The 56,996-nt window shown below is 42.7% G+C and carries 64 protein-coding genes (2 of these 64 cut by a window edge); 51 read left to right on the forward strand and 13 right to left on the reverse strand.

All coding sequences use genetic code 11. The features are described from left to right. From motB to flgL, 6 genes are all read left to right on the forward strand, one after another. Positions 1–275: the 3' portion of a flagellar motor protein MotB gene (motB, locus tag FCL54_RS13975; protein WP_138127304.1), read on the forward strand. The gene continues 505 nt to the left of window position 1, outside the view; 275 of the gene's 780 nt are visible here — the last part of the coding sequence; its start codon lies off the left edge, out of view; the stop codon is at positions 273–275. A gap of 21 nt (positions 276–296) precedes the next feature. Further along, entirely contained in the window at positions 297–722 is a 426-nt protein-coding gene (locus FCL54_RS13980; RefSeq protein ID WP_138127306.1) for a flagellar basal body-associated FliL family protein, read from the forward strand. Between the two features lie 77 nt (positions 723–799). Then, complete coding sequence (flgM, locus tag FCL54_RS13985) at positions 800–1,060, forward strand: flagellar biosynthesis anti-sigma factor FlgM (RefSeq protein ID WP_171016847.1); 261 nt, start codon at positions 800–802, stop codon at positions 1,058–1,060. A 17-nt stretch (positions 1,061–1,077) separates the two neighbouring features. Further along, entirely contained in the window at positions 1,078–1,560 is a 483-nt protein-coding gene (locus FCL54_RS13990; RefSeq protein WP_138127310.1) for a flagellar protein FlgN, read from the forward strand. Positions 1,561–1,581: 21 nt separating this feature from the next. Next, the gene (gene flgK, locus FCL54_RS13995) at positions 1,582–2,976 is read left to right on the forward strand and encodes a flagellar hook-associated protein FlgK (protein ID WP_138127312.1); all 1,395 of its coding nucleotides are present in this window, start codon (positions 1,582–1,584) and stop codon (positions 2,974–2,976) included. A gap of 146 nt (positions 2,977–3,122) precedes the next feature. Next, a complete protein-coding gene (gene flgL / locus FCL54_RS14000; protein WP_210238528.1) occupies positions 3,123–4,025 on the forward strand; it encodes a flagellar hook-associated protein FlgL in 903 nt (300 codons plus the stop codon). Between the two features lie 136 nt (positions 4,026–4,161). On the opposite strand, the gene FCL54_RS14005 is transcribed toward flgL, so the two are convergent. Next, positions 4,162–4,989 (reverse strand): flagellar hook-basal body protein, encoded by an 828-nt coding sequence (locus tag FCL54_RS14005; protein ID WP_138127316.1) that lies wholly within the window; start codon positions 4,987–4,989, stop codon positions 4,162–4,164. 10 nt (positions 4,990–4,999) lie between these two features. Then, the gene (locus FCL54_RS14010; protein ID WP_138127318.1) at positions 5,000–5,836 is read right to left on the reverse strand and encodes a flagellar hook-basal body protein; all 837 of its coding nucleotides are present in this window, start codon (positions 5,834–5,836) and stop codon (positions 5,000–5,002) included. 260 nt (positions 5,837–6,096) lie between these two features. Between FCL54_RS14010 and flgB the strand changes: the two genes are divergently transcribed. From flgB to FCL54_RS14170, 32 genes are all read left to right on the forward strand, one after another. Continuing rightward, positions 6,097–6,492 (forward strand): flagellar basal body rod protein FlgB, encoded by a 396-nt coding sequence (flgB, locus tag FCL54_RS14015; protein WP_138127320.1) that lies wholly within the window; start codon positions 6,097–6,099, stop codon positions 6,490–6,492. 5 nt (positions 6,493–6,497) lie between these two features. Continuing rightward, positions 6,498–6,956, forward strand: coding sequence for a flagellar basal body rod protein FlgC (gene flgC / locus FCL54_RS14020; RefSeq protein ID WP_138127321.1), 459 nt, complete (start codon positions 6,498–6,500; stop codon positions 6,954–6,956). A gap of 32 nt (positions 6,957–6,988) precedes the next feature. After that, entirely contained in the window at positions 6,989–7,282 is a 294-nt protein-coding gene (fliE, locus tag FCL54_RS14025) for a flagellar hook-basal body complex protein FliE (RefSeq protein WP_138127464.1), read from the forward strand. A gap of 30 nt (positions 7,283–7,312) precedes the next feature. Continuing rightward, on the forward strand, positions 7,313–8,932 hold the full coding sequence (fliF, locus tag FCL54_RS14030) for a flagellar basal-body MS-ring/collar protein FliF (protein ID WP_138127323.1): 1,620 nt from the start codon (positions 7,313–7,315) through the stop codon (positions 8,930–8,932). Between the two features lie 9 nt (positions 8,933–8,941). Then, on the forward strand, positions 8,942–9,955 hold the full coding sequence (gene fliG, locus FCL54_RS14035; protein ID WP_138127325.1) for a flagellar motor switch protein FliG: 1,014 nt from the start codon (positions 8,942–8,944) through the stop codon (positions 9,953–9,955). After that, positions 9,948–10,745, forward strand: a complete 798-nt coding sequence (locus tag FCL54_RS14040; RefSeq protein ID WP_171016849.1) for a FliH/SctL family protein — start codon at positions 9,948–9,950, stop codon at positions 10,743–10,745. Before fliG ends, FCL54_RS14040 begins: the two co-directional genes overlap by 8 nt. Beyond that, positions 10,735–12,054, forward strand: coding sequence for a flagellar protein export ATPase FliI (gene fliI / locus FCL54_RS14045; RefSeq protein WP_138127328.1), 1,320 nt, complete (start codon positions 10,735–10,737; stop codon positions 12,052–12,054). Before FCL54_RS14040 ends, fliI begins: the two co-directional genes overlap by 11 nt. Before the next feature lie 2 nt (positions 12,055–12,056). Then, positions 12,057–12,515 carry a flagellar export protein FliJ gene (gene fliJ / locus FCL54_RS14050; RefSeq protein WP_246055276.1) on the forward strand — a complete coding sequence of 153 codons (459 nt, stop codon included), beginning with the start codon at positions 12,057–12,059 and terminating at the stop codon, positions 12,513–12,515. 4 nt (positions 12,516–12,519) lie between these two features. Further along, a complete protein-coding gene (locus FCL54_RS14055; RefSeq protein WP_138127332.1) occupies positions 12,520–13,353 on the forward strand; it encodes a MotE family protein in 834 nt (277 codons plus the stop codon). 36 nt (positions 13,354–13,389) lie between these two features. Then, on the forward strand, positions 13,390–14,763 hold the full coding sequence (locus FCL54_RS14060) for a flagellar hook-length control protein FliK (RefSeq protein WP_138127334.1): 1,374 nt from the start codon (positions 13,390–13,392) through the stop codon (positions 14,761–14,763). 10 nt (positions 14,764–14,773) lie between these two features. Continuing rightward, entirely contained in the window at positions 14,774–15,238 is a 465-nt protein-coding gene (gene flgD, locus FCL54_RS14065) for a flagellar hook assembly protein FlgD (protein ID WP_138127336.1), read from the forward strand. Further along, positions 15,225–15,614 (forward strand): TIGR02530 family flagellar biosynthesis protein, encoded by a 390-nt coding sequence (locus tag FCL54_RS14070; protein ID WP_138127338.1) that lies wholly within the window; start codon positions 15,225–15,227, stop codon positions 15,612–15,614. Before flgD ends, FCL54_RS14070 begins: the two co-directional genes overlap by 14 nt. A gap of 90 nt (positions 15,615–15,704) precedes the next feature. Continuing rightward, positions 15,705–16,544, forward strand: coding sequence for a flagellar hook-basal body complex protein (locus tag FCL54_RS14075; RefSeq protein WP_138127340.1), 840 nt, complete (start codon positions 15,705–15,707; stop codon positions 16,542–16,544). Positions 16,545–16,593: 49 nt separating this feature from the next. Continuing rightward, complete coding sequence (locus FCL54_RS14080; RefSeq protein WP_138127342.1) at positions 16,594–16,806, forward strand: flagellar FlbD family protein; 213 nt, start codon at positions 16,594–16,596, stop codon at positions 16,804–16,806. 44 nt (positions 16,807–16,850) lie between these two features. After that, positions 16,851–17,813: a flagellar motor switch protein FliM gene (fliM, locus tag FCL54_RS14085; protein ID WP_171016854.1), complete on the forward strand. Its 963-nt coding sequence runs from the start codon at positions 16,851–16,853 to the stop codon at positions 17,811–17,813. Continuing rightward, positions 17,810–18,901: a flagellar motor switch phosphatase FliY gene (fliY, locus tag FCL54_RS14090; RefSeq protein WP_138127346.1), complete on the forward strand. Its 1,092-nt coding sequence runs from the start codon at positions 17,810–17,812 to the stop codon at positions 18,899–18,901. The genes fliM and fliY overlap by 4 nt, the downstream gene beginning before the upstream one ends. A 54-nt stretch (positions 18,902–18,955) precedes the next feature. Further along, positions 18,956–19,600 (forward strand): flagellar biosynthetic protein FliO, encoded by a 645-nt coding sequence (locus FCL54_RS14095; protein ID WP_138127348.1) that lies wholly within the window; start codon positions 18,956–18,958, stop codon positions 19,598–19,600. Then, positions 19,593–20,279, forward strand: coding sequence for a flagellar type III secretion system pore protein FliP (gene fliP / locus FCL54_RS14100; protein ID WP_138127350.1), 687 nt, complete (start codon positions 19,593–19,595; stop codon positions 20,277–20,279). Before FCL54_RS14095 ends, fliP begins: the two co-directional genes overlap by 8 nt. 15 nt (positions 20,280–20,294) lie before the next feature. Then, entirely contained in the window at positions 20,295–20,564 is a 270-nt protein-coding gene (fliQ, locus tag FCL54_RS14105; RefSeq protein WP_138127352.1) for a flagellar biosynthesis protein FliQ, read from the forward strand. Positions 20,565–20,573: 9 nt separating this feature from the next. Next, positions 20,574–21,347 (forward strand): flagellar biosynthetic protein FliR, encoded by a 774-nt coding sequence (gene fliR / locus FCL54_RS14110; protein ID WP_138127354.1) that lies wholly within the window; start codon positions 20,574–20,576, stop codon positions 21,345–21,347. A 3-nt stretch (positions 21,348–21,350) separates the two neighbouring features. Further along, positions 21,351–22,448: a flagellar biosynthesis protein FlhB gene (flhB, locus tag FCL54_RS14115; RefSeq protein ID WP_138127356.1), complete on the forward strand. Its 1,098-nt coding sequence runs from the start codon at positions 21,351–21,353 to the stop codon at positions 22,446–22,448. Between the two features lies 1 nt (position 22,449). Further along, the gene (gene flhA, locus FCL54_RS14120) at positions 22,450–24,486 is read left to right on the forward strand and encodes a flagellar biosynthesis protein FlhA (protein ID WP_138127358.1); all 2,037 of its coding nucleotides are present in this window, start codon (positions 22,450–22,452) and stop codon (positions 24,484–24,486) included. After that, a complete protein-coding gene (flhF, locus tag FCL54_RS14125; RefSeq protein WP_138127360.1) occupies positions 24,483–25,643 on the forward strand; it encodes a flagellar biosynthesis GTPase FlhF in 1,161 nt (386 codons plus the stop codon). The genes flhA and flhF overlap by 4 nt, the downstream gene beginning before the upstream one ends. After that, complete coding sequence (locus FCL54_RS14130) at positions 25,615–26,484, forward strand: MinD/ParA family protein (protein WP_138127362.1); 870 nt, start codon at positions 25,615–25,617, stop codon at positions 26,482–26,484. The genes flhF and FCL54_RS14130 overlap by 29 nt, the downstream gene beginning before the upstream one ends. Positions 26,485–26,528: 44 nt before the next feature. Beyond that, entirely contained in the window at positions 26,529–27,314 is a 786-nt protein-coding gene (locus FCL54_RS14135; protein ID WP_342773890.1) for a FliA/WhiG family RNA polymerase sigma factor, read from the forward strand. Between the two features lie 17 nt (positions 27,315–27,331). Continuing rightward, entirely contained in the window at positions 27,332–27,778 is a 447-nt protein-coding gene (locus tag FCL54_RS14140) for a DUF6115 domain-containing protein (protein WP_138127364.1), read from the forward strand. Positions 27,779–27,794: 16 nt separating this feature from the next. After that, a complete protein-coding gene (locus FCL54_RS14145) occupies positions 27,795–28,229 on the forward strand; it encodes a YaaR family protein (RefSeq protein ID WP_138127366.1) in 435 nt (144 codons plus the stop codon). Positions 28,230–28,488: 259 nt separating this feature from the next. Then, positions 28,489–29,091: a sigma-70 family RNA polymerase sigma factor gene (locus FCL54_RS14150; protein ID WP_138127368.1), complete on the forward strand. Its 603-nt coding sequence runs from the start codon at positions 28,489–28,491 to the stop codon at positions 29,089–29,091. After that, entirely contained in the window at positions 29,092–29,265 is a 174-nt protein-coding gene (locus FCL54_RS14155; RefSeq protein WP_138127370.1) for a YvrJ family protein, read from the forward strand. Beyond that, positions 29,255–29,488: a helix-turn-helix domain-containing protein gene (locus tag FCL54_RS14160; protein ID WP_138127372.1), complete on the forward strand. Its 234-nt coding sequence runs from the start codon at positions 29,255–29,257 to the stop codon at positions 29,486–29,488. Before FCL54_RS14155 ends, FCL54_RS14160 begins: the two co-directional genes overlap by 11 nt. A gap of 117 nt (positions 29,489–29,605) precedes the next feature. Then, positions 29,606–30,307, forward strand: coding sequence for an ABC transporter ATP-binding protein (locus FCL54_RS14165; protein ID WP_171016855.1), 702 nt, complete (start codon positions 29,606–29,608; stop codon positions 30,305–30,307). Then, entirely contained in the window at positions 30,304–31,569 is a 1,266-nt protein-coding gene (locus FCL54_RS14170) for an ABC transporter permease (RefSeq protein ID WP_138127376.1), read from the forward strand. The genes FCL54_RS14165 and FCL54_RS14170 overlap by 4 nt, the downstream gene beginning before the upstream one ends. A 169-nt stretch (positions 31,570–31,738) precedes the next feature. On the opposite strand, the gene FCL54_RS14175 is transcribed toward FCL54_RS14170, so the two are convergent. Together FCL54_RS14175 and FCL54_RS14180 are read right to left on the reverse strand one after the other, a co-directional pair. After that, complete coding sequence (locus FCL54_RS14175; RefSeq protein ID WP_138127378.1) at positions 31,739–32,446, reverse strand: response regulator transcription factor; 708 nt, start codon at positions 32,444–32,446, stop codon at positions 31,739–31,741. Positions 32,447–33,015: 569 nt separating this feature from the next. Continuing rightward, positions 33,016–35,064 (reverse strand): bifunctional 2',3'-cyclic-nucleotide 2'-phosphodiesterase/3'-nucleotidase, encoded by a 2,049-nt coding sequence (locus tag FCL54_RS14180; protein WP_138127380.1) that lies wholly within the window; start codon positions 35,062–35,064, stop codon positions 33,016–33,018. A 380-nt stretch (positions 35,065–35,444) separates the two neighbouring features. On the opposite strand from FCL54_RS14180, the gene FCL54_RS14185 reads away from it, so the two are divergent. Both FCL54_RS14185 and FCL54_RS14190 read left to right on the forward strand, forming a co-directional pair. Continuing rightward, entirely contained in the window at positions 35,445–35,873 is a 429-nt protein-coding gene (locus FCL54_RS14185; protein WP_171016851.1) for a MarR family winged helix-turn-helix transcriptional regulator, read from the forward strand. Between the two features lie 38 nt (positions 35,874–35,911). Continuing rightward, positions 35,912–37,555, forward strand: coding sequence for an MDR family MFS transporter (locus FCL54_RS14190; protein ID WP_138127384.1), 1,644 nt, complete (start codon positions 35,912–35,914; stop codon positions 37,553–37,555). A gap of 142 nt (positions 37,556–37,697) precedes the next feature. Here FCL54_RS14190 and FCL54_RS14195 read toward each other — a convergent pair whose 3' ends face one another. Continuing rightward, positions 37,698–38,747: a hypothetical protein gene (locus FCL54_RS14195; protein WP_138127386.1), complete on the reverse strand. Its 1,050-nt coding sequence runs from the start codon at positions 38,745–38,747 to the stop codon at positions 37,698–37,700. Positions 38,748–38,773: 26 nt separating this feature from the next. Continuing rightward, positions 38,774–40,243 (reverse strand): MBOAT family O-acyltransferase, encoded by a 1,470-nt coding sequence (locus tag FCL54_RS14200; protein WP_138127388.1) that lies wholly within the window; start codon positions 40,241–40,243, stop codon positions 38,774–38,776. Between the two features lie 498 nt (positions 40,244–40,741). Between FCL54_RS14200 and FCL54_RS14205 the strand changes: the two genes are divergently transcribed. Beyond that, entirely contained in the window at positions 40,742–41,113 is a 372-nt protein-coding gene (locus tag FCL54_RS14205) for a DUF423 domain-containing protein (protein ID WP_138127466.1), read from the forward strand. A gap of 609 nt (positions 41,114–41,722) precedes the next feature. Here FCL54_RS14205 and gerQ read toward each other — a convergent pair. From gerQ to hemQ, 3 genes are all read right to left on the reverse strand, one after another. After that, a complete protein-coding gene (gene gerQ / locus FCL54_RS14210; protein ID WP_138127390.1) occupies positions 41,723–42,199 on the reverse strand; it encodes a spore coat protein GerQ in 477 nt (158 codons plus the stop codon). Positions 42,200–42,219: 20 nt separating this feature from the next. Next, on the reverse strand, positions 42,220–42,651 hold the full coding sequence (locus FCL54_RS14215) for a cell wall hydrolase (RefSeq protein WP_138127392.1): 432 nt from the start codon (positions 42,649–42,651) through the stop codon (positions 42,220–42,222). A gap of 152 nt (positions 42,652–42,803) precedes the next feature. Then, complete coding sequence (hemQ, locus tag FCL54_RS14220) at positions 42,804–43,550, reverse strand: hydrogen peroxide-dependent heme synthase (protein WP_138127394.1); 747 nt, start codon at positions 43,548–43,550, stop codon at positions 42,804–42,806. Between the two features lie 175 nt (positions 43,551–43,725). Between hemQ and FCL54_RS14225 the strand changes: the two genes are divergently transcribed. After that, on the forward strand, positions 43,726–44,661 hold the full coding sequence (locus FCL54_RS14225) for a hypothetical protein (RefSeq protein WP_138127396.1): 936 nt from the start codon (positions 43,726–43,728) through the stop codon (positions 44,659–44,661). A 199-nt stretch (positions 44,662–44,860) separates the two neighbouring features. Then, entirely contained in the window at positions 44,861–45,832 is a 972-nt protein-coding gene (gene pta, locus FCL54_RS14230) for a phosphate acetyltransferase (protein WP_138127398.1), read from the forward strand. Positions 45,833–46,051: 219 nt separating this feature from the next. Here pta and lipL read toward each other — a convergent pair whose 3' ends face one another. Continuing rightward, positions 46,052–46,894, reverse strand: coding sequence for an octanoyl-[GcvH]:protein N-octanoyltransferase (lipL, locus tag FCL54_RS14235; RefSeq protein WP_138127400.1), 843 nt, complete (start codon positions 46,892–46,894; stop codon positions 46,052–46,054). Between the two features lie 266 nt (positions 46,895–47,160). Here lipL and FCL54_RS14240 point away from each other — a divergent pair, with 266 nt between their 5' ends. The 5 genes from FCL54_RS14240 to FCL54_RS14260 all read left to right on the forward strand — a co-directional run bounded on the left by FCL54_RS14240 (position 47,161) and on the right by FCL54_RS14260 (position 52,031). Next, on the forward strand, positions 47,161–47,298 hold the full coding sequence (locus tag FCL54_RS14240; protein WP_138127401.1) for a zinc ribbon-containing protein: 138 nt from the start codon (positions 47,161–47,163) through the stop codon (positions 47,296–47,298). Between the two features lie 215 nt (positions 47,299–47,513). Beyond that, the gene (locus FCL54_RS14245) at positions 47,514–48,740 is read left to right on the forward strand and encodes a dicarboxylate/amino acid:cation symporter (RefSeq protein WP_138127402.1); all 1,227 of its coding nucleotides are present in this window, start codon (positions 47,514–47,516) and stop codon (positions 48,738–48,740) included. A gap of 183 nt (positions 48,741–48,923) precedes the next feature. Next, entirely contained in the window at positions 48,924–49,805 is an 882-nt protein-coding gene (locus tag FCL54_RS14250) for a GGDEF domain-containing protein (RefSeq protein WP_138127403.1), read from the forward strand. Between the two features lie 283 nt (positions 49,806–50,088). Then, positions 50,089–51,378 carry an HD domain-containing protein gene (locus tag FCL54_RS14255; protein WP_138127404.1) on the forward strand — a complete coding sequence of 430 codons (1,290 nt, stop codon included), beginning with the start codon at positions 50,089–50,091 and terminating at the stop codon, positions 51,376–51,378. 146 nt (positions 51,379–51,524) lie between these two features. Further along, on the forward strand, positions 51,525–52,031 hold the full coding sequence (locus FCL54_RS14260; RefSeq protein ID WP_138127405.1) for a YwgA family protein: 507 nt from the start codon (positions 51,525–51,527) through the stop codon (positions 52,029–52,031). Positions 52,032–52,081: 50 nt separating this feature from the next. Here FCL54_RS14260 and FCL54_RS14265 read toward each other — a convergent pair whose 3' ends face one another. Next, entirely contained in the window at positions 52,082–52,519 is a 438-nt protein-coding gene (locus tag FCL54_RS14265) for a hypothetical protein (RefSeq protein WP_138127406.1), read from the reverse strand. 203 nt (positions 52,520–52,722) lie between these two features. Here FCL54_RS14265 and FCL54_RS14270 point away from each other — a divergent pair, with 203 nt between their 5' ends. Next, positions 52,723–52,959, forward strand: coding sequence for a hypothetical protein (locus tag FCL54_RS14270; RefSeq protein ID WP_138127407.1), 237 nt, complete (start codon positions 52,723–52,725; stop codon positions 52,957–52,959). A gap of 89 nt (positions 52,960–53,048) precedes the next feature. On the opposite strand, the gene FCL54_RS14275 is transcribed toward FCL54_RS14270, so the two are convergent. Beyond that, entirely contained in the window at positions 53,049–54,362 is a 1,314-nt protein-coding gene (locus tag FCL54_RS14275) for an NCS2 family permease (protein ID WP_138127408.1), read from the reverse strand. A gap of 222 nt (positions 54,363–54,584) precedes the next feature. Between FCL54_RS14275 and FCL54_RS14280 the strand changes: the two genes are divergently transcribed. Both FCL54_RS14280 and FCL54_RS14285 read left to right on the forward strand, forming a co-directional pair. Next, entirely contained in the window at positions 54,585–55,112 is a 528-nt protein-coding gene (locus FCL54_RS14280; RefSeq protein WP_425467129.1) for a YwhD family protein, read from the forward strand. A gap of 460 nt (positions 55,113–55,572) precedes the next feature. Beyond that, the gene (locus FCL54_RS14285) at positions 55,573–55,833 is read left to right on the forward strand and encodes a DUF2164 domain-containing protein (RefSeq protein ID WP_246055273.1); all 261 of its coding nucleotides are present in this window, start codon (positions 55,573–55,575) and stop codon (positions 55,831–55,833) included. Positions 55,834–55,886: 53 nt separating this feature from the next. On the opposite strand, the gene FCL54_RS14290 is transcribed toward FCL54_RS14285, so the two are convergent. Further along, positions 55,887–56,996 carry the 3' portion of a transglycosylase domain-containing protein gene (locus FCL54_RS14290; protein WP_138127409.1) on the reverse strand. It continues 957 nt past the right edge of the window, so only the last 1,110 of its 2,067 coding nucleotides appear in the window; the start codon falls outside the window, past its right edge — the gene reads right to left on this strand; it ends in the stop codon at positions 55,887–55,889.

Below are 56,996 nucleotides of genomic sequence, written 5' to 3' on the forward strand. Positions count from 1 at the left end.
TTGTTACTGATCCTCCCCGCCATATTACTGTCACCGGTCATACCGATAACCAACCGATTCATAACTCTGATTTTCCTTCTAACTGGCACTTAAGCTCAGAGAGAGCACTGAATTTCATGGCAGAGTTATTAAAAAATAAAAAGCTGAACCCTAGACTGTTCAGTTTCACCGGTTATGGGGAGTTTCGCCCGATCGCATCAAACGACACTGCGGAGGGAAGGGCAAAGAATAGAAGAGTAGAGGTTTTGATCCTGCCATATGACGAGAAAAACTAGCAAGACGAATGAGGTGCAATAATGAAAGGTTTGTTTTTAAAAATAGGGTTACCGCTTTTAGTTCTATCAACGATCAGCTTTGGAATCTTATATTTTTTTGATATAGATGTTGCTAAAATTCTTAAAAAAAATGAGCACTCCGTCGATGCCCAGATCGAGCGAAGCATCAATACAGAGTTGCTTACGACGAATCTTTCGTCTGACCACTTTGCCGTTGTTCAGTTTAATATTGTTTTAGACAGCAAAAAAGCATATGAGGAAGTCGAAAAGCGTAATCCGGAAGTAAGGGCTGCAATCATTTCTTCATTAGCAAACAAGACGAAGGAAGACTTAAGAGGGGCTAAGGGCATCAAATCTTTGCAGGACAGCGTGAAGCAAAAGATAGAAAGCTTTATGACCGAAGGCAAGATCGAAAGGATTCTTGTAACTGAATTTAAAATACAATAGGTATTAACATTTAAGCGATTCAACCGATATAATAGATAGAAATACTTTTATGACCTAACAAGAAGGGAGAGGTAATCGTGAACGTGAACAAGCCTTCCGGACCTCCATATATAAACCCTTACCAGAAGCATAAACCGGTTGAGAAAGTCCAGAAAAGCAAGAGTGTTTCCAAACAGGATGAACTTCAAATTTCCAATAAAGCAAAAGAGATGTATGAAAATAAAGCAGAGACAGAACATGAAGATAGAATTAGAAAAATTAAAGAGCAGGTAGAGAACGGAACCTATGAGATCGACAGCAAAAAAATTGCCGAAAAGCTCTATCGCTTTTGGTTTTAACAGGGGGATAACGGACGATGGATTCACTAGTAAGCAACCTGCAGGAAATGATAGATGTTCATAAAAAATGGATTCAAACAGCCGAAGAAAAGCAAGAAGCGCTGATCAACAGGGACATCGACAATCTGACAAGAATCAATATAAAAGAAAAAGAGCTGGCAAGTACAGTTGAAACTCTTGAAGAAAAACGAGCAGCAATCGTTGAGGAGATAACAAAAAAATACAATCTCCAACCGAACACTACGTTGTCCCAATTGATCAATGCGATCGAAGAAGAAGGCAGGCTCCAATTTTTAATGGACGAGCTGCTTGAATGTGTCCATAACCTGAAGGCAGTTAATCAATTGAATGCTGAGATCCTAAAGGACTCTATGAATTTTATTTCGTATATTCTTGACCATTTTACAAGTTCAACAGATTCAAACATGAACTATCAGCGACCTAACCAGAGAATGAATCAAGCCGCTTCAGCCAGAGGGCTTTTCGATGCGAAAGCTTAACCAATAACAGGAAGTGATACGATGACTTCAACTTTCCATGGCCTCGAGATGGGAAAACGCAGTCTTTTTACACAACAGACCGCCATCACTACAACAGGCCAAAACATCTCAAATGCAAATACGAAAGGCTATTCACGCCAACGCGTCAATATGTCTGCAACAAATCCGATCGATTATAACTATGGCAGGCAATCCCTTACGCCGAGCCAGCTTGGAACAGGTGTGACAGTCGATTCGATTACCAGGGTTAAAGAACATTACTTAGACGACCAATTTCGTGACCGCCAATCCTCCCTTGGAGAATGGAGCGTCCAGCAGGATACACTCAGCCAGCTGGAGGAAATAACGAATGAGCCCGGAGAAAACGGATTGAGTGGTGCTTTCAACCGGTTCTGGACGGCTTGGGACCAGCTTGCGAATGACCCGGAAAGCGCCGGGGCGAGGGAAGAGGTAGTTTCTAAAGCAACAGATCTTATTTCACAGGCGCAAGAAATTGGCCATTCAATGGATTCGCTTAAGAAAACCCTTGATACCCAGAAAGATCTTCTCTTAAAAGAAGCGGCCGGTTACTTGAAGGAAATCGATGTCCTAAATAAGGAAATCAGCAAGTCGCCGAATTCGAACGACTTAAAAGACCGCAGAGACACGTTGATCGATAATCTATCAGCCATGATGGATGTAGAGGTGTCAGGCAATCAAAACGGAACACTGGTCCTCAGCAACAACGGAGTAGCTTTGCCAATGAGCGGCAAACCGGATGACTTTAACGGAATGGCGATCACCGGCGGAAAGATCACAGGAATAGCAGAAGCGAAGGATGACCTGCAAGCATACCAGGATGAATTGAATACGATGTTCTATCGACTCGCCAATGGCCACCAGTTTACAGATGAAGCTGGGAATCCTGTTACTGTTAAAGGGCTGAATGAACTACATAAAGCCGGATACCTGCTGGACGGCAGCCAGAGCGGAGAAGACTTTTTTAAAATGGATAGCACAGCAACTGAAACGAACGTTCTAGAAAGTCTTAGCTTAAATTCAACCCTGGCTAACAACGCTACATTGATCGCAGCTTCTTCCAAAGCAAACACAATAGGAAACGGTGATATTGCAAAGCAAATGAACGCTTTAAAAGATAGCGACTATGATTCCAGCGGTGTTTCGTTTCAAGAAAAGCACAACGCATTAGTAACAGGGCTTGGGAGTAAATCGCAGTCAGCCGCACGGATGGCTGAAAATGACCGGGTTGTACTGCAATCGATCGAGAATCATCGCCAGTCGATCAGCGGCGTTTCACTTGATGAAGAAATGGCAAACTTAATTCAATTCCAGCATGCATACAACGCTGCAGCAAGATTCATCACGACAACAGACGAATTGTTAGACACTGTCATTAACCGTATGGGAGCAAGGTAGGTTTTGCTCCTTTTTAACACTTTAAAAAGGTTAAATTTGTAGCAAGGAGTTACTCGACGTTAAAGGCTAAAGTATAAGTGCAACTAACGCCTCTGTTTTAGCCGAACTGATCCCCGATAGGCGAGTTTTCTTTACTGGAGGAAATGATGATGAGAGTTACACAGCAAATGCTTCATAACAATACATTGAACCAGCTGAACCGCAATCTTTCGCGTTTGAACGAAGCACAGGAGCAGGTATCAACAGGAAGAAGTATCAACCGTCCTTCCGATAATCCTGCCGGAACAAACCTGGCTCTTAAGCTTAGAAGCGAGCTCGCTGCAAACGAACAGTACCAGCAAAACGCAGATTCTGCTTTATCCTGGATGGAGATGACAGACGGGGCGATGAATCAGGCGTCAAATGTCCTGCATCGTGCAAACGAACTGGCGACTCAAGCTGCTAATGGCACTTTATCAGACCAGGACCGTGAAGCGATCTCGAAAGAAGTAGATGAGTTGCGAGAGCAGCTCATCGATGTAAGCAATACTAAGTTTCGTGGAAAGTACATTTTTAATGGTGAAAAAACCGATCAGATTCCTTTTCCGACGAAGGGTGTTTCTAATGCTGAAATCAGTGAGTTGGATAACACATCGCTTCAAACCCAGGTCTCTGGAGCAGCAGCAATCGAATATAGCCTGAGTGCAAAGGAAGTATTCATCGGCAACAATGGTGGAGAAAATGTGTTCAATGTGTTAGAGACACTTTCTGCAAACCTAAAAAATAATGACCAGAGTGCAATCAGTGATTCACTTAAAAAAGTGGAAGCATCTGTTGACCAGGTATTAAACGCATGGACCTCTCTTGGTGCAAGGCAGGAACGGATGGAAGCTGCAAGCAGCCGTCTAAAAGATGCGAACACGAACCTTCAGTCTCTCCAATCGAAGACAGAGGATGCAGATATAGCTGAAGCTGTTATGAAGTTAAAACAGGAAGAAGCCGTTTACCAAGCGAGCTTATCCGCTACTGCAAGGATAATTCAGCCAAGCTTGATGGATTTCCTAAGATAATATGAAAGAGGGCTGACTCAAAAGCAAAGTGTCAGGCACCTCCAACACTTTATCTAAATGAACTTGTACCAATGTTCATCTAGATACTGTGCTAAACGGAGAGAGCCAGACACTTATGAGTCAGCCCTTTAAATTATTATCCTCTTATTGAATTCGCCAGACCCATCATGTCGTCGGCTATTTTAATCGAACGGCCCTGAAATTGAAGCAACCGCTGAGTGCTGATCAGTTCAGTCATTTCTTTTGTTAAATCAACATTTGATCCTTCGAGCATCCCCTGCTTGATGCGAACACCAACAGTGTTATTGCTTCTCAGATCAATAGCCTGAACGTTAGGGTTTTGTCCATTGACAGGTTGGCCATCACGAACCTGAAACCCGTTTCCTCCGACCGCTTCAAGTTCCTGTGCATTTTCGATTTGTACGAGTCCAATTTGAAAGGAAGAAGGCTGGTTGCCAGGATAAATAACGTTTACTGTTCCCTGTTCACTAACTTCAATCCGGTCAAACCCGCTCTCAAACTGAATCGGGTTTCCGTCGGTATCAACGATCGATTTTCCATCGGCGGTCACGAGTCTCAGGTTGTTCCCTTCCGTAAGCAGCTGGAAGTTTCCATCCCTCGTATAAACATCGTTATTATCGCTATCTTTCGTACGGAACCAGACTCCATCACCCTCGATCATAAAATCAAGTTCCCGGTTTGTGGCCTGTGCCGAACCCTGTTCAAACCGAAGATTGGTAAGCCCGAGTTTAGCCCCATGCCCGACTCGGATTCCCTCAGGTGTTATTCTCCCTGTTTCATCGTTTGTTTTATTGTTTATGTTTTGCGTCAATACATCCTGAAAGGTTGCCTCACGGCGTTTATAGCCTGAAGTATTTACATTCGCAACATTATGAGAAAGAATATCTAGTTTCTTTTGCAATTCTCTCATGGTTGTTGAGGCAGAAATCATCTGGATATTCATTTAAATCCCCCTAATATACCTTACCGACATCGTTTGCCGTTTTTTCCATACTGCGGTCATATGCCTGAAGCACTTTTTGATTGGCTTCAAACAAACGGTAAGTGCTGATCATATCGGTCATCGTCTGTGATACATCCACATTCGAACCTTCCAGCATCCCTTGCTTCAATTCGAACTGCCCGTTTAAAAAGTTAACAGTTCTTGCAATACGTGGTTCAGTGTCTTTATCTCCCTCCCAAAGGAAAAGGCCGTGCCCTTCCTTTGTCAGCTTATCTGGTTCGCCTGTATAGCCGATCCAAACTCTAGCGCCGCTGGCATCAGAGCCCTGGATAGCCCCGTTTGCTAAAAGAGAAAAATTCTCTGAGTCAGGCCTGATAGGTTGAAGATTTTCACCAAGAATCCTATACCCTTCACTTGTCGCAAGGTATCCTTCAGAATCGATTGAAAAGTTTCCGTTTCTTGTATATCGGATATCTCCATTAGGAAGTTGAGCTGCAAATAATAGAGTTCCTTTTCGATTAGTATCAGGGTCGATGGGCAGGTTCTCATCCAGAATTGCAATGTCAGTACCTTTTCCTGTATCAATCAGGGCCCCCTGTGTAAATTGCGGAATTCCTTCTTGTATGTAAACACCGTTATTCAAGCTTCCAACCGCAGGGTCTGCAGGAGTGTGGTCAGCCTTGTTCCCCTGCATTCTTTGAATCAAGTATTCTGGAAAAGCACGGTAGATGCTGCTGTCCTGTTTATAACCGGGTGTAGACGCATTTGATAGATTGTTTGTTAAGTGCTGTTGTCTTCGTTCGCTTGCCATCATTCCAGATGTGGCTGTATATAATCCTCGAAACATCTTTTACCTCCTGGGTCTTTAGTCCCCTTTACAACAATTTAACACTTCTCTTAAGTCCTTATTATACGTGTTGAAAGCCGATAAAATAAGGGAAAAAAGTAGTTTTTTAGGGAAAATATCACATTTACTAAAAAAAATTCCAATGATATGCTAAAAAAAGCGAAAATACTGTCGAATAACTATAGGTTTATCTCTATAATAGTATTATAAAGGGAATTTTGGGAATTGGTAGATTATTTTGTCAAAAAAGGAGGAGAAAGATGAAGGTATTTTCGACGTTCCAGCCGCTTGAGCAAGCTATAAATGCCTCAAGTTTGCGCCAGAAGACGATTACGTCAAATATTGCAAACGTGGATACTCCTAATTATAAAGCAAAAAAAGTGAGTTTTCAGGAAGAATTGGAAAATGTAACAAATTCTTTTAAAAGTTTTAAAACAAATCCAAAGCATGTCGCATTTAGTACGGAATCGCCCTCAACTGGACATCTTAAGGTGGAAACAAACAAGAATACTTTACATAAATCAAACGGAAACAATGTGGATATGGATTATGAGATGGCTGAGCTTGCCAAAAACCAACTGTGGTATAACGCGTTGATCGACCGTACGAACGGAAAGTTTAATAATTTAAAGATGGTATTAAACGAGGGGAGATAAATTGAATGAAATTGTTCAATGGATTTAATGTGAGTGCTTCCGCATTAACCGCTAACCGATTCCGGATGGATGTTGTCTCCTCCAATATTGCGAATGCAGATACAACGAGAGCAAAACAGGTAAATGGAGAATGGGTTCCTTATAGAAGAAAGGTTGTCGAATTATCAGAGAATAAGATGGCATCTTCTTTTAAGGAGCAATTGAATGGGGCGGTTGCGGGCCGCGACAGCAGTACGAGCGGGGTAAAGGTTACGAAGGTGAAAGAAGACGAAACGCCGTTTAAGCTTGTCTTTGATCCTACTCATCCTGATGCGGATCAATTCGGTTATGTGAGATTGCCGAATGTCGATATGGTCAAAGAAATGGTCGATCTCATGTCCGCCACAAGATCATACGAAGCGAATGTTACAGCCTTAAATGCCACAAAAAGCATGTATATGAAAGCTCTTGAAATCGGAAAGTAGTTTACTAGTTTTTTAGGGGGAAACAGATGGTTATGATCAACAAAGTCCAGCAATCCTTATTGCCTGGACAAACCAAAGATATAAGTAATGTTCAGAATAACGCTTCAGCAAATTTCGGAGATATGCTGAAAAATGCGATAAACCAGGTGAACGATACACAAAAAGAGTCCGATCTCATGACAAATAAACTCGTTACCGGTGAAGTGCAGGATGTCCATCAGGTGATGATAGCTGCCCAAAAAGCCTCGATCGCACTTAATATGACAGTACAGGTTCGAAATAAAGTCATCGAATCATACCAGGAAATTATGAGAATGCAAATGTAATCAACGAAATAAGCTGGGATGGAATTAACTATGAAAGAACAAATGCTGACATTTAAAGACCGATCACTGGAATGGTGGAACAGCTATTCCCGCAAAGCAAAATGGACGATGGCAGGGACCTTCCTTATTACCTTGCTTTTACTTATATTCCTCGTCTACTGGATTTCTAAACCTAATTATGTAGAAATTTATACAGAACTTTCTGCAGCTGAGGCAGGCGAGATTAAAAGTGCTATTGAATCCCGGGGAATAGCTGCAGAGATTTCTTCTGATGGAACTACGATCAGTGTTCCTGAAGAAGAAGCGGCAGGCCTCAAAGTAAGTCTTGCTTCAGAAGGCATACCGAGAAGCGGAAATGTTAACTACAGCATTTTCAGTGAAAATATGGGACTCGGGATGACGGATAAGCATTTTGATGTGGTTGAGCGAGATGCCATGCAAAACGAAATCCGGTACTTGATTGAACAAATCGACGGAATCGACAAAGCGAAGGTGATGATCACCCTTCCAAAGGAAAATGTCTGGATCACGGATGAAGAACAGGTGGCAACAGCCTCGGTTGTGTTGACGACAAAGCCTGGTTTTCAGCTGAGCCAATCACAGGTTAACGGCCTTTATCATCTGGTCAGTAAAAGTGTTCCAAACCTTCCGACTGAAGAAATCGTGATCATGGACCAGAACGGTCTGTCCTATGAGTATGGCGATAAAGGAACAAACACTGCTTTATCCACCCATGAAGAACAGCGGCAGATCCGAAAAGACATTGAACAGGATATCCAGCGCCAGCTTCAACAAATGCTTGGGGTTATCCTGGGCCAGAACAAAGTGGTCGTTTCTGTTATAGCAAGTGTTGACTTTACTAAAGAAAAGCGCGAAGAAAACCTTGTTCAACCAGTAGATGAGGAGACGAAAGAGGGCATCGCAGTCAGCGTAGAAAAGATAATGGAATCGTATACAGGAAAAGATGGCCAGGCCCAGGGGGAAGCAGGAACCGGTGAAGGGGAGATTCCTACCTACGAAGGTGTAACGGCTAACGGAGATAACGGGGATTTCGAGAAGGTGGAAGACCGTGTTAATTATGAAATTAATCGGATACATAAAGAGATTGTCGAAAGTCCTTATGTAATCGATGACCTGACGATCAATGTTGGCGTGGAGCCGCCGGTACCGGATGATATCGCAAGCTTAACTCCTGTGCATATTGATGAAATAGAAACAATACTTAAAAACGTAGTTCGGACAACGCTGAGTGAAAGTGATGTACCGCTTGAAGAAGCTAGCCTGGAGCAGCGGATATCTGTATTTGCTAACGAATTCAAAGGAAGGGCAGACGCTCCAGCAAGTGAGACAGGCTTCCTATCCGTATTACCTGGAAATTGGATTTATTATGCTATAGGGGCAGCAGCTGTGCTGGTTGGACTTATCGTTACAGGATTCATGCTGTTAAGAAGACGACGAAATGATGAAGAGTTTATTGAATATGAGGAAACAGCGTTAAATGAATCAGTCGTAACGGAAGATCCGTTGCCGAAGAAGAAAGCAAAAATAGAGCCGGTTATACCGGAAGAAATGGAAGAAATTGAAGAGCTGGCAAAATCAGATCCAGAAGGGTTCGTTAAATTACTGAGATTATGGATGAAAGAAGAGTAGGGGATTGCAATGGAAGAAAAGGTAAAAAAATTTAATGGGATGCAGAAGGCTGCTGTGTTGTTGACCTCGTTAGGACCGGATGCTTCGGTGCAGGCCTTTAAGCTAATGAGCGAAAGAGAGATCGATAAATTGACCCTTGAAATCGCAGAGCTAAAAAAGGTTGAGAAAGAAGACAGGGATAGCGTTCTTGAAGAGTTTCACCAGATGATGCTTGCAAAGGATTATATGTCTACCGGAGGAATCGATTATGCTGCCGGGATACTCGAAAAAGCGCTTGGTGGAAAGAAGTCAAAAGAAGTGATGGACAGGTTGAAATCAACGCTCAAAGTAAAGCCGTTTGCATTCGCGCAAAAGTCAAATCCAGAGCAAATTTTAAACGTGTTGCAGCAGGAGCATCCGCAGACCATTGCCCTTGTACTCTCTTATCTTGATGCATCCCAATCATCAAAGATCCTGTCTCAGCTTCCGCAGGAACAACAGGCAGACATCGCTCGAAGGATCGCTCTAATGGACAGTACTTCCCCGGAAGTGATCGCCCAGTTAGAACAAATTATAGAAGATAAATTAAATGCATCAGGAAGCCGAGATTATAACGCCACAGGCGGTGTCGAATCTATTGTACAGGTTCTAAGCGGTGTAGATAGGACCACAGAGCGCACGATCTTAAGTGCCCTTGAAGAAAACGATCCTAAACTTGCAGAGGAAATTAAAAATCGTATGTTCGTGTTTGAAGACATCGTTACGCTTGATGACCGTGCGATCCGCCAGGTTATCAGTGAGGTAGAAGATGAAGACCTCGCTGTTGCGCTTAAGGTTGCAAGTGATGATGTAAGAGACGTCATCTTTAGAAACATGTCATCTCGCAGAGTGGAAACGTTGCAAGAAGACATCGAGCACATGGGGCCTATTCGCCTTCGTGAAGTGGAAGAAGCCCAATCACGGATCGTCATGGTTATCCGCCAGCTTGAGGAAAAGGGAGATATAGTGATTGCCCGGGGCGGAGAGGATGAGGTCGTTGTCTAACGTCATAAGAAGTTCCAATCGGCAAACCCCGGTAATAAACAAAGTGTTATCGCCCAAAGCAGTGAGTTTAAAAAAACCATCTGTTATTCCATCGACCAGAAAGTTAAACCTTCAGGAACAGCGGAAAAGGCTAGTGAAAATGCATGAACGCCTTGAAGCGGTTTATGAGCAGACGATGGAACAAATAAAACAAGAGCAGGAACAGGCCAGAGTAAAATTGTCAGAGTGGCAGCAAGAAAAGGAACAAGAAATTCAGGAACATGCCCAACAGGTGGCCGAACAGGCTTACAGCGAAGGTTACGAAACAGGCGTCAGTCAAGGGCTTCAATCGATCAATCAAGAAATGGCCCAGCAACGAGAAGAATTACAGGCAGTTTTAGAAGAGGGTTACAGAGAACGTGACCTGATTATCCAGGATGCAGAGCCGTTTCTGCTCTCGCTAAGCACAAAGATTGCCAGTAAAGTTTTACAGGACGAAATTGCATTTTCACCTGAAAAGTTACGAGCGTTGATAAAAAGTACATTGAAACAAATCAGTGATAGAGAGAATATCACCATACAAATCGCTGCCGATGATTATCCCGCCATTGTTCCATATCTAGAGGAACTTGAGAAATACGTCGATTCGAGCGCAGAGTTAAAAATTATACCGATTCATGATTTTACGAAAGGATCCTGCCTTATCCATACCGGTAGTGGTTCCTATGATGTTTCGATCGATAACCAGCTGGCCGAAATCAAGAAACAGCTTCTTGCTTATTTTGAGGAGAATCATAGTGATGAATCTTAATGCCGAAGATTATTTTTCAGCAGTCGAAGAAGCAGAATCTATTAAAAAATACGGGAAAGTTACGCAAGTGATCGGCCTTACGATTGAATCAACAGGTCCTAACGTAAAAGTCGGCGAGCTATGCAAGTTGTATCCGAAGCATAATGCCGTACCGATCGAAGCGGAAGTGGTTGGCTTTAAAGAAAACAAGGTGATATTGATGCCCTTAAATGATGTTTCATCGATTGGGCCCGGATGTCTTGTTGTCGCGACTGGAAAGCCGATGGATATAAAGGTCGGCTCTTCTATCCTCGGTAAAATTTTGGATGGAAGGGGCAATTGCCTGGATGATAGCCCTCTGCCAAAAGGATTGCGAAATTTCTCAACAAACAATCAGCCTCCGAACCCAATGACAAGACCGAGGATCGAAAAGCCTCTTGAGGTGGGAGTTCGGGCGATCGATGGATTACTGACGGTAGGGCAGGGCCAGAGGATAGGCATCTTTGCTGGAAGTGGAGTTGGAAAAAGCACGCTCATGGGAATGATCGCACGCAACACGGAAGCTGACATCAATGTGATCGCGTTGATCGGAGAGCGTGGGAGAGAAGTAAGAGACTTTATCGAAAGAGATCTTGGCCCGGAAGGTCTGGAAAAGTCAGTCGTAGTCGTGGCAACATCAGACCAGCCGGCGCTCCAGAGAATTAAAGGGGCTTTAACGGCAACGAGTATTGCGGAATATTTTCGTGACCAGGGAAAGAACGTCATGCTGATGATGGATTCTGTAACACGGTTTGCGATGGCCCAGCGTGAAGTCGGCCTTGCGATCGGGGAGCCTCCTACGAGCAAAGGATATACACCCAGCGTGTTCGCGCTACTTCCTAAATTGTTAGAGCGATCGGGCACATCTCACAAAGGGTCGATCACGGCATTTTATACTGTTCTCGTAGACGGGGATGATATGAACGAGCCGATCGCAGATGCGGTGCGGGGGATTTTAGACGGACACATCGTGTTAGACCGGAAGTTAGCACAAAAAGGGCAGTATCCAGCGATTAATGTTTCGCAAAGCGTGAGCAGGGTGATGAAGGAGATCGTTTCAGAAAATCACCAAAAAGCGGCCGATGAGTTTAAGCGGCATCTGTCAGTCTACCATTCTTCAGAAGACCTAATAAATATCGGGGCGTATAAGAACGGTTCTAATAAAGAAATCGATGCAGCAATTCAACAATATCCTTTTATTCAGCGTTATCTAAAACAGGATGTCTATGAAACTCCGAGCATAGAGGAGAGTATCGACACGTTACTTTCCTTGTTAAGAAAGGATGAATAACAATCGCAGCTTTTCAATTTCAGTTTCAAAGGTTACTCGAGTTAAAAGAAAATGAAAAAGGGCAAGCACAGGTTGAAATGGCAGAGGCAGTCAAGAAGCAAGAAGAAATGGAGAAAAACGTTTTAAAGGCACAACAAAAATTATCTGTATTGCATAACGAGCTTGCAGCGGTGCAATTAAAAGGAATCAGCATTTTTGAGCTCCGCCGTTTGGAGGGGCATATTGAAACACTCAAAGAGAAGTTAGTTACAGAACAAAGAAAGTTACATAACAGCAGCCTTCAGGTGGATCAAAAGCAAGCGGAACTGGTAACGAAAGTAAAAGAAACGAAAACATGGATAACAATACGAGATCAGCAAAAACAAACCTTTATTGAAGAACAGAGCAAAAAAGAGCAGATCGAGATGGACGAGCTTACCAGCGTCCGCATGTTTTATCAGGCAACAGGTTCAAAGGGGTGAAACGATGAGAAAAAAGGAACGAACATCCTTCCGGGAGATTGCTGTCCATTACTTCCTGATCCCTGTATTTTTCACCTTACTATTATCCGGAATCATCCTATCTTTTATAGGGTACGATGTGAAAGCAATCAGTGAGAACGTTCCCTTTATCTCAGGCGTTTTTTCCGCAGACGAAACAAAGGCTGAAAGCGAAGAAAGCGAAAACAACAGGGCAAGACTTAACGAACAGGAAAGACAGCTGAGGCTTAACGAGCAAAAGTTAGATGAAAAAGACCGAATGATCTCTGGCTTAAAAGAAGAAAATGAAAAGCTGAAAAAAAGCCTGGAAGAAAAGCGGCAAACGGAAGAGGAACGGTTTCAAAAGCTTAAGGAACTTGCTGAGCTTTATGCTGACATGACACCGACAAAATCCGCTGCCATAGTAGAAAACTTAACCCTTACTGAAGCAGCGATGATTATAGACCAGATGGAGAGCAACCAAAAATCCGCAATCCTCTCAAGGGTCAATCCAGCGTTTGCAGCAAACGTTACAGTTGCGATGAAAGAGCTTGAAAAAGCGGAAAATCCTGAGATTGATGCACTTCAACAACGTATCGATGTTTATATGAAATCTCTTGTCCCAGAGGAACAAAATCTATCCGTGGCAAAGCTGGCCAAAACGATCGATAAAATCCCTGATGATCAAGCTGCTTCCATATTAGAAGCGATGGCCCAATCGGAAACAGAAAAAGAGTTAGCTATGAAAGTACTAAACGAACTCGGCGAAAGTAAGCAAAACACTTTATTGAGTGAGATTGATGAAAAAGTAGCAGAACAACTGAAAGATGGACTAAAGTAACCAACACCAGTTAATTTTTTGAAAGGAGGTGACAAAATGAACATCGGACAATTGATGGGACAACTAAAACAGTCGGCAGCAATAAATCAAAGCGAAACTTCATCGGTGGGAAAAGCCATGGATGAAAAGGGCTTTAAAGGATTGCTTTCGGACTTGATAACGGGTAAAGAAGGACAACCAAAAACGTTAAACGGAATAAAAGATTTACTAAAAGAACTAAAACAAATGCTTGAAGAAGTTTTAAATTCTTCTGAGCAGACCGAGGATAAGAGTGCCATTGTTGAACAGGTGGAAGAACTACTCGCCATGCCAGTCTTCGCTTTAAATCCTGAAGTGAAGAGTCTGGATAGTAAAGTGACCATTCAGCTGAACAACAAACAAGCCGACTCTATTGCTAATGAACTCTCAAAGCTCGAAACATTTATAAACGAAAGGCTTAAGAGTCAGAGTCAGAGTCAGAGTCAGACTAGCATAGATCCGAAAGAAAAAACGCATTTAAAAGAATTACTGTCTCGAGTTGAAGAACTGCTAAAGAATGAAAAACTGGTTTCCAGGTCTAAAAATCCAGTTGATCATCAAGAACTTAAGCAACCTCGGCCAATCGAAGCTTCCATCGTTATGCAAGGAATTAATGGAAAGAATAAACCTACTGAAAAGCAAAATGTGGAAAGCAAAAATCCAGCAAACACAACGGAAACGGGGACTCAAAACACTAAGGCCGACTCGTCAGGACATAATTCTACTAATCTATCTAAAACATTCGAAACTAAGATAGAATTTGTGACTGAAAAGCCAATAAAAAATAATGATTTTCAGCATGGAAATCCCCAGAAGTCTGACACGGTTCAGGGAGCCCTTAATTCAAATACTGGTACTGCTCTGGATCCTCTGGGTCTAGCCGGAGATAGTAAAACATTTGAAACCCAGCAGGCTAAAGGAGAACAATCAGTTCCAACCGGCCGGTTAAGCACGCTGGTGGACGATTTAAAAGAGGTGATCCAGGGGCGGATAAAGGTCAGCGCTAACTCTGAAACATCGCAGATTCGAATGAAATTGATGCCGGAAAACCTGGGTCATATTGATATCAAAATCGCTACACACGAGGGGAAAATCACCGCACAATTGATGGCCGGCACTCATATAGCGAAAGAGGCACTGGAACTCCAGGTCAACCAACTTAGAACTGCTCTGGTAAACCAGGGGATCAACGTAGATCGAATCGATGTAACACAGCAAAACCAGTCGAACCAATCGATGTTTAATCAGCAACATGGCCAGGGACAACAACAGTTCGGCCAACAACAGCAGCAAAAACAACCAAATTATAAGCCGAATGGCTACGCAGTGGAAGAAAGTCAGCCACAACCAAATAGTCCAAACGGCGATACGCAAATTAATTATGCAGTCTAGGAGGGAATCGATGAACACAACCTCTGCATCCATGAATATAACTACAAACCCAGGTCAAAAGCAGCAATCTTTTCAGGAGAAGAACACACTTGGAAAAGAGCAGTTTTTACAAATACTAGTTGCGCAATTGTCCAACCAGGATCCGTTGCAGCCAATGCAGGACAGGGAGTTTATCAGCCAGATGGCCCAGTTCAGCGGACTTGAACAAATGACAAACCTTAACGGCACGATGAACCGTTTCATTGACCATCAGATGCAAAGCTCCATTTCGGAAAACTCCCATCTGATCGGAAAGCAAATCCAATGGGAAGATGAAGGAGAATCGAAGACAGGAATTGTGGCAGCAGTACTTTTAAAAGAAGGAAATGTTTTAGCAGAACTGCAGTCGGGCGAACAAGTTGAAGTAGGAAACATCACGAAGGTGGAAAGCAAGGAAATAATCGAACAGGCGGCAAACGAGAATGAGCCAGTTTAGAATTCTTAAGCCCTATGTTCCAAATCAACAGCCCATTACAAAAACAATACCACAGCCCAAAAGTAAAATTGGAGATTCCAACACTTCTTTTAGTGATCAACTCCAAAAAACGTTAAACAATTCGGATGTTAAATTTAGCAAACATGCAAAGCTTCGTTTACAGGAACAAGGAATCCAGCTTTCAGATGAAGAGTTGAACCGGTTGAGTAACGGAGTGGACAAAGCGAAGCAAAAAGGGGCAAAGGAATCGCTCTTTTTGATGAACAACAACGCCTTTGTGGTGAGCGTTAAGAACGAGACAGTAATCACCGCCATGAAACAAAACAATATGGAAGAGCAGATCATTACAAATATTGATTCTGCTGTATTGTTATAAAAAACCAGGCTGGACCGAGCAGGGGGCCTAACGTTGCGGACCGACAGACGCGACGATCTAAAACAAAAAAACAATTTAGGGGGAAAAGCAATGCTTAAATCAATGTACTCAGGTGTAACTGGAATGAGAGGTTTTCAAACGAAGCTTGATACAATCGGCAACAACATCGCAAACGTAAACACAGTTGGATACAAGAAAAGCAGGGTGATGTTCCAGGACTTGCTCAGCCAAAACATGGGTGGCGGAGGAGTCAATCCGAAGCAAGTAGGGTTAGGTTCTGCAAATTCTTCGATCGATGTTCTACATAATCCAGGTTCACCGATGGCTACTGGAGTATCAACAGACCTGGCGATCGATGGGAAAGGATTCTTCCTTATCAAACATACGGATGGAAGAGAGTTATTAACTAAAGGCGGCAACTTCTATCTTGATCAAAACAGAGTTCTGAAAAACTCCCAGGGGTTTGAAGTAATGGGATATAAAATGGATCCTCAGCTTGACGCTAATGGAAATCCAGTGGTGGATGCAGCTGGAAATCCTCAATTTACAACTGATAAGACCCAGCGTGTGAACATTGATGTACCGTTAAACTTTACTGTTAACGCCAAAGGCCAGGTAATTGATTTAGATACGAAGCAACCAGTATTTGCGTTAGCAGTTAGCGCACCTTCTAATCCTTCTGGGTTAAACAAAATAGGTGGTTCAACGTATGAGATGACTGCTCAAGCGAATCCGAACGGGGCTCTCGATGATAACACGGCTGATGCGATCGGAGTCCAAATCAATTCCGGCCAGCTAGAAATGTCCAACGTCGACCTAACCGAAGAATTCACAGAAATGATCGTTGCCCAGCGTGGCTTCCAGGCAAACTCGAAGATCATCACGACCTCAGATGAAATTCTGCAAGAAATCGTTAACTTAAAACGATAGGAGGTTGGAAGGCTGAGAGGCTGAACGTCTCTCAGCCTAATATAAGCCTATGATCACACTGACGAAATTTAACAGGGAAACCTTTACGCTGAACGCTCTCTATATCGAGCAGGTTGAAGAAACGCCTGATACATTAGTAACGCTCCTTAACGGCAAGAAGTTTTTGGTCAGGGAGCATGCAGAGGAAGTTAACAAGAAGATCAAGCGTTTTTATCGTGAAATACAACTTTTAAAAGAGATAAGTAAACAAAACAGCGATTAACGGTGTCGCTGAGGAAAGACATGGGGGTGTAGCTCTTGGCGGGCATGCTATCAGAAAGAGAAGTAGATGCAATCCTTGCGTCTCTTTCAACGGAAGAAGAAACAACTAAATATAAAAAGGTACAGGCCTATGATTTTAAAAGAGCGCTTCGTTTTTCTCAAGACCAGATCCGGGTGCTGACCCGGATACACGAGAACTATGCACGGCTTATGACGAACTATACATCTGCACAGCTGCGGACTATTGTTCAGGCGTCGATCCATTCTGTTACACAATCGCCATTCGATGAATATGTGAAATCGATTAAAGAGAAGAGCATCAACAGCCTTTTTACTGCCGCGCCTTTACAGGGGCAAATGGTGATGGAAGTTCAATCTAACCTTGCTTCCGTTATGCTGGACCGCATGTTAGGTGGACAGGGGTTTTCGACCGAACGATCCTCTCATCTGACAGAGATTGAAACGATTGTGATGGAAAGGCTGTTTAATAAAATTCTAGAAAGCTTTCGTGATGCCTGGACTTCTATTCTGAAAATGGATACCGAGCTTAAAGAGTTAGAGGTTAACCCCCACTTTTTGCAGATTGTTTCGCCTAACGAAACCGTTATCGTTGTAAACATGGATGTCACGATCGGGCAGGTCACCGGCCGCATTAGAATTTGTTTGCCTCATGTAGTGTTAGAACCGATCATGCCAAGATTAACAGCTCACCATGGGCTTTCAAACCAAAAGAAAGAACGCCAGCCTGAAGAGGCAGAGGTTCTCCAGAAACGCGTTAAGAAAACCATGATGGAGATAAAAGCAGAGCTCGGCCGTTCGGAGATCAACATAGAAGAGTTTTTAAACCTTTCAGCAGGCGATGTTATCAGGCTCCAGGAAACGATTGATGATCCAGTCATTCTAAAAGTAGATAGGCAGCCGAAGTTTTTTGGCCAGCCTGGCAAATCGAAAGGGAAAATGGCGGTTCAAATCACAGAGGTATTAGATGGGGAGGAAAGTGACCAATGACAAACGATCGGTTATCTCCGGAAGAAGTTAAAGCGTTATTGACTCAAACGGACGAAGGCGAAGAAATGTTATTAACACAGGAAGAACAAGAAATTTTAAATGAAATCTATCAAATAATCAAGGGCAGTCTCGCTAAAAATCTTTCGGAAGAGTTTGGAAGAGAAGTAGATCTTCTCAACTTTAACAAAGAGATTGTGTTAGCCGAAACGATGGATAAAACAATCAATTTTCCACAGGTAGAAGCTTGCTTTGATTATGCAGGGGAAGTCGCAAGCTCTTCATTTTTTTGCCTGCCGCCGCAAGAAGCACAGGAATTAGCTGAATTCTGGCTAAAGGTCCAGGGTAAAAGCGAACAGGAAGCAGACGGAGAAGACTTGCTTCAAGTGGCGTTAACACAGATAACGCATAAATCGGCTGAAGCAATCGTTCAAGCATTTCAAATGCTTACAGACCAGAAGCTAAGCGTTTCCGGCTCGAAAGTGAACATTATATCTGAATGGGAGCACTCATTTTTAAACAGCTTTGCCAGCGATGAGGCGCTCGTATATACCACGTTTGATCTAAAGTTGTTAGAAGGCCAGTCCTCTGAAGTGGCAACGGTCATGCCGTTATCCGTTTTGAAAAAAGTTGTCGCATCTATCATGGATCAAAGTGTGTCAGGAAAAGAGGAATCTGCTACTGCTTCTATACAAGAAGAAAGCGTAGACAATAACTTATATGACAGGGAGACAGGAAGTGACAACCGCATGAACAAAGAGAACGACCGCCATAATATCCAATCTGTCGAGTTTTCTAGTTTTGACCAGCCGGAGAGTGGATTAGAAGAAGCAAGAAATTTAAATATGCTGTTGGACATTCCTCTTCAGGTAACGGTGGAGCTCGGCAGAACCAAAAAGCTAGTCAAAGATATTCTAAATCTGTCCCCTGGTTCGGTTGTAGAACTGGACAAGCTCGCCGGAGAGCCGGTTGATATTTTAATAAACAATAAGTTGATCGCTAAGGGCGAAGTAGTGGTCATCGATGAAAACTTTGGGGTTCGTGTCACAGATATCTTAAGTACAGCAGAGCGCTTATCAAAGCTTAAGTAGCGGAGGAAGACGGAAGAAATCTATCAGGTAATCAGTTAGGGAGTGTCATCAGTAGTGCAGCAATTAGTTAAGAGAATACTGCTTGCCAGTCTATTACTTTTTCTATTAGGGGGACCGCATCCTGTTGGGGCGGAGGGGAAAAGTGCAAAAGACTGGGCAGAAAACAATAACAACCAAACAGTAGAGAAGCAGAATCCTTCCGATACAGAACAATACCAGACTGGGGAAGGCAAGAAAAGCGCAGCTATTCTTTTGATAAAACTACTGTTTTATACCGTACTGGTTATCGTACTCATTTATGCTTTGATTAAGTTTCTGGCGATCCGCCAGCGAAAAATGCAGCATCATTCCGTATTTAAAACGATGGGTGGGACCCCTTTAGGAAACAACCGTTCCGTACAGATGATAAAAGTAGGTGGCAGTGTGTTCCTGCTTGGCGTAGGCGACCAGGTTTCATTACTAAAAGAAATTACCGACCCGGAAGAAGTTTCGAAGCTTGAAGCAGAAGCGGATAATCAGCCAACAGATAAAATCACCAGGGGAATTAAAGACTTTTTAAAACAAAGACAGAACACTGAGCAAGCTTCTCTGTCATCCTTTCAGGGACTATTTAAAGAAAGCCTTGCATCTCAGAGAAAACGCCGTGCGGAGCTGGATCAAAAGCTAGCGGAACGAAAGGATGGCGATCAACATGATTGATTTTTTAGCCCTTTCGATTCCTGGTATCGACCTCGGTACAAGCGGCGAGCCCGGAGAAGTAGCGACTACGTTGCAGATCCTTGCACTCTTGACCATTCTGTCGCTTGCACCTGCGATCCTGATCTTGATGACATGTTTTACGAGAATTGTCGTTGTGCTTTCATTTGTTCGTTCCGCACTGGCAACACAGCAGATGCCACCGAATCAGGTGTTGATAGGCCTTGCGTTATTCCTGACCTTTTTCGTCATGTCGCCGGTGTTTTCCGAAGTGAACGAGAATGCCCTTCAACCTTACTTGAATGAAGAGATTCCACAGGAGGAAGCGATCGATCTCGCGGTGTTGCCGATGAAAGAGTTCATGGCAGAGCATACCCGGCAAAAGGACCTTGCTTTATTTTATAAATATGCAAATAAGGAGAAGCCAGAGTCAGTTGAAGACATTTCCTTTACTGCCCTTGTTCCGGCGTATGCGATAAGCGAGTTGAAAACGGCCTTTCAGATTGGATTTGTCATTTTCATTCCGTTCTTGATCATCGATATGGTCGTGGCCAGCACATTGATGGCAATGGGGATGATGATGCTGCCGCCAGTAATGATCTCTCTGCCGTTTAAAATTCTTTTGTTTGTGTTAGTGGATGGCTGGTACCTTGTTGTTGAATCATTATTAACGAGCTTTTAGGTTAGGGGGATTTAAATGACTCCGGATTTTGTAATCAAACTGGCAGAGGATTCGGTTTATACGATCATCATTGTTACTGCGCCAATATTGTTAATAGCCCTTGGGGTTGGCCTTCTTGTCAGCATTTTTCAGGCGATGACGCAAATTCAGGAACAAACGCTTGCCTTTATTCCGAAGATAGTCGCCGTTCTCTTATCGATCGTTATCTTTGGCCCGTGGATGCTTACGATTCTGCTCGACTATACCAAAAATCTTTATCAAAACATCCATATGATGATCGGGTAACGTTTAGAAATGCTTGAATGGATAAATCAGCTTCCAATTTTATTGCTAATACTTGTACGATTGACTGCTTTTTTTATCGCAGCACCGGTCTTCTCGATGAAAGGAGTGCCGACCCATTTTAAGATCGGCCTCGGATTTTTTGCTTCCCTGCTGGTTCTAACAACGGTAGAGCAGGCACCAGTGGAATTGGACTTATTTTATATTTTTCTCATAATAAAAGAATTGTTTATCGGAGTTTCCCTGGGCTTTATCGCCGGACTCATTTTATATACCGTACAGGTCGCCGGGGCGTTCATTGATTTTCAGATGGGATTTGCGATCGCTAATGTGGTCGATCCCCAGACACAGGCACAGGTTCCGATCATCGGAAACTTTAAATATATGCTATCTATTTTGTTTCTTCTATCAGTAGACGGGCACCATTTGTTGCTCGATGGCGTGATGAACAGCTACAGGGTGCTGCCTCTAGCTTCGATGCTTCCGGCAGTAGACAGCAGCGGAATAGCAAAATTTATTGCAGTTACTTTTGCCGGGATGTTTGCGGCAGCGTTTCAAATCGCGCTTCCGATTGCGGGTTCGCTGTTTCTAGTCGATATAGCACTGGGGATTCTGGCCCGATCGGTTCCCCAGGTGAACGTGTTTGTCGTAGGGTTGCCCCTTAAGATATTTATCGGCTTTGTAACCCTTTTGATTACACTTCCAACATTTTTTTATTTGGTTCAAAAAATTATTAAAGATATGTACATAACGATGGGACAGTTAATAAGGCTATTGGGTGGTTAGGGAATGAACGTGCGTTACCGGGTTGATTTACAATTTTTCTCACAGGAAAAAACAGAAAAAGCGACACCGCAAAAAAGGCTGGAGTCACGGAAAAAAGGGCAGGTTGCTCGTTCTGCAGAAATTCCCGGCGCACTGATCATGCTCGGTGTGTTCTTGTTGCTGACCTTTGTCGGCGGGTACATGCTGGAAGGTTTTCTTTCCATGCTTCGAAACAGCCTGAGCCAGTATCCGGGATGGGAAGTGACTCCCCAGAATGTCGATCGCATGTTCAAGGAAAATACGCTGGAAGCGGTCAAGATTGCAGCACCTGTTATGCTGGTCGCCCTTGTGATGGGCGTGCTCGGCAATTATGTCCAGTTTGGGTTTCTGTTCGCGACTGATCCGCTGAAAATGAAGCTGGAAAAAATTAATCCTCTAAAGGGGGCCAAGCGGATTTTTTCAGTAAGAGCTGTCGTGGAGTTGTTGAAGTCGATTCTTAAAATCGTTTTGATTTCTGCTGTTACGTTTGGCCTTCTCTGGACAAAAAGAGAGGAAGTATTGCTGCTAAGCCAGAAATCGATCGGCCAATCATTGCAGTTTATTGGCACCCTGACTGTCCAAATCGGCCTGGCGGTTGCCGTCCTGTTATTGTTTTTAGCCGTTTTGGATTATGTGTACCAGAAATACGATTTTGAAAAAAACATCCGCATGTCAAAGCAGGATATTAAAGATGAAATGAAAAAAACAGAAGGCGATCCCCTTATCAAATCCAAGATCAAAGAAAAGCAAAGGGAGCTCGGGTTGAACAGGATGATATCTGAAATACCGCACGCAGATGTGGTCGTCACGAATCCGACGCACTTTGCGGTTGCGCTCAAGTATGATGACCAGACGATGGAAGCACCGACTGTTACGGCCAAAGGAGCCGACTTTGTTGCATTAAAACTTAAAGAAGCAGCGAAGGAACATAACATTATCACGATGGAAAACAAGCCGCTGGCAAGGGCATTGTACAGCCAGGTGGAAATCGGGCAGGCAGTCCCTGAAGAACTGTTTAAAGCAGTCGCAGAAGTGCTTGCTTACGTTTACAGCATAAAAGGTTATCCGGGAGGAGGAAATTAAAATGGCGTTAAAAGATTTTTCAGTATTAGTTTCAGTCATCATGATCGTCGTGATGATGGTTATTCCTTTTCCTCCTCTTTTGTTGGATTTCTTAATCATGTTGAACATCAGCCTTGCGATCACGATTATATTAGTGGCGATGAACACGAAGGAAGCGTTGCAGTTTTCGATTTTCCCTTCGCTATTGCTATTAACGACATTGTTCCGCCTGGGGCTTAACGTTTCGACGACCCGATCGATTCTAACGAACAAAACGGGAGGGGAAGTGATCGAGACATTCGGCTCTTTCGTGGTAGGAGGCAGCGTTGTCATCGGTTTTCTAGTCTTCTTAATCCTCGTGATCATCCAGTTTATCGTTATTACAAAAGGATCTGAACGTGTTGCAGAGGTCGCTGCCCGCTTTACGTTAGATGCGATGCCAGGGAAACAAATGAGCATCGATGCAGACTTGAACGCTGGAATGATCTCTGATAAAGACGCAAGAGAGCGCCGCCGTAAAATCGAGCAGGAAGCGGATTTTTACGGAGCGATGGATGGTGCGAGCAAGTTCGTAAAAGGGGATGCGATCGCCGGAATCGTCATAACGGTAATCAATATTATCGGTGGGTTGATCATCGGAATCGTTGTTCATAAAATGCCTGTCGGCGAAGCTGCTTCAACTTTTACGCTATTATCGATCGGGGACGGCCTTGTCAGCCAGATTCCGGCACTGTTGATCTCGACTGCAACAGGTATCGTCGTGACCCGTGCTGCCTCGGACGGAAACCTTGGAACAGATATCACCGGGCAAATCTTCGCTTATCCGAAGCTGTTATATATCGTTGCAGCAGTAGTAGGCCTGATCGGGGTCGCTACGCCTATCAGCCCGATGTTAACCTTCCCGATCGCCGGGATCATCGCTTTTGCTGGATATCAGATGCAGCGAAACCTTGAACAGGCGGAAGAGCATGCCGAGACTGCTGCAGGGGAAGAAGAGGCAGAAGAACTGAAGAGCCCTGAGAGTGTAACAGGCCTGCTCACGATCGATCCGATCGAATTTGAGTTTGGCTATGGTCTTATTCCGCTTGCCGATAAAAATCAGGGCGGAGATTTACTGGACCGTGTCATCATGATCAGGAGGCAGCTTGCGATCGAGCTTGGCATCGTCGTTCCGGTCATCCGGATCCGTGATAACATCCAGCTCCAGCCTGATGAATACGTGATCAAGATAAAAGGAAACAGGGTCGCAGGCGGAGAGATTCACCTTGATCAATACATGGCGATGAGTGCCGGGATTGAAGACGAAACGATCAGAGGCATCGAGACAATAGAGCCAGCATTCGGCTTGCCGGCACTGTGGGTGAACGAAGAAATGAAGGATAGGGCTGAGCTCTCAGGTTATACCATCGTCGATCCGCCGTCTGTCGTCTCTACACATCTGACAGAAGTGATCAAAAACCATGCCCATGAACTGTTAACAAGGCAAGAAGTGAAATCTTTGATCGATAACATCAAAGAGACAGCACCTGCTGTTGTGGAAGAGCTGATACCTAACCTGATGACGCTTGGAGAAGTGCAGAAGGTGTTGATGAGGTTGTTGAAAGAAAAAGTATCGATTCGAAACCTGGGCGTTATTCTTGAAACGCTGGCTGATTATTCACCGAAAGCAAAGGATCCCGATCTTTTAGCAGAATATGCGAGACAGGCGTTATCAAGGCAGATTACCTCGCAATATATTAATCCGGGAGAATCACTGAAGGTTTTGACGGCAGGTGCAAGTGTCGAAAAATTGATGGCTGAATCGATCCAGCATACCGAACATGGAAACTATCTGTCGCTTGATCCGGAAACGTCCCAGAAAATCTACCAGATGGTGCTCGATCAGGTCAACCGTTTGCAGCAATCTGGCATTCAACCTGTTTTGTTAACATCTCCTGCGATCCGGATGTACCTGAGGCAATTCCTTGAGCGATATATGCCTGACTTGCCGGTATTATCATATAACGAACTTGAGCCAGATGTAGAAGTACAGAGTGTTGGGGTGGTGAACGTAACATGAGGATTAAAAGATATGTTGTGAATCAGCTTCCGGAAGCAATGCCGATGATTCGAAAAGACCTCGGGGCAAACGCCTTGATTTTAGACACAAAAAAAATTAACACTGGCGGCTTTCTTGGTCTCTTTAAAAAGCAGAAGCTTGAGGTCATCGCAGCACTCGATCCTGTCAAAATGGAGCAGGACCATAAAGAAAAGGTGGCAGCAGCGTTAAAGCAGGAAAAGGCATTGCGGGCACAGGATAGCAGGAAGGACAGCGTAAAAGGGCAGTCTGATAATCCCGACATTGTGAACGAAATCAAAAGCATTAAGCAGTTTCTATTTGAAATGATGGAAACCGAACAGCTACCAGAATCTCTTAAACAGCTGAACAACCTTCTTGAGGAACAGAATCTTACAAAGTCGATTCGTTCCAATCTTTTAGCGGTCATGGCCGAAAAAATGAAAGAGAAGCCTGGGTTAAGCACAGAAGCAATCCTTACGATAGCAAGACAAGAGCTTTTACATCGGCTGAAGTCACTTCCTGTTACGAGCTTAGACCCTAAAGCAAAGATGGTTTGTTTCGTTGGCCCGACTGGTGTTGGAAAAACAACTACTATTGCCAAGATCGCAGCAGAATACCTTTTGAATCAGCAGAAAAAAGTAGGCTTGATCACATCGGATACTTATAGAATAGCGGCGGTAGAACAGCTGCGCACCTATGCGAAGATACTCGGTATCCCGCTTGAGGTGATCCATTCAACGGAAGAGCTTAAGAAAGCAGTTTCAAAGCTGGAAGAGTGTGACGTGATTTTAATGGATACGGCAGGAAGAAATTATCAGCAGAAAAAGTATATTCACGATCTTGAGCAGCTGTTGAACGAACAAGATGCCATCCAGGTCAACCTTGTTATAAGTCTGACGGCAAAATATGAAGATATGCGCGATGTCGCTAAGAATTTTCAGCCAGTCGGAGTCGATCAGCTCATTTTTACGAAGAGAGATGAGACGAAATCTTACGGTTCCATCTTGAACCTGATCGATGAGTTTGATATGCCGCTAAGCTATATTACCAACGGGCAAAACGTTCCTGATGATATTACGGTTGCAACGCCAGAGCTGATTGTAGATTTAATACTGGGAGAAGATGGACATGATCGATCAAGCGAAAGCATTACGTGAGAAAGTGAAGAAAAAACAAACGCTCGAGCTCGGCGGTCAAAAGCGAAGCACGAGGGTCATTGCGGTCACGAGCGGAAAAGGTGGAGTCGGTAAGTCTAACTTTTCGTTGAACTTTGCATTGAGTTTAATACAACAGGGGAAAAAGGCGCTTATCTTTGATATGGATGTGGGATTAGCGAATATCGATGTTCTGATGGGTCTGTCACCTGAGGAATCGATTATCTCCATGATAGAAAAGGATCTGGCGATAGAGGATGTTATCGAAACAGGGGCGAATGGCCTCCAGTTTCTTTCCGGGGGAAGCGGGCTCGCTTCTATAATGAAACTAAACGATGACCAACTGACTAAAATCCTGGATGAGCTGGGTTCTCTTCAGGGAAAAGTGGATTACATCATTTTAGACACTGGTGCTGGAATATCTCAAGAAAATCTCAGGTTCCTGTTAGCTTCCGATGAAGTGATCCTGGTCATCAATCCTGAACCGACATCGATTACCGATGCATACGCTGTAGTGAAGATGCTTTATTCAAAGAACGAGAGTATCCAGGTAAAGCTCGTTGTGAACAGGTGCGTGACAGAAAAAGAGGGCCAGCAAACTTCTGCAAACTTTAAACGGGCAGTTGAGCAATTTTTAAGAAAAGAGATAGAGGTACTGGGATGGATTCCGGATGATAAACAGGTTCCGATGGCGGTGAAACAACAAAAGCCATACCTGCTGGAATACCCGAAGTCTGATGCTGCAGTTTCAATGAACAATCTCGTCAGAACGTATCTTGATTTACCGGTCTCTTATAAATTAGGAGTAAAAGGGTTCCTTGCAAAGATGCTGTTTAATCGATAGAACACAGAGAGAATTGCTGAAAGGGTATAACGGGGGTGCAGCAATTGAAAGCAAAGATGGATAAACAGACAATTGAATACTGGCAAAAGTGGAAAGAAGAAAAGGATGCGGAGGCAGGGGATTACCTTGCTAAGCTTTACCTTCCTCTTGTTGAAACGCTTGTCCAAAAATATTCAGCGGGGCTTCCTGTAACGGTGCGTAAAGACGACTTGTTGGGCTTCGCAACAGACGGCCTGCTGGATGCGATTGAAAAATTCGATCTGGAACGAGACCTGAAATTCGAAACGTACGCAAGCTGGCGCATTAAAGGAGCTATCATCGACGGCTTGAGGAAAAACGATTGGGTTCCTCGTTCCGTTCGTGACAAAGTGCGGAAGATTGAAGAAGCCTATGCAGTGCTAGAGCAGGATAAATTGACCTCGGTAACAGATGAAGAAGTAGCAGAATACCTGGGGATTTCTATAAAAGAGATGAACCAGGCAATGCAGGATGCTTCTTTATCGATCATGGTTTCGGTGGATGAGCCGGTTTATGAAGACGATGAACACAAAACAGGCCGATTCAATCTGATCGAGAATGAAAATGCCGAAACGCCCGACCGCCATATTCATCAGCAATTCATTCAAGAGATTCTGCAAAAAACGATCGAGCGGCTTCCAGAAAAAGAAAAGCTTATCGTATCTCTTGTTTATTTTGAGGAATTAAAGCTCACTGAGATCGCAGAAATCTTGGGGTTGTCCACATCACGGATTTCCCAGCTGCACTCAAGAGCGATGATGAGGATGAAGGGCGCGCTGTCTAACCATAAAGAGCTAGTGCAAAACATGTAGCAAAAGGATGAAGCAAATTGATTTATTTTATCGTGATCAGCATTGTACTACACCTTGTGAGCCTGCTGGCAATCGTCATTCTTTTTCAAAAACAATCGCTATCATCGCCAGGTCATTCTATGGAAGGAAACATAGAGGGGATAAAAGAAAGCATGGCCGGTTTTGTAAAAGAACTTGAACAGGAGAACCAGCTTCTCGCAGAAAAATTGATCCAGTACATAGATAGGAAGGAAGAAGCTTTAAGAGCAGATTTTTCCCTTAGCCAGAAGGATTCAGTGGCCATGCACGACGAATCACCTATAGAAGAGCAATCCGGGTCCGAAATAAATGATAGCCTCCAACCTGAAGAGCAAGTAATCCAGTTATATAAGCAGGGGTTTTCATCTCATCAGATTGCTTCCACTCTTAAAAAAGGAACAGGCGAGGTAGAGCTCATCATCAACATGTACAAGAAAAGAAAGTAGATAAGAGGCGATTAGGATGCGCATTCAAAACCATATGAAAAATACAGTCGACCTTACAAAGCCTGAAGGAAAAGGGAACAGGCAGTCAGCAAACTTTTCAACAGCTCTCAAACAATCGACGGAAAAGATGAAAATGGATAACCTGAACCGGCTTTTAGGCGATATCGAAGCTCAGGGCCAACGGTTGAACAAGTCCAAAACCTTTGAAAACCTGCTTGCTTATAAACGGATGGTGAAGCAGTTCATGGAAGAAGCGCTTCATGGTTTGGAGTTAACAGAGAAGCATAGCTTTAACGGCAGAGGGGAAAGCAGAACATTTAAGCTGGTGGAAGTAATCGAGCAGAAGCTAGTGGACCTGCAGGAAGAAGTGCTGGGTAAAGAACAAAAAGGGTTAGATGTCCTGGCATCAGTAGGCGAGATCAAAGGTCTGCTGGTTAACTTGTATATGTAAATGGTATGTACCTTTGCATGAAAGGGAAGGATGATATAGTGAAAAAGGCCTTGCCTCAAGTTAAACAATTAGCCTCATGAAAGTGTTTGGCATTTGTTTTATACTTAAGTTTACAATTGAAGAAAAAATAACCAGCCCTGGATATTCCGGGTTTTCTTTATAGATAAAAATAGAACATACGTTCGAAATGAGGTTGTTTAATTTACGAGTTATTCCACTTTATTAGATAAGAAGACGAAAGGAGGGTTGGATAAGGACAATGGTTCATTATCCGTTTCAAGAAAAATACCCGCACAAAAAGAAGTTGTTTTTGGATTATATAAAAGGGAATGAGAAGTTTCTTTCCAACCCCTTGGTTCAGTCCTTTTTAGAGCATCCGGAAACGTATCGTTTGTTTGTAAAATCAGTCATTTTTTCAAATCCGGTGTATAAAGCAGAGATAAACAGCTCATTTAGGCAGTTTTTTGTAAAGGTGAGGTTTCTAGCATATGTTTCAAAACTTATCAGGTACTATTGCATCAATTATGACCGCAAACAGAAACTCGAATGCTTAAGGTGCCTCCTCACATTGGATAAGCCTTTGAGCGTTGAAGAGGAGGGAGAAACGCTTGTAGACATTCTTGAAGGCAAGAGCCTGGAAGAGCCGTTTCTTGAAAATACTGTTGAAGGTTTAACAGATAAAAGGCTTTATTTCGCTTTTCAAAAATTAACCGGAAAGCAAAAGGAAGTGCTCCATTTAAGCTACGTATACGAGATGAAGGAAAATGAAATAGCTTCGATTAAAAAAATATCGCAGCAAGCAGTTTCGAGGATTAAGCAGCGAGCATTATCGAAGCTAAGAGCAAGTATAGGAGGGGTATAAATGGTCGGTTTTCTTGATATTGCAGGACTGATCGGCAGTGTGAAAACAGTCGGCTTTCCGATTGTAATGGCTGTATACTTACTCGTTCGAATGGAAAAGCGGATCGAAGGGCTCGAAGCCTCACTGGAGAAAGTCATCGACCAAACGAAAAGCAGGGATAAACATGGAGAATAACTTTTACGAGTTGATTAACAGAGCAAAGTCTGATGATGAGGATGCGATCGTAAAGATTTTGGAGCTGCTGGAACCCAAGATACAATATGAAGTCAGGAAAACAGCGGAAAAACACAGAGAGGATTTGAAGCAGGAGTTAACGATAAAGCTTATTAAAACGATCAAAGAATTTGACCTGGATAATGTCCCTGACTTCGATAATTTTATGAAACAGAGAAAGTAGAGCTGCTGGTTAACGGCAGCTTTTTATGTTATTTAAGGAATCTTTATTTGCTATTCTAATCAAAAGTTGCAACCTTTTATCCTCTAAATTCGTATATACATCGGAGGGTTGATGAACGTGCTGACAATTAACATTAAGAACGCCGGTTATCCTGATAATAAAGAAGCAATAAAAGATATGCAGTTCTCTGTGAACAAAGGAGAGTTAGTTGGACTGATTGGAGCTAATGGCGCAGGTAAAAGTACGACGATCAAAACGATCCTTGGATTACTAAAAGACGTTGACGGTACGGTTTCCTTTGAAGGAGAAAGCCGTTATGCGTATGTGCCGGAACATCCAGTCTTCTATGACAGCCTGACGCTATGGGAGCATCTTGAGCTCGCAGCTGCTTCATTCCAGCTGCAAACAGAGGAATGGATAGAGCGCGCAGAAAAGCTGTTAGTCTATTTTCGTTTAGAAAAAGAAAAGCATGAACTGCCATCCAGTTTTTCTAAAGGGATGAAGCAAAAGGTGATGTTAATAACAGCCTTTTTAATCCAGCCCGCTGTTTATATTATTGATGAACCTTTTATTGGACTCGATCCACGGGCGACAAAAGACTTTTTGTCACTCTTGATGAAAGAAAGGGAGCGGGGAGCAGCCATCTTGATGTCCACCCATGTGCTGGATACAGCAGAAAGGATTTGCGACCGGTTTTTGTTAATGGCAGGAGGCCGGCTTGTTGCCGAAGGAACGTTAACTGATATCCAACATACTTGCGGGTTGTCTGGAGCATCGTTGTTGGACTGCTTCGATAATATTCTGGAGCGTTCGTTATGAGACTTTCCCGCAGGTTGTTCTGGCATCGTTTAAAGTGGGAATGGAAGCATAAATGGAAGGATTTTCGGTCGGTTGCAGACTGGACAGTGCTTTTATATATTATCATTCCTGGAATGATAATCGCAGTTATTAACTATGTGGAGTGGTGGAGCGAGATACCAGTGTTTGCGGCATTTCTGCCTGAACCGATCTGGCTGATCATTCTTTATTTCGCCAGCAGGTTTGCTGTATTGAGGGTTTTTCTTCAGGAAGCAGACCAGATCTATCTTTTACAGCATGGAAAAATTATGAAGGGGATCATGTTGAGAGGGATAGCATACAGCTTGCTGCAGAATGTATTGATTAATGGATTCACCCTCATCATTCTTCTTCCGTTCTTATTCATTCACCTTGGCTATAGTATTGTGCATGTCCTTATGCTTTTTGGCATTATTGTTTTGGTTAGCTGGAACATGATGTTCATTAGCCAATTTATAACAATAAAAATTCCGAATACGGTAATACGCGTCTTTGCATTGGCGGCAGTAAATGGAATAGCAATTGTGTTTTATCTTGTTTTCATTTCTTTATCTCTTTCCGATTACCTTAGTTTTGTGGCTGTTATATCAGGCCTCATGGTCGGTTTTTTCCAACTGTTAAAAATGAGATTATCCTTAAAAGGCGCTTTCTTTGAAGATGTCCAGCGGGAACGGAAATATTATCTCTCCTGGACGAGCCTCCTTGTTCAGGGATCAGGGATGTCGGAAACGAAATCCTTTCGTACGAGAAAAGAACCATTGCTTTTTAAAGGATCCAGCCGTTTGTTAAAAGGAGAAGACCCTGTTACAAGGCTTGTCGATTCCTTTTTGAAATGGTATATCCGCCAGTTTTCAAAGATACAGTACTATCTTCAAATTGTTGGTGTATGTGTTTTGGCTGCTATTTTACTTCCCGTTTGGGTTAAATTTCTCGTATGGCTATTCGGCGGATTTGCGCTCATCAGCTGGAAAAAAGCAGATTGGAATGAGTTTGAAGGCGGAGGATACCTGATGCTTTATAAATGGGATGTTGACGTAAAAACAGAGGCGGCCAAAAAGAGCCTCAAATTTTTGACGCTGCCCGGATTTCTAGTTATCAGCTATGTAACAGGAGCGATGGTTTATTCCTGGACGGGTGGATTTATTTTCCTTGTTGCTGGCTGGTTTGTCCATAAAGCATTGATTATGATCTTGCGGCCTTTCTATTTTGAAAATAATGCCTCATCAAATAATGCAAAAATATAACGACTTAAAAAGCCGTTCCTGATTAGGAGCGGCTCTGTTCCATTATTTTTAGGTGTGAAATTTAGCAAGGCGTTTTTCGATGTAGCAACAAATGTTAAGGCTATCGCATAAGGTCAACTAGCATCTTTGAGTTCCCTTAAGGATCGCATTCGGCTAGTTTTGATTACATTTAATGAAAAACTAGTATGTCTTTTTTATAAGCGATCGGAATAATGTGTGTTCTGTTATTCGCATCAAGCTTGTCCATGATGCTTGCGATATGGTTTGTTAGCGTCCGGGGTGAAATATATAGTTTTTCTGCGATCTCGTCGAAGGTTAAGCCGTTAACAACGATTTCTTTAAGCACTTCGATTTCCCTGTTCGTTAAGTATTTTCTTGCTGTTGGCTGGTTGATTTGAATGTCTCCATAATTCTTTTTAGTCAGCTCGGCGTTTTCCTCATCCTCTTGATTCTTTTTTCTTACTTCATCCATAAAAGCCTTTTGATAGGTAGTACTCATAAAAAAGGCGTGTTCCTTTAAAGATTTGAGAGCATCTGAAATAGATGATGAGAAACCATCATGAAAACCTTTAACGCCTTTATCAACAAGTTCGATTAATCGATTACAGTTCCCTTTTACATCAACGATTAAAATGTGGGTTCCTTGCGAATAGTGTTTTGCTTTCTCTAAAAGCTCTTTCGTTTCCTGAAATGTTTCTTCATCATTTTGGTCCATCACGATTAATAGAAATTCTGGCCGGAGTTCCTGTAACTTCTCCAACACATTCCTATCGGTTTCTTCAACAGCAACTAATTCAAGGTCCGTGTTTTTGAATTGGCTATAATCAATTTTCTCCTTTGGATCAAAGGAAATAAGAGCGTTTTCTGATAGGATCATCTTTTTAACCTCCAAAACGGGTAATCTTAAGATTTGATAATTTTTCTATTCCCTCTACCAACATTTGTTAATCTCTAATTCTCTAATAATATTAATGCCTTGATAGTATGGTAAAAGATGCCTGGAACGTTTACGATGATTTGGAGATAAGTAAAGACTGCGACAAAAGTATTTTAGGCAAAGAAAAATCCGAACTTTGATTCAACATTCTTTAATCAGAATTCGAATCAGTTCGGATTTTCCTTTTGGACTGTTTTAGTAAGTTTTGTTGCTCATTATATCTCGGCTAAGTATTGTCTTTTAAAGCGATACTAAGATGAATAACCCGCTACGAAATATACTTCGCTAGAATAGGAGTAACATAGTTCTTACGGTAGGAAACCACTTCCAGCGGAGGCAGAATACGTAGACTCCTGCGGGAACAGCACGAGTCCGAAGACCCCGCAGCGGAGGTTTTGTTTTTCCGCGAGGAGGCTGAGGCCGTGCCCGCGGAAAGCGAAGTATTCTGCCGAAGCGGTTTGCATCATTCTATTTGAAAACAGTGTTAGATAAGCTTCTTAACTTCTGGATTAGTTAGTTTCTTTTACAGATTTAATCATGCTTAAGCCTTTATTTGTTTTATTCTTTTTATAAGGATGTAAGCGCTCATCGTCATTAAGATTAATCGTATACTTTGCAAACCCGTTCGCAGTTTCATTTACAAAATTTAATCCAGCCATATTTTCTGAATATGTTTTAGCTGCTAGAGAAGACTCGAATGTTGCTTTTACTGTGTCGTTCACTTTTTCAAACATCCAGTTACCGTCTGCAGAAGGGTTTATCGTTCCTTTTTCTCTTAAATAATCGATCACGATCTGACGGTTTTCATCAGGAGAATCTAAGATGATGTTGCTTCCATCTAATCCAGGGAAGTTACCGCCACCGCTTGCACGATAGTTATTCGTTGCAACGATAAATTCCATATCTTCTGTAACGCGCTTTCCATTATACTTTAAGTTTTTGATACGTTTTGCTTTTGGATCGATAAGGTTACCTTTGGAATCGTATTTGGCTGGACCGGTAACATCGATTTTATACGTCACGCCATCGATCACGTCATAGTTATAAGAAGGGAAGTCAGGGTTGATCAATGCCTGTTCTTCGGTGCTGTCCGCATCGATCTGATTAAACTGGCCTGCAGACATTTCTAACCATTCTTTCAGTTCAGCGCCGTTAAGGCGAACGGCTTTTAAAGTGTTTGGATAAACATAAAGGTCAGCAACGTTTTTAATCGCGATCGTACCAGCAGCAATGTCAGTATAATAGCTTGAACCGCCGCGTCCGCCTGCTTTGAACGGAGCACCTGCAGAAAGAACCGGTAAATTTTCATATTCAGTTCCCTGAATATTATTTTCTACATACCACTTCTGGGCATTTGTAACAACTTGAATAGATGGATCATCTTTTACAAGTGCAAAATAGCTAGTGATAGGAGCTGTTGTTTCTCCAACAGGACCGCGAACATACTCCAGTGTTGCATAATGCTCATCAGAAACTGCCTCAACAATTTCTGGATCGGCTTCGACTAAAGGAGTTTTATTAGCTTTATCATAGATTGGGCGGGCCTGTGACTGGGAATCGGCAACTTTCCATTCTCCGTTAACCTGCTCAAGCTCAAGATCGATCACGCCAAGGTGGTCGCCCCAGTAGCCAGGTTCAACAGATGCTACTCCATTGATCGTTCCTTTTGCAGTGTCTACGCCTTCCACACCTTCAAAGCTAGCGTCACCAGGGAAAACTTTATGGGCATGCCCGAATAGAATAGCATCGATGCCTTCTACTTCACTTAAATAGTAGACCGCATTTTCGTCATAGCCTTTAGGAGCTGCCTCTTCAAAGCCAGAGTGAGGGATAGCTACGATAATATCTGCACCCTCTTCTTTCATTTTAGGAACAAACTTGTTAGCTGTCTCGACGATATCTTTGGCGATAACTTTTCCTTCAAGATTGGACTTGTCCCACTGCATCACCTGTGGTGGGACGAAACCGATAACACCAACTTTAAGCTGGTGCTCCTGGCCGTCCGTGTCAGTAAATGTTTTATCTAACATTAAATATGGATTAAAGTAATTCTCATCATTAGCAGGATCGTTATCTCCGTCATCTTTATAGATGTTTGCATTCACATAGTTAAAATTAGCATCATCAATGCTTTCCTCTAAAAAGTCTAATCCATAGTTAAACTCATGGTTACCGATGTTTCCGGCATCATAGTTTAGTAGATTCATCGCTTTGTATACAGGATGTGTTTGACCATCCTGGAGCGGGTTTATTTTTGCCATATAGTCGCCGAGGGGATTACCCTGAAGCAAATCTCCGTTATCAAACAATAGGCTGTTTTCTGATTCCTGGCGGGCAGCGTTAATTAATGTAGCTGTTTTGGCAAGGCCAAATTCATCTGTCGGGCTATCTTTATAGTAATCATAGTTCACAACATTGACGTGAATATCAGTAGTCTCCATGATACGGACATTCATTGTTGCATTATCAGCAGCTTTTACCGAATTTCCCGCAAATGGGGATGCAAGTAACGTAACAGCAAGGGAAGAAGCAAGAACGTTTCGAAAAGAGTATTTCATGTGTGTCCACCTTTCGCCAAACTTTTATTTGGAAAACGAATATACCAGAATCATTATAAATCCAACTGTCAGGAAAAAATACATTACTTTAAGCCTATCTTCCTTTACAGTCCCCTTACAAAATACCTACTTAAAAAATACATTTATAAAAGTAATAAAAGATTGTTCTTCTTTTGATTTTTTTTAAAAACTTCTGTGAAGAGTTGATTGTAGCGGAAGATGCGAGACTCCCGCGGAAAGCGAGCATCCTGAAGCGGAAATCAACCTCTCCTCTTCGGAAATTATTTTAAAAATTTATACATAAAATTATTTCTTGACACGAAATCAAATCGGAGTATAATGAACAAAGTAAATAGTTAATAAGGTGAAATATTATTGAGGTGAATAAATTGGATGAGCGGAGGCAGAAATTAACGGCTGAGCTTGAAAAAAGCTTCAGAATTGTCTTTCGAACTTTTAAGAAAGAGATAGCCGAGCTTTTTGGTGAGCAGATTACAAATAACGAATTTATCTTTTTAAAATATATCTGCGAAGAAGGACCGAAAAAAGTTTCAGAATTGGCGAGTGAGTTTCACGTTACATTGAGTCATGTTACTGCAGTCATCGATCGGCTCGTAAATCGCGAGCTAGTGGAAAGGCATCGTTCTAAAACCGACCGCCGCGTCGTGAGGCTACATATTACAGAGCAGGGAAAACATCTTGTAGAAAAACTTGAAAAAGAAAAACGAGAGCATCTGCAGCGTAAGTTTGAGAGCTTAACGAGCGAAGAGATGGAAACGATGGCTACATTAATGAAAAAACTTATTTAGAGATATAAAAGATCAGGTTAAAAGAGGGAGTGCGAGAAATGGAACATCTAGATAAGAAATCTAAAATAACAATTATGGTCGCAATCATGTCAGCGCTGTTGTTCGTAGCGTTGAACCAGACGATCGTAGGAACTGCCTTGCCGAAGATTATTGCGGATCTTGGCGGGATGGAATACTTTAGCTGGGTATTCACAATCTTCATGTTAACGTCCAGTGTAACAGCGGTGCTTGTAGGTAAGCTCTCGGATATTTATGGACGTAAACCGTTCATTCTTTTAGGTATCGGTATTTTTATGGCTGGTACATTCATGTGTGGAACTTCTGATTCCATCATCCAACTTATAATTTACCGCGGCATTCAAGGTTTTGGCGGCGGTATGGTAATGTCTACGTCGTTTACTGCAGTCGGTGACCTGTTCTCTCCTCGTGAAAGGGGGCGCTGGCAGGGAATAATGGGTGGAGTATTCGGGTTGGCGAGTGTATTCGGTCCGACACTTGGCGGATACATTGTTGATAATGCTGATTGGCACTGGGTATTCTGGATCTTCCTTCCAGTAGGAATAGTAGCGTTTATCCTTATTATGCGCTTGTTCCCGAGTGTGACGAAAAAAGAGGGAGAAAGCGTCGATTACTTTGGCTCCGTTTTCCTTACACTAACAATCCTGCCGATGCTACTTGCATTCTCATGGGCAGGCAAAGAATATGATTGGACATCGCCGCAAATTATCGGACTGTTCTCTGCATCAGTTGTTGCGTTGCTTATTTTTATTTCGATTGAAAGAAAAGCGAAGAGTCCGGTTTTGCCGCTTGAGTTATTTAAAAATGATATTTTCTCATTGTCTAACATTATCGGTTTTATCCTTGGTATGGGAATGTTTGGAGCGATCATGTATACTCCGTTCTTCATACAGGGTGTAATGGGAACGTCTGCTACAAAATCAGGATTTATTATGATGCCGATGACGCTTGCGATGGTTACGGCAAGTGCGCTTGGCGGACAGCTGATCACGAAAACAGGAAAGTATAAAATTATTGCCATCATCGGATTGCTCGTAATGGCCTCTGGAATGTTCTCTCTTTCAAGAATGGATATGGATACATCGACATTAGTGGCTATTCTTAATATGATTACTGTCGGATTGGGTCTTGGAATGAGTTTCCCTGTCTTTACGTTAACAATTCAGAATGCTGTCAATTACAAGTTCCTTGGAGTTGCAACATCATCTGCTCAATTGTTCCGCCAGTTGGGTGGAACGGTTGGCGTATCGATCATGGGTACGGTTATGGCGTCGTCCATGAAAGATGAAATGGCACAAATGGCACCGAAGGGCGGTACAGAGGCGATTGCCCAAAACCCGCAGGTAGCTGAAAAGTTTAAAGCGCTCCAGGATCCGCAGGCATTGATGGATGCTGACAAACTAGAAGCGATCAGACAAACGCTTCCTGAACAAATGACAGGCATGTTCGATCAAATCGTCATGGTCCTTAGGACTTCACTAAGCCATGCGCTGAACGACGTGTTCTTGACAGGAATGTTCTTGCTTACTGCAGCAGTAATACTGACGTTCTTCCTTCGTGAAATTCCGCTTCGAATGAGCAATAAGGAAGAAGAACCGATCGCAGAACATGGGGACGAAAAAGTGTTGAAGCAAGAGAAGTTTAAAGAACAATATCAAAGATAAGAAGTAATTGACGATTGGAGGCCCTTATTAATAGGAAGTCCAAGAAAGTAGAAATAATTATAACGCCAATAATAAAAACGCATGGATCTCTGAATCCACGCGTTTTTTCTTATTCAATTTTTGCCGCTATCCCCAGTCTATATTAAGATTGTTTCTCTTTTTCGTCAGCATGAACGGTCTTTGTTAGTTTAGCTTCCTGGAGGAGTCGGGTAGTTATTTTATCCGCATTTTCTTCTCTAATATGCGCGCCGTCATAAAAGGCCTCCTCATAACCTGCATACTTTTTAACTTCATCAAAATCGTTATAGGTGAAGTTTGTGTGTTCCTGTTTCATTTTATTTAAAAAGTCTGTTAATTCGGCTTTCCGCTCGTCATAATCCCTTGTTTTTCGTAGCTCTGCCAATACATCATCATGCAGGGTTGTAATAAAGCCGATGACCTGGATGTCGTTTTCCTCAGCAAGTGTTAAAAAGTCGTTTAGATAATCTTTACGGCCTTCATCGATCGCCGTAAAGTTATTAAATCTGCCTTTGTATTTTTTTATATACGAATCGATGTCTGCTTTGAATTTTCCTTCTTTAATTTGCTTTTCTTTTTTTGGATAGTGAAGATATCCATCGTTGTCATAGGCCGCTTTTTTAGTCGGATATTCTGTCATCGCAAACGATAAGCTCCGGCCCGTGGCGACTGTCTGATCATAGGATATTAAAGATTTCAGCATAGAAAGTTTATTCTCACGGTCTTCTGGATGTAAGTACCTGGCAAACCTTTGATTATAAATCAGCCTGTCATCAAGCGGTGCATTATTATGGAATCCTTCTAAATCGATCCCAAGAATGACATACTCTGGCTTTACATCCAGATCTTCAAGTGCATACTTCAGCATCACATAATAATCTTCTGCACGGGCAGAGTTTACGCCGGCATTAAAGGCGTTTAAATCTGTTTTTTCTTCAATATAATTAGGGTTTATTTTCATCGTCCGGCTTGAACCTAAAACTAATACGTCAGGGTTGTTGTTATACTTTTGCAAAAGGTTTGCCTTGTCGGCGCGTCCAGTCCATACGAGGGAGGGCAGCTCTCTGGATGCATACTTTCCAAGAGGATTAACAAAGTAATTCAATGCCATTACAAAGCCGAGTAATAGTAAACTTGTCGACAGTACGATGAACATCATTTTTTTCCAGCTCATGTTTTTCTCCTCCTATATGCTCATCATTAGAATTGGAAATATAAGAATTCATTTTCTCGGTTAATAAACATTAACGCCGTAATCAACACGATCGAAATGAAAATTGCCCATTTGGCGTTAGGCTTTAGCTTTTTAGCGATTTCAATCGTGTTCGGTGCAAAGCTGACCCAGAGAAAAACACCGAACAGAACCAAAAGCTCCATGTTTCCTGACGGCAAGTACGTCTGTTTTCCAACAGCAAACCCATTCATCCCGGCCATTCCTTTTAACACCCTGGCAGCATCATCGAATGTCTCAGCCCGGAAAAACACCCAGGCGAACAATACTGCGAAAAAAGTCAGCAATCGTGCCGGCAAAAAGGATAGTTTTTCAAGTAATCCTGGGGCCTTGTCTTCCCGGGTTGCTGCCATCTCAAGATTGCTTCGTTTGTTACCAGCCCTTGCAAGAAGTTTCTTTTTCGTATCCCGGTAGAAATGGTTGATCATGTTATAGAGGCCATGCAGTGCGCCCCAGATAATAAAAGTCCAACCAGCACCATGCCATAGTCCCCCGAGAACCATTGTGGTGAACAGGTTCACATATTTTCGGGCTTTCCCCTTACGGTTACCGCCGAGCGGAATATAAAGATAATCCTTTAAAAAGGTAGATAGCGTAATGTGCCAGGTACGCCAGAAATCGATAATATTGTTTGCTTTGTACGGCGACATAAAGTTGATCGGCAGGTTGATGTTAAACAGGAATCCCAGGCCGATCGCCATTTCGGAATATCCCGAAAAGTCAAAGTACAGCTGAAATGTATAGGCGAGTGCGGCTCCCCATGCTTCGAAAAAGGTTAGCGATTCTGCCTGGTCGAATGCAGGGGTGGCCCATAGTGCCAGCGAATCCGCAACAACAACCTTTTTAAATAATCCCATGGAAAAGATAAGCAGACCAAGCACCAGATGTTTATGATGGACCTTGAAGTTATTTTTATCCTGAAACTGTGGAATGACTTCTTTATGATGTACGATTGGCCCTGCGATTAACTGTGGGAAGAAGACAACAAAAAGCATGTAGTTAAGAAAGTCATATTCTTTCGTCAGCCCTCTATAGGAGTCTACTAGAAAACCGATCTGCTGGAATGTGAAGAAAGAGATCGCAAGCGGAAGTACGATGTTTAACAGCGAATAAGATGTACCAGTAACCTGGTTTAAATTCTCTAAAAAGAAATCGGCATATTTATAATAGCCGAGCAATCCAAGGTTAACAGCCACACCAATGGATAATGTGATCTTGTTCGGCTTATACGAAAGGATTTTTCCAAATAAGTAGTTGAAAAGGATACTGAAAAATAAAAGGGCAAGGTATCGATAATCCCAATACGCATAAAAAGCCAGTGATGCAACGATCAAGACCGTCTTTGCAAGTGTAAGCTTTTCAAACTTCGCGCATAAATAATATAGCGCTATCGTGATCGGCAAAAAAGCAAAAATAAATTCAAACGAATTAAACAGCATAGAGGTTCTCCCCTTTCAGTCCTACCGGATGATCGCTTTTCATACCCTTCGAGGACCATTTTCTTTTTATGAAATAGAACTATCCATCCATACAGCTAGCATTTTAGAATCGGAAGCAATCACCATCTGTCCTTTTTCAAAAAGTAGATTGGATAAATCGAAGAGACCGGCTCGTTGGGATTCCAGCAACTTCATGCGCCAAAGCAGAAAGTCTGAGCAAAAAAGATAGCAGAAAAGAGCAAAACAACTGATGACAACCCTTACCATAATCTTATGAAAAATTCTAAAGCCGTTGAGTAAAGTTATCGATTTATAACCCTAATTTAAGAGAATCAAACCGTTTATAAAAATTTGTAAAGATACCGTAAACTGCAGTAAAAAGCTGCAATAGTTGAAAGATTATTGAACAAATCGGGGAAACGTTTGCTGTTAGTAGAGGGATTTAGTTATGATAGGATTGGATAATAGAAAAAGGGGATAGGAGCGTTAAAGATTATGCTGAAAATCTTTTTGATATTAGGAAGCTTAAATGCGTGTGTGGCTGTTGCACTCGGGGCTTTTGGAGCTCACGGGCTTGAAGGGAAGTTGTCAGAGAAAATGCTCTCTACTTATGAAACGGGAGTGAAATACCATATGTATCATTCTCTCGGTTTGATCGGCATCGCATTAATCGCTGACCGCCTCGGAAACTCGGGGTTAATCAATTGGGCGGGATGGCTGATGTTTATCGGGATCATACTTTTTTCAGGCAGCCTGTATGTTTTAAGCAATACTGGCATTAAAATCCTTGGAGCAATCACTCCGCTCGGAGGAGTAGCTTTTCTGGCGGCATGGATTCTTGTTGCGGTAGCTGCGTTTAAACTTTCATAACAAAGAAAAAAGGCTGGGACAAAAGTATTTTAGCAAAGGAAAATCCGAACTATGATTCAAAATTCTTTAATCAGAATTTAAATCAGTTCGGATTTTTCTTTTGGCCGTTTAAGTAATTTTTCCTGTTCATTATATATCGGCTACATATTATCTTTTAAAACGATACTGGGGTACCTCAACCCGCTACGAAAATACACTTCGCTTTCCACGGGCGGCTGGTGAGCCTCCTCATGCTAACGCACTCCGGGGTCTCACCGATGCCATTGCTCCCGTAGGAGTCTTCGTGTATTTTCTTCGCTTGAGGAGGAGTAATAAAGTTCCTTTAGTGGGAAACCACTTCCAGCGTAGGCAGAATACGTAGACTCCAGCGGGAACAGCACGAGTCCGAAGACCCCGCAGCGATGGTTTTTCCGCGAGGAGGCTGAGGCCGTGCCCGCGGAAAGCGAAGTATTCTGCCGAAGCGGTTTGCATTACTCCTACTATAAAGGAAGATAAACCTATTGAAAATTAATATTCTATACTTGTTAATTCTGAATCATTCGTTTTTAAACTTGAACGTCTTATTTATCTCCCAAGCCTCTTTTAGTATGTTTATGATTGCATGGAAAGTTATCTAGGAGTATATTGTGTCATCTGCCCGACTGGATAGCTATATTCGATCTCTTCATCGAAAGTGATATAATCGAGATATACCATCAATAATAAATAACGCCTTTCGCTTTGCGGGTCGCTCAATACGATATGGTCTCTCCCCGCCGCCTCTATCACGCCTGTAAATACCTTTGTTTCTTTCGTTTCGAATGTCATGTAAACTTTAGCAACTTTCCCACGGTTCAATCTCAGGATGTTTTCAATGTAAGATTGCTCAATTGGCAGCTGGCCTCCGGGACCCGGTATATAACCACCCGAAGCAGCTCCGGGAAAACCAGACGGGTAAGCACCTGGAGGAAATTGCTGTTGCGCTCCCGCTACACCTGTTGGATATTGCTGTTGCACTCCCGCTACTTGTTGAGGCATGTATGGGGTAGCTCCCATCTGTGGTGCCCCGGCTCCAGTGTTCCAATACTTGTTATTGTTGTTAGCCATTTCGAACCTCCTCTTCACTCTTAAAAGACGTTGTACACCTCTTCACAGTCTGACGCAGTTGGCTTATAGAAGCAGTGGCTTTTGTAGCGGCCGGAATTATATTGATCAAACCATTGTGCAGGACATGAACCTTCTGGTCTGAAAAACCAGAGGGCAAATTCGGCAGCCCCCTGGCGTCTTCCTTCCACTACTTGCCGGGCAAGCCTGATATCTACATCACGGGCTCGTTGATAAAAATAGCCTTTTATCGTTGCCTCGAACCCGCCTGGCTTCTGGTACACCATTCGCTCGATTGTGTTAACATCTTTAAAATCAAGACATCTAACCCGCACCCTGTTGACTCCTACATTTCCAACCATCAACATTCCGATTTTACCGTCGCCTTCCGCTTCAGCTCGCATCAGCCTTGCAAGTAGCTTGATGTCCTTCTCGGTTGTTTTGATTACAGCCATTTGCTCCACCTCTTCCGGGATAAGAACGTATAAAGGATGACAGGAGAGCGAAAAAAATCTATATGGCTCTTTCAATAACCCATTTTATGTTTGTGGAAAAGGGATATGACAAAAAAAAGCCCTCTGTTAAAAATAACAGAGGGCATTGCTGGTTAGACGGCAAGGAATTGCGGAATTTTATTTTTAGTCAAAAGGGTTCCGACAAAGAAGCTGCCGAACTCGCCGAAGCGTGCGCTTACTTCATCGAATCGCATTTCATACACTAACTTTTTAAACTGTAGCACATCGTCTGAGAAAAGGGTTACGCCCCACTCCCAATCATCGAATCCAACAGAACCGGTGATGATCTGCTTTACCTTTCCGGCATAACCGCGGCCGATCAAACCATGGCTGCGCATCATTTCGCGGCGCTCGTCCATGGAAAGCATGTACCAGTTGTCGTTTCCTTCGCGCTTCTTGTTCATCGGATAGAAACAAACATATTTCGACTCAGGAAGCGCCGGCTTCAAGCGAGCCTGGATATGGGGGTTCTCTTCAGGATTTGAGTCCTTTCCTGCCATGTAATTGCTCAGCTCTACAACGGATACATAAGAATAAGAAGGAATCGTATACTCAGCAAATTTTGTTTTATTAAAAGCATTTTCTATTTCGTTCAGTTCTTCCATTGTCGGGCGAAGTAGCATGATCATAAAATCGGCTTTCTGTCCTAGAATGGAATAAATCGCATGGCTGCCCTGTTTGGCATCATGGGCCTTACCCCATTTTTCAAGGAAGTTCAAAAGCTCTTTCGTTGCTTCTTCACGTTCATCGCTGGATACCATCTTCCAGGAAGCCCAGTCCATTGTACGGAAATCGTGAAGGCAATACCATCCATCAAGTGTAATTGCTGCTTCGTTCATCTTCTTTCACTCCTTAAAGCTTCTGTTAGGATATTCCACTACTTACTATACCAATAGTTCGTCCACTTTAAAAGCAGTTAGGCATGAAAGGCGGAAGATGGAAATAAAGCGACTTATGAAACAATTAAGGGTACAGTATCGTATAAGAGATTGAGAGGAAAGGGGAGTATTCGATATGGACAGATTGAACGAGCGTTTGGGGAAGCTGCAGGAACAGCAGCGCGTGCATAAAAAGTGGTCGGCAAAAAGAAAGCTAATAAAACAAAACCTAACGGAAGAGCGTGAAAGATTGGATATTTTTAAAGAAAAACTGGAAAAAGAGAACCTGGATGTGGAGAAACTGCATAAGATTTCAGTCACCAATCTGTTGTATACACTTCTTGGTACGAAAGAAGACCGGCTTGACCGGGAGAAGCAGGAGGCTGCAGCAGCAAAACTTAAATATGATGAAGCAGCATTTTCGGTTAAAAAAATGGAAAAGGAATTGGAAACCTGCCGGATGCAACTCGAAAAACATCCAGACCCAGAAAAAGAGTATGCAGAGCTTCTAAAAGAAAAGGAAAAACTGATCGCAGATAAAAATTCTCCATTAAGCAGAGAACTATACGAAGTGATCGAGATGGAAAATCATTATGAGAAGTCATTGAAAGAAATAAACGAAGCCCTTGCAGAAGGAGACGAAGCATTGAACGCTCTACAGCAGGTTGTCGATGCACTTCATAAAGCGGGGAACTGGGGGACGATCGACATGATTGGAGGAGGCGCGATCACTACCGCACTGAAGCATAATCAAATGGATCAGGCAAAAATTCTTATGCATGAAGCACAATACAAGTTAAAGCAATTTCAGTCTGAACTAAACGAGGTAGGAGAAACAGGAAGCGTTAGAATGGATAAATTCAACTTTTTGCACGTTGCTGATTATGTGTTTGACGGGTTTATCGTAGATTGGCTTGTCCAGGGGAAAATCCACGAGAGCAAAAGACAGGCAACATCGCAGGCAGATACGGTGTCCGAAGCCATTTCATTATTGAAGAGAGAGAAACAAAAGGCGGAGCAGGCACTTCAAACAACGAAAGAAAAACGGCTTGAAATGGTTAAAAAGGCTTGATTATATGAGAAGGTTTTTTTGAGAATAAAGCCTCCCATACAGTTAAAGAATAGTAAAGCCAGACATAAGCACGTTAAAATTTTGCGAAAAAAAGAACTTTTATAATGGAAAGGCTTACAGCTCCTTTTATAATTTTGTTTTGTTGGGAAAAGGAGTATCGTAGAGACCGGAAAGAATACTTTTAAATGAGGTGAAACATATGAGCGATTTATTTACTGGTATAGCTGAAAAAGTAAAGGCGAGCCAGCCTTCGATTGTTTTCCCGGAAGGAACGGATGAGCGAATTCTTGAGGCAGCGAGTCGTTTGCAAAAAGAAGGGATACTAAAACCGATCTTGATCGGCCAGGAAAAACAGCTGCGAGAAAAAGCTGGTTCGATCAACGTGTCCATCGAGGGAATCCAGATTTATGATCCGGAAACGTACGAAAAGATGGACGAGCTTGTTGCGGCTTTCGTTGAAAGAAGAAAAGGGAAAGCAACGGAAGAGGATGCAAGGAAGATTTTGAAAGATGCGAATTACTTCGGAACGATGCTTGTTTATACAGGAAGAGCAGCGGGACTTGTAAGCGGAGCAGCGCATTCGACTGCAGACACGGTTCGGCCGGCATTGCAGATCATCAAAACAAAGGAAGGCATTAAGAAAACATCCGGGGCATTCATCATGGTAAAAGATGATCAAAAATACGTTTTTGCTGATTGTGCGATCAATATAGCTCCTGATAGCAACGATCTGGCTGAGATTGCTGTTAGCAGTGCGGAAACAGCAAGATTGTTCGATATCACACCAATGGTAGCGATGCTAAGCTTTTCTACAAAAGGATCAGCAAAATCGGAAGAAACCGAAAAAGTAATCGAAGCAACAAAGATTGCGAAGGGAAAAAATCCAGATCTTCTTATCGACGGCGAATTTCAATTCGACGCAGCCTTCGTTCCGGAAGTGGCAAAGAAAAAAGCACCCGATTCTCCACTTGAAGGCCAGGCGAATGTGTTTGTATTCCCGGGACTGGAATCGGGAAACATCGGCTACAAAATGGTTCAGCGCTTAGGCGGGTTCGAAGCAATAGGGCCGATCCTCCAGGGATTGAACATGCCCGTCAACGACCTCTCCCGCGGGTGCAACGTTGAAGACGTATACAAACTTGCCCTTATCACCGCAAGCCAGAGTCTGTAACAAAAGAAATGAAATACGGAATAAAAGTATTAGAAAATAGTACCGCGAAGCGATACATCTTAGCTCTCCTTAAAAAAAGCTGCCAAGTCTTTTTTGAAAGAGCGCAGCGAAAAGACTCTTATGTTTTATCAGTGGCGTCATGCTTGCATGTAAGACACCGATAACACATAAGAGTCGGCGGGAGAGCAAAATTGCTTGCTTTAAGTAAAGCACTGGAGTCTAAATTCGCTCCAGTGCTTTTTCATTTCGATCATACACTCGCTTATAGTTTGCCTGATAAATCTCCATCTCCTCAACCGAAAGCTGAGAGGACCTCAAGCCATCCGAATAACCCTTCAACGTATACAAACAGCTTGTCATCAAATCCATCACCGTAAGCTCAACTCCCAGCAACTCGGACAGTGATGCCATCGTCTCAGGCTTAACGATCGGGTATTCAAACTTCGTCGTTTCGCCCTGTTGTGCACGCTCATAAAACTCTCTTATCAATGCAGCCCTTTCACTCCCGCTTCCGTTTACGGAAATATAAATCTGCACGGCAACGCCTCCGCGGATCCTTCGCTGGGAAATCCCCGCAAACTTCTTGCCGCCTATGCTTAAATCGAATCGCCCTGGGCAGTAAGAACCGACTATCTCTCTTGCCTCGATGGAAACGTCATAAGGAGCCAGTATTTCTCTCGTAAACTCGACCATCGCATTGTATCCTGTATCAATGTCAATTTTCCGGTCTTTTTCCGGGAAGATAAGAGAAAGGTTTAGTACGCCTTCATCCAGTACGACAGCAAGTCCGCCTGAATTTCTGACAATCACCCTGTATCCTTTTTGTTTTAAAAAAGATATTCCTTCCATAATATGCGGGAGTCTGCTGTCCTGGATTCCCAGCACGACGGTATCATGATGGACCCACGAGCGGAAAGCGGGCTCTGAATCGCCGCTTCCTACCGACGTACATAAGGTATCATCCATCGCAAACGATTGAAGCGCATTAAAAGAAGGCCCGAGTGTAGTTTGATCTATAATTCGCCACTTTGGCTGAAACAGTATAGGTTCCTTGGTAATCATTTGACATGTTCTCCTTTTATTTACGGTCTTACTGAAATTATTATAACACTTTTTCCGGGAAAATTATGATACCGTTCATCAGGATACATGTTAGTTCATAGCCGCTATATGAATATATCGCCCGTATCGCCAGGCGCTATAAGGCGGGTTCGACAATAACCGAGTAAATTCCCCGGGAAATGAAGACTTTTGTAAGAAATGATTATTTTATGTTTAGCCCTCGAAAAAATAGTGAATAGATTACTAAGTTTTAGGAGGTGAGATTAATGGCAGAAGCTACCACAAGGCCCGGAAAAGGGACATATAAGTGTAAAAACTGCGGTACCGAAGTCACTCTGGATGATCAAGGAGATCAATTGCCTCCATGCCCAAGTTGTGGAAACAAGTATTTTGATGAAGTATAATTCTATGAATTAGGAATAACAAAATAATTTTCTTGCGCTATAAAACGCCAGGTAACTTGGTAGGTTGCCTGGCTCTTTTTGAATGGTGAAATGTTCTGAAGATATTAGTTCCAATAGCGGTTGCATAAATATGAGAAGTATCTAATAATAGATAGGGTGTGTTCATGTTTTGCATCAGAGAACTTCATCAAGAATAGAGAGAGAGGAGAAAGAACATGAAGTTAACCAGAAATATTATCATCGGGTTAGTATTGGGTATCCTTGTTGGAATTATCTTGAATGCCTTTTTGCCTGATTTATTTGATCCGATAGATACTTATTTATTTGATCCAGTAGGGAAAATATTCTTAAACCTAATTAAAATGCTTGTTGTTCCGATCGTATTCTTTTCGATTGTGGTTGGAACGATGGGAATCAGTGATCCAAAAAAACTTGGTCGCATGGGAGCGAAAACGATAACGTTCTTCCTGGTAACAACCACGGTCGCGATTTCCATTGCAATGGCGCTTGCCTTCATTGTAAAGCCTGGAGTCGAAGGAGCTATCAGCAACACGGGTGGCCAGGAGTTTAAAGCAGAAGAAGCTCCTCCGGTGATTGATACACTTCTGAATATCATACCGACGAATCCAGTAGCATCCCTCGTGGAAGGAAACATGCTGCAAATCATCGCCTTTGCGATTTTTATAGGACTGGCGCTAGCCATGCTCGGAGACAGGACAAAAGGGCTTGCGAACCTTTTTGAACAGGCGAATGACGTTATGATGTATCTTGTTCGTATCGTTATGCTGACTGCTCCGTTCGGTGCGTTCGCATTAATCGCATCTGCGGTCGGGGGACAGGGAAAAGAAGCTCTTGCTTCTCTTGCGATGTACTTTGTCGTTGTCCTTGCCGCGCTTTTAATCCACGCACTTGTCACATACAGCACGGCAGTGGCATTCCTTGGGAAGGTGAATCCTTTAACTTTCTTTAAAAAGTTTTCACCGGCGATGGCCGTAGCTTTTAGTACATCATCAAGTAGTGGTACACTTCCTGTTTCTATGAAAACGGCTCAGGAAAGATTAGGAATTTCAAAGCAGGTCAGCAGTTTCGTACAACCGCTTGGTGCCACGATCAACATGGACGGTACAGCGATTATGCAGGGTGTCGCAACTGTCTTCATCGCACAGATTACCGGTACTGATCTATCTTTTACACAAATTATTACGGTAGTGGTGACAGCGACCGTAGCCAGTGTCGGTACTGCTGGGGTACCTGGTGTAGGGCTCATTATGCTTGCGATGGTATTGAAACAGGTAGGACTGCCGCTTGAACCGATCGGATTGATCTTAGCAGTAGACCGTCTGCTTGATATGACTCGAACTGCAGTCAATATTACCGGGGATGCAGCTTGTGCATTGTTTGTAAACCGTTCGGAAGCAGACCGTGCAGCTGCACAGGAATAGTTATAAATAATTTTTAAAGTAAGCCTGGCGTGCTGATTAAAATCGGCACGCCATTTTTGTTTGAAGAAAAAATATAGAAATTATAGAAAAATCTGGTTACGAACAAAGCGGATTTTTGCTAACATATGATAAGGTTCTACTATTACTTTTATAAAGAAATTAAAGGAATGAGGATTTTAAGAAATGACTGTGTTACACTCAATCCCATCGCTTGTTTGGTTTATTAGTTTTGCCGTACTTGGAATACCTTTAATAGTTGATGATGTATTTAAGTTAGACGAAGCATTAGTGGAGATGACCTGGTTTTTAACGCTTATTCCCACCTTGTTGCTTAGCTATTATGGAGGACTTCATCTCAGTATAGTGACCCTTATCTTTGTTGCGGTATTTCATAGTTTGTTTGAAGTAGTGGAAATTTTTATAGAACAAAATCCTCTTTATATTTCCATTTTTCTCACAAGTATCTTTTTACAAGTGCTGATCGGTCTAACTGTTGGCGTTTTATCGAGTAAAGTAAAAGAAAAAGAAAGTCATCTTGAACGGCTTAATAAAGAGCTAGAAAAATTATCTTCAATTGATGAATTGACAGGTGTTTATAATCGAAGAGGGTTTTTGATGCTCAGCAGACAGGCTATCATAAGCAGTCCCGTCTCCAGCTGTTTATATTTAGATCTTGACGGATTTAAACAGGTGAATGACAAATATGGCCATGAAACTGGAGATGAATTATTAAAAAACGTTGCCAGGTTAATAAAAAGTTGTGTTCAGGAGGAGGACGTAGTCGGAAGACTTGGTGGGGACGAATATGTTGTTTTTTTGAAAGATGGAGACGAAAACCGGGCAGTGCAGGTTGCTTCGCAAATTAAGAATGCTTTTTCAGAGGCGATAATAATAAATAATGAAACGTGTACTGTTACTCCAAGCATAGGAATAGCTGGCTCACCTGCTGATGGGAAGAGTATTGAAGAACTCTTGTTAAACTCTGACTCGGCAATGTACAGGGCAAAAAAGCAGGGTAAGAATGGTTATTCAATTTATACAGAACCAGGTCTTTATACTGTTTAATCATGTCGGGTTTTTTAGGAATAGTCCCAGGGTAAGTTTTTCAAAATATAAAAATGCTACAAGCGTGCCAAACAGTATTGTTTAGCCGCTTTTTTATATGGAAAAATTAGTGGCGGAACTTGTTCAAAAAATTAAATAGATACATTTTACGCTAAGTCTAGACACGGTTCGAGCTGATTTTGGAATTTTTTCCGACAAACATTTCCATTTAGAAGGTTTTCATATTAGCTCGAAGAATATATAATAAGAGGATGAAATTCATGGAAGGAGTCCGCCCTCTAAAATGCTTGAACTCTTGAATGAAGAAAAAGTATTTAAAGATCCCGTACACCGATATGTCCATGTAAAGTACAAGCTGATCTGGGATCTGATCGGCACAAAAGAATTCCAAAGGCTGCGCCGCATACGCCAGCTTGGAACAACATATTTAACATTTCACGGAGCTGAACATAGCCGTTTCAGCCACTCTCTTGGGGTGTATGAAATTGTACGCCGGATCGTGGACCTTTTCGAGGGGCGCAAAGAGTGGGACGACAAAAATCGGATGCTTAGCCTCTGTGCAGCGCTTCTGCATGATGTTGGTCACGGACCTTTTTCACATTCGTTTGAAAAAGTGTTTGATCTTGATCATGAAGATTTCACCAGGGAAATTATTCTTGGAGAAACAGAAGTCAATCAGGTTCTTCGTCAAGTTGATCAAGATTTTCCGAGACAAGTGGCGGATGTTATTGCTAAGACCCATGATAACAAATTAGTCGTTAGTTTAATTTCAAGCCAGATTGATGCTGATCGCATGGATTACCTGTTAAGGGATGCCTATTTTACTGGAGTAAGCTATGGCCAGTTTGATATCGAACGAATCCTGCGAGTGATGCGCCCGACAGAGGACCAGGTCGTTATAAAGGCAAGCGGCATGCATGCGGTGGAAGATTATATCATGAGCCGCTATCAAATGTACTGGCAGGTATATTTCCACCCGGTGACACGGAGTGCCGAGGTTATTCTAAGTAAGGTTCTCCATCGTGCAAAGCACTTATATAAAAAGGGGTATAAGTTTAAGCTTAAGCCTGTCCATTTTTATTCTCTTTTTATGGAAAACGTCAGCCTGGCAGATTATTTGCGCCTTGATGAATCAGTGGCGATGTATTATTTCCAGCTCTGGCAGGATGAAGAAGATACGATTTTAAGAGATTTGTGCAGAAGGTTTATGAATCGCCAGCTGTTTAAATACATCGAGTTTAATCCGATGGTACAGTTGAAGGACTGGCGCAGGCTTTCCGATCTTTTTGAGGAAGCTGGAATTGACCCGAACTATTATTTGGAGGTTGATTCGTCCTCCGACCTGCCGTACGACTTTTACAGGCCGGGGGAAGAGGAAGAGCGCTTGCCGATCCATTTGCTTATGCCGAACGGAGAACTAAGAGAGTTATCCCGAGAATCCGATGTTGTTGAGGCGATTTCCGGCAAAAAGCGGACTGATCATAAACTTTATTTTCCGGCAGATATGATCAACGACTTGTCCAGCCATCGCAAAGCGAAAGAAAAAATCAAAGAAATATTACACTTAAAATAAATGGTTCAAAAAGTGATAGAGAGGGTAATACGACATTTAAATGGCTTTATTTTTTACTTGATACATAAAGGCAGGTCGTGGACCGCTGAACAATCACGAAAACTTTTTGACCAACCTGTCAATAGAATAAATGGGAGGGGTACAGGTTGCTTGAAGATCACGCCAAAGTTATTAGTTTGTTAAAAGAAGCAGGCGAAATAATTGGACGTAAGAAGCTGCAGAAAATCGTTTATATTTGCAAAAAGCTACAGTTTCCTTTTAATGAACGCTACCAATTTCATTTTTACGGACCTTATTCAGAGGAATTAACGCTTCGAGTAGAAGAGCTTTGCAATTTAGGGCTTGTGAATGAAGTGAAAGAAAGCAAGGGAGGCTATTATCAGTACCGTTATACAATCACAGAAGAAGGGGAAGGTTTCCTTGGCCATTATGATTTGGAGATGCCTTATCTGAACAAATGTATCTGTGAGATGAATGGACAAAGTTCGCGCTTTCTGGAGTTAGTTTCCACGGTTCTTTATTTTGATTCCTTGCCTAAAGAAGAAGTAAAGGAAAAAGTTTTTACCATTAAGCGAAAGCAAAATTATACAGAAGAAGAGATTGAAGAGGCTTATGGTTACATCGAAAGATTGAACAAACATCTTGAAGCCTAAAGCTTAGAAAAAGGGATTGCTACCGGTCAGCAATCCCTTTTCTTATGAGCTTAATGGTAAGTTGGCAGATTAGAATCCCTTGAATGCGCTTTTTCCGTAAATGAAAAATCCACTTTTTCTAGAATCACGCCTGCTGCAATGGTTAGCAGCATCATCAAACCTGACACGATAAGTACTTTTATGTACGGAAAAACAAGCGATTTAAGATCCGGGCTTGAGCCTAATTGGAGCATCATTAGCGTCGCACTTACTGAAATATGAAAAAACAGTCCGCTCAGAACTCCAATAACTGCCCTCTGGTAAATCAATTCCTCTCTCCAGTATAAAGCTCCGAGAACATAGAGCCCGATTGTAACAAGAAGGACGAGAAAAGCAGTAACCCAGGAAAAAGCGTGAAATGCTGTTACATGAAATAGGGTATACACAAGATAACCGATAAGTCCAAGTACAATTCCTAACAGGTAAGGAGAGATTAAAATCTTTTTCATGTGATTCGCTCCTTTCTCACAGGTCGGCTGTATATGTAAAATACACTCCTTATAGCTCTATTCCTTCTTTACGTGAATTATAATCGTCTTTTTTGCCAAAATTGGTATATTATTACTGAATATGTTTGGGAGAAAGTGCCCAGTGAATAGATTAAGCATTGCAGGCTGAAACTAAAGATAACAAAGGAAGGTGGGTGAGCGAGATGAAGGAAGAGAATATAGAGAAACAATATGAAAATTTAAAGAAGGAAGGTGTACCTTCCTCAGCCTTAAACGATGCAATAAACAGCGGATTCGAGGCTTACCCCGGCCACCTGGAATCAACCATGGGAGATGATGACGCACTAACCTCATTCGAAGAAAGCATCGTAGAACATTCCCTGGACGGAAAAACCTGGAACTCAAATCGAAAAAACGAAGAAGGATCTAAAGAAGAATAAAAAATAAGCCCTCATCATCAGAGGGCTTATTATAATGATATGGAATTTATTTGTAGAAGTTATCCACATTTTCCGTGGGGTCAGACCCCTTAAGCATGTGGCAGGAATGCGAGCTGGTAGAAAAATAAGACTGCGAACAGGTAAAGGAGTGGATGTACTTCACGCCATTTTCCTTTCACAACTTTCAACAACGGATAAGTGATGAATCCGAGTGCGATACCTGTTGCAATGCTCGATGTGAGCGGCATGCTTAGGATGATTAAAAATGCCGGGAACGCTTCATCAAACTCGCTCCAGTCAATTTTCCCCACTGCGCCGATCATCAAGCTTCCGACAATAATAAGCGTCGGGGCAGTAATAGCGGAAAGGCCTGAAACGGCACCGACTAGCGGTCCAAAGAACATCGAAACAAGAAACAGAATAGCTACGACAACTGAGGTAAGGCCAGTGCGCCCTCCTGTTGCAACACCGGAAGAAGACTCGATATAAGCACTTGTCGGACTCGTGCCAAAAATCGCTCCAACCGTAGTAGCGACAGAATCAGCCAGCAGTGCCTGTCTTGCCCGGGGCATTTTCTTTCCTTTCATCAATCCTGCCTGTTCAGCGACACCTACCATCGTTCCTGTTGTATCAAACAATGTCACAAGTAAGAATGAAAAGACAACCGCGTATAGACCGTACTGTATCATATCTGTAAAAGCCATAATCGGATTCCCGAAGATAAACCACTCAGGAGCTCCAGGAGCTTCGACCACCCCTGTAATTTTTAACTGCCCGGTAAAAATAGCAATGATTCCTGTAGCGATCATTCCGAAAAACAGGGCGCCATGAACATTTAGGACCATTAGAACGAGGGTGATCGCAAGACCGACCAGAGCCAGCAGCACTGGAGGAGAATGAAGATCTCCGAGTCCAACCAGGTTTTCCTCATGTGCCACGATAATCCCAGTCATTCGTAAACCGATGAATGCGATGAACAAGCCTATTCCGGCTGTAATGCCAAGCTTTAAATTGACAGGGATCGCTTCGATCAGTTTCTCCCTGAATGGTGTTAACGATAAAATAACAAACAAAATACCGGCGATAAAGACAGCGCCAAAAGCGACCTGGTAGGAAACATCCGCCTGTCCTCCTACAACAGAAAATGCAAAGTACGCGTTAAGGCCCATGCCGGGAGCAATGGCAATGGGGTAGTTTGCAAACAGTCCCATCCAGAGAGTTCCTACAACCGCAGCGATAATAGTAGCCATGAACACTGTTTCAAACGGCACGCCAGTAGAAGATAATATAATAGGATTAACGATTACAATGTATACCATTGTTAAGAACGTCGTGACCCCTGCAAGTAATTCCGTTTTAAGATTTGTTCCGTTCTGTTCCAGTTTAAAAAATTTTGATAACATGATGAGACCTCCAAAAAGACGAACGTTTTTTCAATCCGTTATCTATATTATTCGTTTTATTTTCCGATTGCAAGGGTTGACTAATAATCGATTTGAATTTTTTCCCTGTTACAGTTGATTCATTCCGTCCAGATAACTTAGGCAGTTCTGGAAGATGAATGAGTAAGGTTGCATATGATAAAATAATCAGTAGGCAATAATGGCGAAGGAGGTTTGATTGGTTTGGCTAATGAAGAAAGTAAAAAGAAGAAAAAAGGGCCGACTGGATTTAATATTTTAAGTGGTGATTCGACTTCCGGGCATGGTGGTTACGGTGTCGGTACGATCAGCCTTGATAATATATCTCCTGTCATAATCGATCCAGAGAATAATGAGATTTTTGTTGATATGGGTGCCCTTCATGCTAGAAGCGCGATAGAAAAACGCATAAAGTTAGTTAAAAATGGCCGGGAAGAGGTTCCGGACGGACGGACATGCTGGATTGTCTGGGTTACCGTTAACCGTGTCGATGAAGGCCCTTATTACCATGGGGTCGGAGAGGCTGAGTTCTTTGTGGATTCAGAAGCGCGCCGGGCATGGAAGAGCATGCCTGAGCATGTGAACAACATGGACAAGTCGATGAAAGGCAAAGTGGTATTGGATCGAATGGATGAGAAATCGAAGAAAATGCTAAAGGAATACCTGATCGGTTTTGATGAATCCATGTGGAATCGCTCAAGTCAAGAGTTACATGAGGCACTTGACGTATAAAAGTGATATTTTGAATGTTTTTTGAACATTTGTGCAAAAAACTTGAGGTTTTTGGAAAGTAAACATAAACTTATTTTACACACACACAACATATAACTAGGACACAAAACAGCCCGGGGTCGCTTATGCACTCCGGATTGTTTTGTTTTATCGGGGAAAGAGAGGCATTTTTTCTCTCCCCAGGGCGCACATTTGGGCTCTTAGCTTCTTACATGCGAGCATGACGCAGCTAAGAGCCCAAATGCACTTGTCGCTTGCGCTCCTGCAAAATAGATTCGGTAATCTATTTTTAAGGGGAGAGCAAAGATGTGTCGCGTTGTGGTCCTATTTTTATATAGCAAAAACGGAGAAGTATTTAACATATTCCTAAAATAACTGTAAGCTTAGGAGAGAGATTGTACATAAAAGTTATCCACATTTTTAGTGGGGTCAGACCCCCGGCTAAGAGGAGGTTTATAAGATGATGGGAATGAAGTTGCCGAAGGAGCAGCGGGAGCAGGCTGTGGCTAAGATCCAGCAGTATTTTTATGAGGAGCGTTCGGAGGAGATCGGCGAGTTGGCCGCAGGGTTGGTTTTTGATTTTGTGATGAAGGAGATCGGCCCTTACTTTTACAACAAAGGTGTGAAAGATGCTAGGGACATGCTTGAGCAAAAGATCATGAACCTTGATGAAGACCTGGCCTCACTCGAGCGTCCGCTTGATATGTTTCGCCGCAGATAAACTCCTATAGATATTTCGCACAAAGACAGCGCCTGCTCGATTGCAGGCGCTGTTTATTTAAACCAATCAAAGATGCGATCGATAAAGCCTTTTTTCTCTTTCTTCTCTTTTTCAGCCGCTTTTGGCTGTTTGTTCGAATGCTCGTCACAGTATTCATGTGGCTCTGTTCCTTTTATATAGTAAGTTTTTCTTGTGACAGGGCAGTTTTCTGTCGCGAGCTTGCCGTTGTCCGGATTCACATTTACCGCGATAACGTTCTTCGTCGGTTTAAACTTTTTCTTTGGCTGTCCTTCGAGGGCTTCTTCGATAAAGTGGGCCCAGATGTTTTTAGCATACAAGCCGTCATTCGTCTCGTTCAGCGGTTTTCCTTCATCATAACCGACCCAGACGGAGGCCGTAAGCTGTGGGGTAAAACCGATCATCCAGCTGTCATTAGGAGTGGAACCGGTCTTTCCCGCCACCTGCCTTGATAACAGGTGGTCGACACCGCTCCCGGTTACTCTCGCATAGTCATTGAGTGATTCATCGAACACGCCTGTCATCATTTGCGTTGTCACGAAGGCGGCATCGGGATCAAGCACCTGTTCTGCTTCCTTTTTCCATTCGTAAATAACGTTGCCTTCCCGGTCGACAACCTTCGTAATATAATGGGGTTCTACCGATTTTCCGCCGTTTGCAAACATGCTGTAAGCCCCGGTCATTTCAATCATCCTGACCGGCTTCGTACCCAGCGCAAGAGAAGGGATTTTCGCCAGCGGGCTTTTGATGCCAAACCGTTTCGCCGTATTTACCAGCGTGTTTTCCTCTAGAAAAAGGTGCGTTTTTACCGCGACGATATTATCTGACAAAGCCAGTGCCTGGGCAAGGGTAATGTCACCGTATGCATATGCGTTTCCGTAGTTGTGAGGCGAATATTCCGATTTCCCATCATTGTAGCGGAATGTTGTCGGCTCGCTTCTAACCGGCGTTGAAGGTGTAAAGCCATTCTCGATCGCAGCATAATATAAAAATGCTTTGAACGTTGACCCGGGTGCCCTTTTTGCCATTGTCGCCCGGTTGAATTCGCTTTTCTCGTAATCTCTTCCTCCGACCAACGCCTTCACTTCACCGGTCTTCGGATCCATCGCAGTTAACGCAGTTTGGATATCCGAATCTTCATGAAT

It is taken from the genome of Exobacillus caeni (assembly GCF_005747095.1).
In the GTDB taxonomy this organism is placed as follows: Bacteria; Bacillota; Bacilli; order Bacillales; family Guptibacillaceae; genus Exobacillus; species Exobacillus caeni.

Coding starts and splice junctions, on each gene's coding strand:
- FCL54_RS14240 (WP_138127401.1), top strand. CDS start 47,161: ATGGCAGAAGCTACCACAAGGCCCGGAAAAGGGACATATAAGTGTAAA.
- FCL54_RS14175 (WP_138127378.1), bottom strand. CDS start 32,446: ATGATCCTATCAGAAAACGCTCTTATTTCCTTTGATCCAAAGGAGAAA.
- FCL54_RS14190 (WP_138127384.1), top strand. CDS start 35,912: ATGGAACATCTAGATAAGAAATCTAAAATAACAATTATGGTCGCAATC.
- flgD (WP_138127336.1), top strand. CDS start 14,774: ATGAACACAACCTCTGCATCCATGAATATAACTACAAACCCAGGTCAA.
- flgL (WP_210238528.1), top strand. CDS start 3,123: ATGATGAGAGTTACACAGCAAATGCTTCATAACAATACATTGAACCAG.
- FCL54_RS14245 (WP_138127402.1), top strand. CDS start 47,514: ATGAAGTTAACCAGAAATATTATCATCGGGTTAGTATTGGGTATCCTT.
- FCL54_RS14215 (WP_138127392.1), bottom strand. CDS start 42,651: ATGGCTGTAATCAAAACAACCGAGAAGGACATCAAGCTACTTGCAAGG.
- FCL54_RS14155 (WP_138127370.1), top strand. CDS start 29,092: ATGGTCGGTTTTCTTGATATTGCAGGACTGATCGGCAGTGTGAAAACA.
- FCL54_RS13980 (WP_138127306.1), top strand. CDS start 297: ATGAAAGGTTTGTTTTTAAAAATAGGGTTACCGCTTTTAGTTCTATCA.
- flgK (WP_138127312.1), top strand. CDS start 1,582: ATGACTTCAACTTTCCATGGCCTCGAGATGGGAAAACGCAGTCTTTTT.
- FCL54_RS14160 (WP_138127372.1), top strand. CDS start 29,255: ATGGAGAATAACTTTTACGAGTTGATTAACAGAGCAAAGTCTGATGAT.
- flgB (WP_138127320.1), top strand. CDS start 6,097: ATGAAGGTATTTTCGACGTTCCAGCCGCTTGAGCAAGCTATAAATGCC.
- FCL54_RS14275 (WP_138127408.1), bottom strand. CDS start 54,362: ATGTTATCAAAATTTTTTAAACTGGAACAGAACGGAACAAATCTTAAA.
- fliG (WP_138127325.1), top strand. CDS start 8,942: ATGGAAGAAAAGGTAAAAAAATTTAATGGGATGCAGAAGGCTGCTGTG.
- FCL54_RS14055 (WP_138127332.1), top strand. CDS start 12,520: ATGAGAAAAAAGGAACGAACATCCTTCCGGGAGATTGCTGTCCATTAC.
- FCL54_RS14200 (WP_138127388.1), bottom strand. CDS start 40,243: ATGCTGTTTAATTCGTTTGAATTTATTTTTGCTTTTTTGCCGATCACG.
- lipL (WP_138127400.1), bottom strand. CDS start 46,894: ATGATTACCAAGGAACCTATACTGTTTCAGCCAAAGTGGCGAATTATA.
- flhF (WP_138127360.1), top strand. CDS start 24,483: ATGAGGATTAAAAGATATGTTGTGAATCAGCTTCCGGAAGCAATGCCG.
- FCL54_RS14225 (WP_138127396.1), top strand. CDS start 43,726: ATGGACAGATTGAACGAGCGTTTGGGGAAGCTGCAGGAACAGCAGCGC.
- fliI (WP_138127328.1), top strand. CDS start 10,735: ATGAATCTTAATGCCGAAGATTATTTTTCAGCAGTCGAAGAAGCAGAA.
- FCL54_RS14005 (WP_138127316.1), bottom strand. CDS start 4,989: ATGAATATCCAGATGATTTCTGCCTCAACAACCATGAGAGAATTGCAA.
- fliP (WP_138127350.1), top strand. CDS start 19,593: ATGATTGATTTTTTAGCCCTTTCGATTCCTGGTATCGACCTCGGTACA.
- fliM (WP_171016854.1), top strand. CDS start 16,851: ATGCTATCAGAAAGAGAAGTAGATGCAATCCTTGCGTCTCTTTCAACG.
- FCL54_RS14285 (WP_246055273.1), top strand. CDS start 55,573: ATGATGGGAATGAAGTTGCCGAAGGAGCAGCGGGAGCAGGCTGTGGCT.
- fliR (WP_138127354.1), top strand. CDS start 20,574: ATGCTTGAATGGATAAATCAGCTTCCAATTTTATTGCTAATACTTGTA.
- fliY (WP_138127346.1), top strand. CDS start 17,810: ATGACAAACGATCGGTTATCTCCGGAAGAAGTTAAAGCGTTATTGACT.
- FCL54_RS14075 (WP_138127340.1), top strand. CDS start 15,705: ATGCTTAAATCAATGTACTCAGGTGTAACTGGAATGAGAGGTTTTCAA.
- FCL54_RS14255 (WP_138127404.1), top strand. CDS start 50,089: ATGCTTGAACTCTTGAATGAAGAAAAAGTATTTAAAGATCCCGTACAC.
- FCL54_RS14060 (WP_138127334.1), top strand. CDS start 13,390: ATGAACATCGGACAATTGATGGGACAACTAAAACAGTCGGCAGCAATA.
- FCL54_RS14080 (WP_138127342.1), top strand. CDS start 16,594: ATGATCACACTGACGAAATTTAACAGGGAAACCTTTACGCTGAACGCT.
- FCL54_RS14250 (WP_138127403.1), top strand. CDS start 48,924: ATGACTGTGTTACACTCAATCCCATCGCTTGTTTGGTTTATTAGTTTT.
- hemQ (WP_138127394.1), bottom strand. CDS start 43,550: ATGAACGAAGCAGCAATTACACTTGATGGATGGTATTGCCTTCACGAT.
- fliQ (WP_138127352.1), top strand. CDS start 20,295: ATGACTCCGGATTTTGTAATCAAACTGGCAGAGGATTCGGTTTATACG.
- pta (WP_138127398.1), top strand. CDS start 44,861: ATGAGCGATTTATTTACTGGTATAGCTGAAAAAGTAAAGGCGAGCCAG.
- FCL54_RS14070 (WP_138127338.1), top strand. CDS start 15,225: ATGAGCCAGTTTAGAATTCTTAAGCCCTATGTTCCAAATCAACAGCCC.
- FCL54_RS14270 (WP_138127407.1), top strand. CDS start 52,723: ATGAAGGAAGAGAATATAGAGAAACAATATGAAAATTTAAAGAAGGAA.
- FCL54_RS14150 (WP_138127368.1), top strand. CDS start 28,489: ATGGTTCATTATCCGTTTCAAGAAAAATACCCGCACAAAAAGAAGTTG.
- FCL54_RS14195 (WP_138127386.1), bottom strand. CDS start 38,747: ATGAGCTGGAAAAAAATGATGTTCATCGTACTGTCGACAAGTTTACTA.
- flhA (WP_138127358.1), top strand. CDS start 22,450: ATGGCGTTAAAAGATTTTTCAGTATTAGTTTCAGTCATCATGATCGTC.
- FCL54_RS14180 (WP_138127380.1), bottom strand. CDS start 35,064: ATGAAATACTCTTTTCGAAACGTTCTTGCTTCTTCCCTTGCTGTTACG.
- fliF (WP_138127323.1), top strand. CDS start 7,313: ATGAAAGAACAAATGCTGACATTTAAAGACCGATCACTGGAATGGTGG.
- FCL54_RS14130 (WP_138127362.1), top strand. CDS start 25,615: ATGATCGATCAAGCGAAAGCATTACGTGAGAAAGTGAAGAAAAAACAA.
- FCL54_RS14010 (WP_138127318.1), bottom strand. CDS start 5,836: ATGTTTCGAGGATTATATACAGCCACATCTGGAATGATGGCAAGCGAA.
- FCL54_RS14145 (WP_138127366.1), top strand. CDS start 27,795: ATGCGCATTCAAAACCATATGAAAAATACAGTCGACCTTACAAAGCCT.
- flgC (WP_138127321.1), top strand. CDS start 6,498: ATGAAATTGTTCAATGGATTTAATGTGAGTGCTTCCGCATTAACCGCT.
- FCL54_RS14170 (WP_138127376.1), top strand. CDS start 30,304: ATGAGACTTTCCCGCAGGTTGTTCTGGCATCGTTTAAAGTGGGAATGG.
- FCL54_RS13990 (WP_138127310.1), top strand. CDS start 1,078: ATGGATTCACTAGTAAGCAACCTGCAGGAAATGATAGATGTTCATAAA.
- FCL54_RS14265 (WP_138127406.1), bottom strand. CDS start 52,519: ATGAAAAAGATTTTAATCTCTCCTTACCTGTTAGGAATTGTACTTGGA.
- fliE (WP_138127464.1), top strand. CDS start 6,989: ATGATCAACAAAGTCCAGCAATCCTTATTGCCTGGACAAACCAAAGAT.
- flhB (WP_138127356.1), top strand. CDS start 21,351: ATGAACGTGCGTTACCGGGTTGATTTACAATTTTTCTCACAGGAAAAA.
- gerQ (WP_138127390.1), bottom strand. CDS start 42,199: ATGGCTAACAACAATAACAAGTATTGGAACACTGGAGCCGGGGCACCA.